Below are 57,671 nucleotides of genomic sequence, written 5' to 3' on the forward strand. Positions count from 1 at the left end.
CCAGTTTCTTCGCATGGATCTCAAACGTCATGTTGAAGTCTTCGATCACCAGTCCGGGCGCAAGGACCTGTATCTTTGCGAGCGCGCTGGTTCTGTACATGCTGGCAAATCCAGGCACGATGGAGACGACGTTGGCGCCCTGCGCCGCCTGGCCGTACTTGAGCAGCAGTTGGACCGCAATGTACAAGCGCTCCCGGTAGGCCACCAAGAAGCGGCCGATCGCCGTCGGAGGCGCCGGGCTCATGATCGACTTGGCGCGTCCCGCGACGGCGACCACGGTGGGATCGTCAAACAACGGCAGCCCGGTTTCGAGGTAGTCCGGTGTCGGGCGGGTGTCTGCGTCCAGGAGCATGACTACCTTGAACCGCCTGCACAGATCGAAATGGGCGATGCCCGCGGCGAGTGCGCCTGCCTTGCCACGGTTCGGTTCGAGGTCAAGGACCTTCACACCTGCGGCCCGCGCAATTGCGGCCGTGTCATCAGTGGACATGTCCGAAACGACGTGGATGTTGCGTCGAGGGACCAATGCGGACGCAGCGAGGATTGTCTCCCTGATGACCAAAGCCTCGTTGTGGGCGGCCACGAGGACCGCGACATTCGCCGGGGAGATCCGCACCCCCTTCGAACGATGGCGGGCCCGTTGACGTCGAGGGATCGGCACCGTGCCGCCGAGCAGCAGGGCGATCCATCCGCGGGTCCGGGAGGACAACCCCTGGACCCGCCACCACTCCTCACTGGTCAGGCGGACCAGCCCGGCAAGGGACCAAAAGATCGTGCTTACCCCCAGAACCAAAAAGATCGAAAGAACTATCACGGCGACGGAGCTCCCACTGTGTCGTACATTTCGTAATCATCGGTAGCAAGCTGGCCATCGCTGAAGAGGTTCATTCCAAAGCTGATGGCCTCGGCTCCTGCCGGAACGGGCGGCGTATCCCAGATCGCCTGCTCATAACTGGTGTTGGCCGCGAACCACGGACTGGCCGTCCAGTAGGTCCACGTGCCCAGATTGTTGCGGTAATACACTTCGAACTGGGTCTTTGCGGTGGACTGGTACCACGCCCTGAGCGAATAGCTGTGGCCGGCACTCACGCTCGGAGCGCACGCTCCCAGATCGAGGACGGGAAGCAGTTTCGCGTCACCGGACGAATATTCGGTCACGTCCAGGCGACGGGCCACCGCACCACTGTGTCCCGGGGTCAATGTGCTCAGGACCACGGCATTCTTGCCATAGGACGATACCTGCCAGCATTCCGGTAAGCCATATTTTCCAGCGGTTTCCAGCCCCGGATTCCGAAGGGCGTTCTTCCCAGGTGCTGCCGGCGCCGCCCCAGGACCGTTCACCACGGGTTTCGCCACGCCGCCGATCACGTCATGTACCGTCCGCACGGCCATGGTCCCTTGTTGGGTCCTGGCCGCCAGCCAGGTGGCGAATTGTTCGAACAACGCGGGGCTGATGGAGCGGAGACTGCCGCTGTTATCGATGTCGTAGAAGGTCAACTGCAACCAGCCCCCGGCCTTTTCGGCCTGCGTTACTGTCGCCTCAAGGTCGGCCAATGACCACTTGCTGCCGACCTCCGATGTTGCCTTTGTCCGGAACAGGTCGGCGGGGCGGACAGTTTCCGCGGCCGCGCAGCCCGCGCAGTCGATCGGGGTGGTTATCTCGCCGAGGCCACGCGCGCTGTTGTAGCCGCAACCGGCGACCTGTTCTTCCGATTTTGGCGTTGAAGCCGCAAACGGATAGGCAAAAGAGGTGACCTTGAAGCCCCAATCCGTGAGGTTCACCCGATCGTTGCAGATCTGCCTCGAGGCTTCGTCCGGCTCTACCGAGGTCACATCAGCAAGAGTGACCGTATGGCCACCGATTTCATTCTGGTCCGCGGCCAAGCTGTGGAGATTGTCCGTGGTCATGTAGTCAGGCGCGCCAACAAAGCCGGAGTCGATGAAAAAGGTGCCCCGGAGGCCGTGGTCCTTCAAGATCCGGGCCGCCTCCATCTGGCTTGACCGGCCCGCATCAAACGTCAAGCTGACGGATGAGAGCGGGGCGGCAGAAGGTGTGGGGGTGTCGTCCCCGGGCCCAACGAGGGGAGCTTGGTTTCCATTGATCAGCGATGTGGCGCCCGTCAACAAGAGCAGCACCGACACCCACGAGGCAGCCCACAGGCCTGCCCGCTTCCTCGAAGTTCGGAGCGGGCCGGATGCGACACCCTTCCTCCGGGAGCTCATCGCCAACCCGCGCTGCCGCGGTTCCTGAAGGGGCCGGTGGCGACTGGGGGAAGCCTCGGTCTCAAAGGCTTATTCACCACCGGCCCCCGCTCAGGGGCCCTCTCTATGAGGGCGCGCTGCCGTTCGGCAGCACCGTCAATCGGCGCAGGGTCGATGGGAGGGACTGTGCTGAATCCCCCAAGAGCAGGCTCGAACTCCAGGTAAACGCCTTCTCGGATAAATCCGCCGCGTCCTGTTGCCGCTCGGACCAGAGAGTCCGTTTCCATTGCGAGACCTGTCTTTCCCCCGTTGCCCTCCACCAACTGACACCATCAGCGTAAGAATTGAGGCGGCGACGGACACGAGTAGGCTCTACCCGTCTTTACACTCAACCTTGACGTCCGGACAGCGCCACTACTCGTGCGCTCCGCGCCTAAAGCACCGGAATCAAACCTCAGGGCGCAGCCAGGGGCGAATCCGATCTGTTCGTGGTCAAATGGTGCAATCAGGGCAGTCGGAGTTTAAGGATGGCGGAAGAGAGTGTCCAGGAAGCAGGGAGGCGGCACGTCCGTTTCGGCTGAGGCGGGCGGGGCGCGTGAAGTCCGTGGCTGGTCTGCCCAAACCCTTGGACCTCTCCGCCGGCTGTCAGGTTTCGCCCGAGCCTGCATTGCCGCCATCCTTGTGGTGCTGGGGATGGGAGGCATCCTCGTGTGGCGGTTTACTACGGACGCAAACGGTTCCCTCGAGCCCCCGTGGTTTTCCGGCTACGTCGACGTCACTGTGGTCCCTCAGTACGCTTTCGAGACACCCGTGGGCGAGGGCACCAAGAACGTCACGCTGGCGTTTGTGGTGGCAATGGCTGGACAGGCCTGCACACCGAGTTGGGGTAGCACATACAGTCTCGATGCCGCGAAGACTTCGCTCAAGCTCGAAGAGCGTATCGCCAGGCTACGGTCAAACGGCGGCGCCTTCGCTGTGTCCTTCGGCGGCTCAGTGAACAGTGAGCTCGCCAACTCCTGCCAGAATGCAACAGATCTGGAAAGGGCCTACCGGGCCGTGCTGGAGCACTACAACCCCGCAACTATCGACTTTGACATCGAGGGCGACAACCTGGCAGACAGCGCAGCCTGGCAGCGCCGAGCCGCAGCCATCGCTGCCCTCCAGAAGGAGCGGATCAAGGAAGGGCACGCCCTTTCAATTTGGCTGACCCTTCCGGTCACCCCGCAAGGGCTGACCGACGCCGGGACATCAGCCGTTGACCAGATGCTCGCCGCCGGCGTCCAGCTCTCCGGGGTCAACATCATGACCATGAACTACGGTTCAAGCCGGAGTCAATCGCAGAGCATGCTCGATGCCGGAACCTCGGCGGCCCAGTCCACCCACGATCAGCTCAGCATCATCTACCAGCGCGCAGGAACCACCCTCAACAGCGAACAGATCTGGGGAAAGATGGGATTGACCCCCATGATCGGCCGGAACGATCTCCCAGGCGAGATATTCGACCTCGATGCGGCTCGCGGATTGAACTCCTTCGCAATCAGCAAGGGAGTTCAACGAGTCTCCATGTGGTCCTTGAACCGGGACATGTCGTGCCCGCAGGACACCCCTGAGGATCCGGCCAGCCACGTGTGTAGCGGCATCGATCAAGGAACCCAACGCTTCTCCGACTTGTTGGGTGCAGGATTCCACGCCAAACTGCCTTGACCCCGCCGATTAACAAGCGATCATGCCTGGCTTGGACGTTCCGCCCTGTTCTGGTCCTTGGCTTCGGCCGGGCGGGCAAGGTGCCTCCCGTTGCCGTGTCGAAACAGCTTCTTAAGCCACTGCATGGATACCTCCAATTTTCGAGGGACTGCCCGTACCGGGCTGATTTACCGGGTTACTTGGAAGGCCCCGGCGGCCGGTGCTACTTCACTTGGCTGACCGTGACGATTTTCAGCCACGGTCCCGCGGGAACCTGGTCCCGCGGCACGAACTGCCAGTCGACTTTGTCCGACTCGCCGTCAAGCTCGGAGAAGCCAAGGCACCCGTTGAGCGCAGGCGAGACATCCATTCCGGCTCCGTTGAAGTTCTTGTTGACTGGACGTGCATCATTGGATCCGAAAACGTAATTTTTGTCGTGATATTGCCCCGGACCGGCATCTTCAATCTGTCCGTAGCATTCGCGGTTGCCCATCCGGATCCTCACCCACTGGTTCTTCATGTAGCTGAAGGAACGGTTCTGGGCATTGCCCGCGAAACCTGGATCGTTGGCCCACGGAATGACGCTGGCCCTTTCGGCGAACGCGGTGGGATCGTTGACGTCATCGTAGGGAAGATCGAGGTAGAACGGGTTCTCCTTCGGAGTCATGCTGGTGGGCGCGTATCCTTTGGCCTGCGTTCTCGCCTCGGTCTTGCAGCCGTTTGTCACGACCCCGTCACAGCCTCCGTAGCTCTGCATCCATTGGGAGTCGTATGTCGACATCACTTGGCTCCCGTCTGCAGCCTTGGGATCAAAGATCTCGCCAACCCAGAAAGTCGTGGACACGATCCCGGTGTGCCATGGATACCGGCCGGCCGTTGTGGCTGATTGTGTCGGACTCGGGGAAGGTCCTGGACCGGTGCAGGCCGCCGTCAGCAGGGTAAGGACCGCAAGTACAGACACTCCGCCCCGGCTGTGGCGCCTCGGCCCGGATGCTGGGCGATTCACATCGTGCTCCTGGAAAAGGGTTCGTCGGATCTTTCCTTGGACAGGGGCAGGCGACCGGTCAGCGCATACTCCACTCACCCAGCCGCCTGTCCTTACGCTGTAGGCTTTCCCGTCCCTTGGTTCAAGATGCGAGCGTGATCTTCCAACCTGCGGGATCCAGGACTTTTGCCGGTTTGTAGTCGGCCGCGACGTTGAGGATGATTTCATCCAAGGTGGTCTTCGGCTCGAAGCCAACAAGCCCGAAGGACTTGCTGTTGTCCGGAACCCGCCTGCGCATGTCCTCGTAGCCTTCCGAGTACGCCTGCTCATAAGGCACCAAGGTGATGGTGCTGCCGCTCCCAAGGAGTTCAACAATCCTCTCGGCCAACGTCAGGATGGAAATCTCGTAGCTACCACCGAGGTTGTACGCATTTCCGTAGGCAAGGGGTTCCTCGGATATACGGACGATGGCGGGAACGATGTCGCCGACGTAGGAAAAGCACCTGGTCTGGTGGCCGTCTCCGTATACAGTCAGGGGCTCACCGACGAGCGCCTGCCGCACAAGTCGCGGAACAACCATTCCGTACCGGCCCGTCTGCCGCGGGCCCACCGTGTTGAAGAGCCGCACGATGGCAACCGGCAACCCGAATTGGCGCCAGTATGCGTGGGCAAATGCTTCGTCAATACCCTTGGCCGCAGCGTACGTCCACCGGGATTTGAGCGCGGATCCCAGGATGCGGTCCGCTTCCTCCGAGAGGCTGTCCGACGTGTTCTTGCCGTAGATCTCGCTCGTGGATGCCAGCAACAGCGAGGCACCTGATTCCAAGACCGAGTCCAGGACCACTTCGGTGCCGTGGATATTCGTGCGGAGGCTCTCCAACGGGTGGTCGACAATCAGATTCACGCCAACCGCGGCGGCAAGGTGGAAGACCCTGTCTGCACCCGCAACCACCTTGTTCACTGCGTCACGATCGAGGATCGTACCTTCGATGAAATGGAAGTTCCTGTGGCCGATGACGCCTTTGAGGTTCTCCAAGCGCCCGGTCGACAAGTTGTCCAGCACGGCGACTTCGTCCCCGGCCGCCAACAAGTACTCAACAAGGTGGCTTCCTATGAACCCGGCACCGCCGGTTATTGCTGTTTTCATTACTCCTGCTTCCGTCGAAAACCTGGTGGATCTAGAGCCGGGTTACGTTGTCGGCCTTGGGCAAGCGGTACGTCGTGTCCAGTACTGCTGGTGCTCCGGCCAGCCAGTCAAGTTCCATCTGGCTGTGCCTCGTGTGCAGGATCACCAGGTCCGCACTCCAGTCGGCAGGCGATTGCTCGGATTGGAGTGTCCCGCCGTGACCGTCGGGCGCCGTCTGGCACCAAGGATCGGAGAATGCCACTTCCGCTCCGTCGGCGATCAAGGCGGCAATGATTTCCAACGCCGGGGATTCCCGGAGATCTTCGACGTCGGGCTTGTACGCGACCCCGAGCACCATGACGCGGGCACCGGCAATACCGTGGTTGCGGTCCGACAGGATACGGCGGGCCTTCTCCACCACCTGGTGCGGCCTGCCTGCAATCCCGGCCATCGCTTGCTCGATCACCGGGGCCGTCAAGCGGGCCTTGCGCAATTGCCACAGCAGGTAGTGCGGGTCGCACGGTATGCAGTGTCCCCCGACTCCGGGACCGGGGGTGAACGCCATGAAGCCATACGGCTTCGTGGAGGCCGCATCGATGACGTCCATGACTTCCATGTTGAGTTCGTGGCAGATATCAGCGAATTCGTTGGCCAAAGCGATATTGACGGCCCTGAAAGTGTTCTCCACCAGCTTGGTCATTTCGGCGACATCCGCAGACGGCACAACGTGAACCAGTTTGGTGCTGGCGCTCAGGAGCCGTTCGGCAACTTCGCCGCAGGCCGGGGTCACGCCGCCGACTACCCGGGGAACGTCTTCGTGGGAGAACGAATCCACGCCAGGATTGATGCGCTCGGGCGAGAAGGCCACGAACACGTCACGTCCTGGAATGAGTCCCCTCGCAGCCAAGGGCAGGGCCAGAAGGTCGCGCGTGGATCCGACGTAGGTTGTAGAGGTCAGCATCAGCAACTGGCCGGTGGTGGCGAAATCGACCACCGAGGCACAGGCCGCCCGGAGAATACCGAGGTCCGGGACCAAGTACTCGTCCACGGGGGTGGGAACGCAGACAACCACCGCCGCCGCGCGGGCAAGCAACGACAAGTCGCTGCTTAGCATGAAGGTCGGATCCAACAGCGCGTTGCTGAGCCGCTCCTTGTCGGAGTCCAGAAGATCTGCACGTTGCTCGCGGATCACCGCCAGACGGGCGTCGGACACGTCGAGGCCGAGAACACGCCGACCTGAGGCGTTGATCGCCAGGGCCGTGGGCAGCCCGACATAGCCCATTCCCACGATCGCCACGTCGAAAGTAAAAGCCGGGTCCTGTGTGGTTGTCCGCGTTCCCGCACCCTCAGACCAAGCTGGTGCCTGCGTGTGCAGAGATTGCGGGCTCCCGCCCGGCTGTGTATTGAGGGTCTTTACTTTCGTGTTCGGTGCCATGGTCAGTCGACCTCCCGGTGCGTGTTGTCTCCAATGTGAAAGAAAGCCGGCGGCGAAACGGGATGTGCCCTGGTCTCAGAGGGCACATAACCGCCTGCCGCCGGCTCGATTGTTGGGGTACCCGCCGGATGTGGGAGACCGGTCGCATTGGAGTTGACTTCTCGCCGGATCACCGGGAGGTTTTCCTGTTGCATAGAATTCTTCCTGCGCTTCATCTCGAGACTCACTTATCCCCAAATGAGTGGCGGTTGCCATCAAGAAAAGCGTATTAACGAACCCCTAGGGCGGGCGCGAGTGGGCTCTACCCGTCTTTGGACACGCGGTCCCTTCCGAGGCTTTTGACTACCCGTCCGAGCGCTTTTAACCACTCGATTCAGTACTCGCTTTTAGGCCTCGGGCCCTTTGCGTGCCTTTTGCCCTAGCGCACGACGGCGGAAGGCGGCTTCCGGGAAGCGGTCACCCCATCGCAGTGGGCATAGGGGTCGCGTGCGATCAGCCCACACCCTGCATGCCGTGGCCACCGTTCATCAAGTCTTCCCGGTGGCTGATCCCAAGCTTCGCAAACATTCGGTACAAGTGACCTTCAACGGTGCGCAACGACAGGCCCAAGCTAAGCGCAATGTCCTTGTTGCTCGATCCGGACTGCACGAGCGTTGCGATTTCCTGTTCGCGCCGGGTCAGCTTCTGGAGATCCGGGGAGACTCCTTCAACCGCCGGGCCGGCCTTGTCGAGAGCAGCGGTTCGGCGCTTGAGGAGCCGCTGTCCCTCAAGCTGGCGCGCCTTATCTCCCCTGCTTTCCAGGATCCGCAGGGCGTGGCTCGCGCAGTCAGCGGCGGCAAGCTCCAGCCCGTCCCTGGCTGCCGAATCACTCAGCTCAATGAGGCGATCCGCGTCCTTGTGCGTGAGGGCAAGCCCGACGCTCAAGGCAAACTCCGCAGTGCGGCCTTCGCTGCCCTCGGCTACTGCTATCAGCCGACGCGCCACACCGGGGTCTCCCAGTCTCAGGACCAACATCAGGATGTCTATCTCCGCGCCGATGGCTCCGTCCGCGGCTGCGGAATCCGCAAGGGACATGAGTCTCGCGATCGCTGTTTGCGTTCCGGTATGCTCGGCTCGCGCTACTGCCGCATGACCCTGTGCCAACAGCGACGGATGCAAGCCTTCCCGGATTAATGCGTCGTATTCGTTTGAGTACGTCATTGCAGTGTCCCGGCGTTTCAGGATCGACGCCGCGTACGCGGCGGCAGCAACGGCGTCGGGCAGGTCGCTTCCCATGTCGGAGACACGCAGCATGCTGACCGCCTGGCGAAGCCGCGGCAGCGCCACCCCCAGGTCTCCCCGGCGCAGGTCCACCATTCCCGCAGCCAGGTGGAACATCCCGCCTGAATAGATCAGGGAGTTCGGTGCCTGGGAAACATGGTTCTTGAGGAACGTTTCCAGGACGCCGAACTCGCCTGACTGTTGCAAGGCCAGGATGTAGCGGCGCATCACCATCCCCGCGTACTGGAGGCTCCAGTCGCCGCTCCTGGCGACCATCTCCTGTATCTCCATCAAAATCTGGATCGCGGAAACCGGCCGTCCAGTGACAGCCATGGCCTCTGCGAGGAGCGTGCCCGCGACGAGGCGGGACTCGTCGTCGTCCGCTTCTTTCCAGATCTGGCGGAGCTCCCGCTCCGTCTCGATGTAGTGGCCTTCGGTTTGGCGGCCTTCCAGCGAAAGGAGCCTGCTTCCCAGCTTCCCGAGTTCCAGCTCATCAGCGCCGATCCCCTGACGGGATTCGACGAGCCTGGCCAGGGCTGCTTCCCATTCGTACGCGGCCTGTTTGATGGCGTTCGGTCCGACGCCTTGTCGCCCGGCAAGCTGGGCCGCCAACATCGATGCCTGCCGGACCGTCCGCGGGTCATTTGTCCGATCCACGACCCCCGCAAGCGACGACACCGCTCCCCGGATGTCGCCCCGGTACCATTTGGCCCGCGCCACCTCCACTTGGGCGGCCAGCCTCAGGGAAGGATCCTTGATCGCGCCGGCTACCCGCTCCACGTAGCTGGGGATGAACAACCGGTTGGCCAGCTGGGCCGCTTCCAGGATGTCGGAGTCCGGAATCTCGGTGCCCGATTCCAATCCCCAGGAGACGTAGCGCAGCAGTCCGTCCATGGTCTGGGGCTTGGACTCCATGAGGTTCACGATGCGCCGCCGGATGGTCATGCTGTGGGCGGTCGGGACGAGCTGGCGAATCACTTCGCCAACCAACGGCTGGGCCAGCCGGACATGCCGCTCGGGGTCGGACGCGATCTCGATGAAATGCAGTTCCTGCAGTTCGTCCACGGCGCTGGAGTCGCTGGCCTGTTGCACTACATTCAGCGGGACGGGCTCCGCCAGTGCCACGGTCTCCAGGGTCTCACGCTGCGCGGCTCCCAGCATCAGGATCTGGTTCCGGACAAGGTCCATCAAACGCACGCTGGTCCCCCGGAGCTCGCCCGAAAGCATCCAGGCGTCGTTGCGGCAGACCAATTGGCCCAACGATTTGGCGTGCTCGATCAGTTCCAGCAGGAACATCGGGTTTCCGCCGGAGTACTTGCAAAGGACGGCACTGGTGCCTTGGACGACGGGCGCGTCCAAGGCCTGGGCGCAAAGTTGGTTGACTTCCTGCTCGTTGAGCGGCTGCAGGTCGAATCGGTCCACGAGCCCTTCGGACCACATCGAGAAAACCTCTGCCGGCGGCGCGGGATACGGACGGCACAAGAACACGACTTTTGCGGCTTCCGCTGCCGCCAACTGTGCCAGGACAGCCACGCTGCTGTCATCGATGTGATGTGCGTCCTCCACGATCAGCACGGCTGGGGCCGGATGCGGCTGTCCTGCCGGGTTCAGCGCCGCGACTACGGCCCTCAGGACCGACAACGGTTCGTTGATCTGGCTTGGGGTCAAGGCCGTCAGCAAGGGTGCCAAGGCGGCAAACGGTACCGAGGCCAGGGTGGGGCCGGCAAAGACCCTGAACGGGCGGACGCGTTGCCCCAATTCATGGACCACTTCGTTAATCAGTGCCGTCTTGCCGATGCCCGCATCACCGAAAAGCAGGACCCCGGGACCATTGACGTCAAGAAGGCAGTCAACGACGGCTGCCATCACGTTGTATCGTCCGACGAGCGCATCGGCCGCAACCACTTCAGTCATTTCGCACCACCTTCGACGTTTCCAAGCGCGAAGCTCAACTCGGAGCGTTCAACGATTTTCAGCTTGCCGAAGATCTGGTACAGGTGCCCCTCCACCGTGCGAACTGAAACATGGAGCTTCGCAGCGATACCTTTATTGCTCTCCCGGTTCGCCGCCAGCTTGGCGATCTCCATCTCGCGGGCAGTCAGCTTCAACCCCTCTTGGTTGCTGCTTTGCGGGGTGCGCAAGCGCTGCCGGCACGTCTCCGCGAGTTGCCGCGCCTTCCTGAGGGCCGTCTTGTCCAGCTGAACCAGGTCCAGGTGCAACACGGTCTCAGCGATATCGAAGGCGAACCTGTCGTTCTGCATGTCTTCTGCCAACCGTGCCGCCTCAAGAAGAAGCTCTGCGCTTCCGGACATCGTCGCCCGCGCATACGCAACGCACAGTTCGGCGAATCGTCCCTGGCACCGGAGGGCCGAGTCCAACAACCGTGGAGCGGCTGCAACTGCGCCAAGGCGGACCGCTGAACTGAGGCAAAAGATCTCGTGACCGGGGGCACCTTCGTCCCGATCGGCGTCGGCCAGGCGGAGGAGCTCCTCAACGCCGGCCTCCGGTCCGTCGACCCGGTCCCGGGCCAACGCCGCGAGGTACCTCTTCGTTCGCTCCTTGCGCCACGTCGGCCGGCGCGGCTGGGTGGAAGCTTCCTTCAGATAGCGCAGGGCCTGCTCCTGCCCACCTTGCAGGGCCGAGGCGTAAGCCGCCGCCGTGCACGCGACATCCAGCATGCCTTCGTTGTCCTGGACCCGCAACTGGCTTATCACCGGAATGAGCGCGTCCAAACCGTCCTGGCCCCGCCCTTGCAGGCACCGGAAGATCGCTTTGGGAAGATCGATCGCCGTGGGCAGTGCCTCGGCCGCGGAAACCAAGAGGTCATCGCCGGGTTGGACCATTTCCGCCTCTTTATCCCACCGTCCTGCAAGGACGAAGGCGAACCGGAGCCGCGATGTGGCGCGCCGGGCTGCGGCGACCGAAACAGCGGGATCATGGCAGTCAGCCATCAGCTGTTCCGCCATGCCCGCCGCCTCGGATTGCCGTCCCGTCAGGGCCCACGCCTCGCACAGCCAGCTTCCGGCAAGGAGGCGGAATTCGGTGCCGTGCGATTCAAAGTCTTGAAGGACCTCTTCCAGTCTTGCTGCCATCTCGACGTAGGAACCCGAATAGCTGGCTGCCTGCGATTCGGACAGGACAAGTTCCTCCCGCAAGGCGGCGATGTCCTGTCCTTCGCCGACTTCTTCTTCGAGCCGCTGGCGGACGTGGGCCAGCGTTTCGCATGCTTGCGCCGTAGTTTCGGGAAGGGCCAGAAGAACCGCGGCTTCGGCCAGCTTGAGCCGGACCCATTTGGCAAGGGTGGATTCATCCCCCGGTTCATCCAAATGAAGACTCAGCAGGTCCCTGGCCCCGGCGACGTCACCCAGGGTCATCATCGCCCGGGCTTCCTCGGCTATTGCCCCCGGCATGGTCGCGTGGCCTGGAATGGACCGGACCAGGCGCAGGGCCAGCCGCGCATCAAGTTGCCGGTTCGCGATCGCGGCAGCTTCAAGCGCTTCTTCCCTTCCCAGCTGGGCTCCGCAGTCCAAGGCCCACGCGGCCATGGATAGCAGCATCGAGCGTTGCCCAAGGTCCGGATTCATCGACCTAAGGAGCAGGCCCCGGAGTTCGTTGCTGCGGCCAGGGGGAACGTTCGCCCGGACCACGTCACCCACCAGCTGGCTTTGGAGCCGTGCCATCCTGGGCAGCGAATCGTCGACGACGAGGACGCTCCTTTTTTCCAGGGAGTCCACATCGTCCGCAGGGGCGAGGGCCAGCAGGGATTCCAGGGGCACGGCCCTTGCCAGCGAAAGGATCTCCAGGACTTTGCGCTCACCGTCGCCCATTCGCCCAAGCCGCGTGGTGATGAGGTCGGTGATCGCCCTGCCGTGCTGTTCGCTGCGGGAGGTCAGGACCCAGACGCCGTCGCTTTTCAGTAGCGAGCCGGATTCGGCGAGCTCCGCAGCGAGCATCTTGAGGTAGTGGGGGTTGCCTCCGCTTGCTGTCCACAGCGCATGGACGCCGGACGCAGAGACCTGTGCTCCCAGTCCGGCCTCGAGCCAAGCGTGCGATTCCTGGAATGTCAGTGGTTTGAGGTCTATCCGGTGCAGGAACCCATCACCGCAAAGCCGCGTGATCTCGCCGCAGAGGCGCTGCGGGTCGGTGCAGGTGAGGATAAGCTGCGCAGTGCCGTTCCTCGCGAGTTGGGCCACTGTCATCGCCGCCAACTCATCAAGCTCGGCCGCGTTTTCTATGACCAGGTATACCGGCTTTCCCTCGGAGCGCTCACGGAGCAAATTGGTGAGCGCCGACAGCACCAGGACGGGATGCGCAAGGTATCCCGGGTCAAGGTCGCTCAAAAGGATATTGAGGGCGCCGTACGGTGATCTCGCCAACGCGGCGCTGCCCCGGATGACGACGACGAAAGAGCGCCCGCGTAGTTCGTTCACCGCGCGAGTAGTCAAGTAGCTCTTGCCGCTCCCCGACGGCCCCGTAACAAGGACACCACCCTTGGAAGCTGCCAGCGCACTGGCGATGTCTTCAACAGCGGCCCTAGGTCCAATCGGCGGCCAGGCCGTCGAAATTGCCGATTTGCCTCCGGTTCCGTCAGGCGATGACGGAGCCGAAGATGCGTCGAATGCCTGGTACCGGGACCCGTTCCCGGACCGAACGGCATGGACCGTAGATGCACTGCCTGCTGTCAACATGAGCGAGACCCCCAGTGATCGAGTGGTGACACCCCCCAATTAACCAGCTAGCCGTCAGGCCCACACCAGTAGTGAGTACTCGACTTTCATACTGCCGGATACTCGTATGCGGGTGTGAGTACCTTTCCCCCGGGTGGCAGGTACTCGTCACTGGCAGTGGCGCCCGCTCGAAATCGAGAGTGCACTACTAGTGCCCTGCGGTCTTTCCCGGGTTCAGCTTGTACTCGACGCTCCCTGCGCGACGGCGGCGGCCCCTGCAAGTTCGTCCCTGCCCGTGATCCCCAATTTCGAATAACAGCGGTACAGATGCCCTTCGACGGTCCGGACCGAGATAAGCAACGTGTCCGCAATCTGCCGGTCGCTGAGGCCCTGAACCGCCAGATTGACGATGTCCCATTCCCTCTTGGTCAGCTTCGGAACGACCGACTCGTTCTGTGTCTCCTCGCTGCCCTGGCCCAGTTCTTCGTTGCAGCGCGCCAGCCCCGCGCGCGCAACGGCACTGAGCTCTTTGGTGCTGTTGCGATCCGGTGCTGCCAACGCCAAACCATAAGCCTTCGCGGCCAGATGGTAGGCGGTGGTCGCCTGCAGCTTCTCCCCTGCGGAGAGATAGCGGGCAGCCCCCCCGAACTTAAGTGCCCGGCCATATTCGGCGAGCGCTTGTGCCCACTCGCCCTCCGTTGCAGCCGCGGTTTCACAAAACCGGTCCAGCCTGCTGAGATCGCCCAGGCCAAGCGCAAGCTCCAGGGCATGAAGTTCAAGGTACGTGGCGTTTTCCTTCGCCGCGTGGTCAGCGTTGCGGTGCAACCCTTCCACGCCGGAACCGTCGGCGTTGAGGAGTTCAAGCGCGGCGTCGAAAAAACTGTTTGCCTGTGCCGCGAGAAGGTGGGTGCTGTGTTGTCCCCAGTCCTTGTAGTCCGCCCGGAACCGTTCGGCTTCAGTCAACCCGGCGCCGGCTGCGGCGTAGAAAGCCATGGCGGCACACAGTCCGAAGAGATTCTGCGGATCGCTGTCCCTCAACGCTTCGAGTCCCGCAGTCAGCAACGGCAAGGCGTCGCCGGACTTTCCCTGCCTGATGGCAATGTACCCGGCCACCACGTAGGCCGCGCCGCCGAAGGTCGCCATCGAGACACCCGACGATTCGTAGTACCTGTCGAGGAGCGTTTGTGCGTCGGCCCAGTCACCTACAGCCAGTGCGCAAATGACGAGGCGGGCAGAAATGAATTCCGGGATGAAGAAGACATCGTTCTCCTGGGGCTGCGCCAAGCCGGCAGCCTCGAGAACCAGCAGCCGTGCCTGCCGCCCGCGGCCGAGGGCGCATAGCATCTCTGCCTTCAGGGCCACCGCCAGGGCCTTGAATAGGGGGCCCAAAGAGCCTTCCACGGTTCCCGACTGAAGGAGCACGTGCTCCAGTTCGGGGCCCATCCTCTTGTAGTCGCCGTCCACGGAGCCGGCAAGCAGCCCGATCACGGTGACGGCGAGCGTCACCGAGGCTTTCGCGTCCGGCGTCCGCTGGCCGTCGATGCCTGGCTGCTGTTCGCCCCATTCGCGGAGGACGTCGGCCTCTGCCCGAATCACGGAAGCTGACTGCCCGACGGCGGCAAGCGTGACCGCGCGGAGAACGCTGCTGGACACGACGTGGGAGGGTCCGGCAGCGCCATCCACTGTTTCTTGGGTCAAGGCTGCCGCAGCCTCGTCCCGGCGGCCGAGATTGAAGTACGAGCGGGCGACGACCGCCTGAGCAACCGATTGCCATTGCGTGTCCCGTACCGCGCCCGCCATGCGCAGTGCCGTCTCGCTCTGCAGTAATCTCGCCGAAAGCACCGCGGCCCGGATCAAGAGACGATCGGGTACGTCCGCTCCGCAGTCAAGCGACCACGCCACCATCCGCAACAAGGAATCCGGGTTGTCCTCCAAAACATCCATTCGGGAGATCAACTGCCGATGCAGTTGGAGGCTCTGCGCGGCCGGGACGATGCTTCTAAGCACCTCTCCGTAGACCGGATTGACGAGTCGAAGGTTTGGCAACCCATTGCCCCCGGGCTTGATTAAATGCTGGTCCACGAGCTCTTGGACGGCCGCTTCTCCGGCCACGACGTTAATCAACGTCTCGTCCACCGGTTCTGCCAATGCGATCAAGCTCAACGCTTCCCTGCCCGCGGCCGAAATGCGCATCAGCTGAAGTTTGACAACAGCTTCCAGCTTTACCGTGTGGACCGGTGTCGCGGCTGCTTTGAGCCAAACGCCGTGCCTCTGGACGAGGGTACCCGAGCTCTCGGCTTCGCGGACAAGGGTCTTCAAAAGAAGGGTGTTGCCGCCCGCCTCGGTCCAGAACCCATGGCTCGTGCTGTTCAGGACGATTCCCCCCAGCAATGCCTCGCACAGTTCGTGGCCTTGCTCAGCGGTCAAAGGCTCCAGGTCAAACCACTCGGCAGTCCCCTCGTGCCACAAGCGCAGGAGCGGCCCGGGGACTCCCGGCCGTGGAATGCATGCGGCCACGATTTTGGCCCACCCTGCCTGGACAAGCTCGGTCAGCATCGCGCACGTGGCATCGTCAAGGTAGTGCGCGTCATCGACGAGCAGCAAAGCTGGTCCGGTACCTACGCGGACGCCCTCAAGATGATCCCAGAGTGAGCGAAGCACGGCGACCCGGGAGGATATGTCGGCAAGCGAAAGATGGGCAAGAAAAGGAGCCAGTACCCCGTACGGGACCGCGGTCAGTGACGGACTTCCGTGAATCGGGACTACCGCACGTTCCCCGCCAAAGGCGCTTCCTAGTTGGGCCAGGAGAGATGACGCGCCGAGACCGGAATCGCCCACGATGAAGACGGCCGAACAGTCATCCGCACGGATGGCAGCTGTAATTCCAGGAAGCAAATGCCCATAGTCGAGCCACGGTTCGGGCGGCCTTGTACCGCGTTCTCCGACGTGACCATGCACCGCCGCAGCGTTGTCATGACTGCGCGGTTCCTTCAAGCTCGCTCCTCGATGAGATTCCCATTTTCGTGAAGATTTGGTAAAGGTGGCCTTCGACTGTGCGCACGGAAACTTGCAACTGGTTGGCTACCTCTTTGTTACTCAACCCTTGACTGGCCATCTTTGCAACCTGACGCTCCCTTTCCGTCAGTTCGGGTCCGAAAGTGTGTGGTGTCAGGGGTAGCACCGGCACGGTCCCGACCAAGCGGTCCAGCCGCTGTTGGGCCAGCCTGGCGGACGCTGAATCGCCGGCTTCCCGGGCGATGTCCAAGGCCAGGACGGCACAGCGGGACTCTACCGCATCCAATTTCAGTTCCTGGGCAACCGAAGCAGCAAGAAGCAGCGTCTTCGGGTCCTTCTTGCGGGTTCCCTCCGCCACCATCCGGTTCACTGCGGCCATCTTGCCCTGGCGGCGCGATGAGACCTGCTCCAGGAGCAGCAGCTCCTCCTCGGTGCCGTGCACGGTGGCGCCGAAGAGGCTGATTGATGCCGTGGTGATCCGTCCCTTCGCCAAATCCCGGTTGGCCGACTCGATGAGACTTTGCTTCGCCCCGGGATCCTTCAGCCAGCGTCTTGCCATCTTGACGCAGAATTCGGCCATCCAGGCGGGGAACCAGGCTGTTTCCCCTTGTCCCTTTTCCGCCAATTCGAGAAAAGTCCGGGATTCCTTCACGTCCCCGGCCTGGGCGTACGCAAAAGCGAGCGCCGAGTAGGCCAATGCTGGTCCGTAGTAGTTGCGCCTGATCTCCAACTGCGCCTGGGCCCCCAGCAGGGTGTCGATCGCGACTGAAGCCCGTCCGGCATAGGTGTAGGAAACGCCAAGGGCAAGTTCTGCGGCACCGCCAAGGTAGTGGATGTTCTTTGGTTGCTGATCGAGGGTAGCCGTCAGCATCCGGGCAAGTTCTTCCCACTGTCCGCTGCAAAGGAGTGCGGCAAACAAGCCTTCGGACAACCAGTTATGCAACCGCGGCCGCGCCTTTGCGCGCTGAATCTTGTGCCTCAGCTCGCGCGCCAGCTCGATCGCCTCCATTTCCCTGCCTAGTACTGCCCAGGCCATGGTCAGCAGGCTCCCGCAGCTCAGCCTTTGCTGAAGATCAACGCCATCCCGGTACTCCTGCTCCAAGGCTTCGGCAACTTCGGCATACTCGCCCTGATGGACGTGGAGCTCGAAACTCGCGAGCCTCAGCATCCCGCATGCCCGTTCTATTTCAGTGGCATCCGCTCCGGCTTCCTGCGATCGGCGGGAAAGATCCTCCCCCGCCTCAGCGATGAGGCCCGGGATCTGGAGGTGCCCGCCTGGAATCCACAGCAGCGCACTGCAGAGCTCCTGCACATAGTCCGCATAGTCATACGCCGCGAGGCGCCGAAGCTGCTCGGGCGCCACATCCTTCAATGCGGCCACCGCAGCCTCGTGCTCGGCCAGAATGACGTGGGAAACGCAGCGTTGCTGGGCGGCAGCCACCCATTCCTTGTCCTCGCGTCCGATCTGCCGGGCGCATTCCAAGGCGAACCAAGGATCGAATTGCCTGTTCGCTGCCGTCGCAGCCGCGAGGGCCACCCCGGGTTCAAGGGTTTCGCGGACGTTCAGCGTCGAAGAGGCAAAGCCCAGGAGCGCCTCGGCATCCAGGTCCCGGGTAATGCTGCCGATCACCCCGGCGGCGAGCCGCCGCAGTTCATTCCTCCGCGGCAGGTCCATCCAGCCCCGAATGACCTCCCCCATGTACTCGTCGCGCAGCGCCACCCGGCGGGCCCCTGACGCTTCGATGCGGAGATAGCCGGACCACTCCATCTCGGCAACCACTTCAGGTTCCAGGACGTCCAACAACACGGCGAGCGGGGCCGTTCGAATGAGGGCAAGTAGCTCCAGCGCTTCCCGGACCGCAGGGCTCTCCCTGGCCAGGCGCGAGCGGACCAGATCGGTCAGGACTTCGGCGGATGAAAGGTGGATTTCGCCCTTCATCGCCCAAACCTGCCCGGCCAGGTGCAGGTTGCCCGAGCGGAGCTGCTCAGTGACAATGGCTTGGAGCACCAGGGGATTTCCACCGCTGGACGCGTGCAAAGCGCTTGCGGCCGTAGCGGTCACTCGTTTCCCAAGGACGCCGCTGAGCAATTTGGCAACTTCCGCGCGGGAAAAGACCTGAAGTTCAACCTCGTCCAGGAGGCCGTCTTTCAACAGCCTGACCAGATCTTCCGGCATGTCCGTGGCTTGGCGGACGGTGACGAGGACTTTTGCTGTCCCACTGATTAATAAGTGCACGAGAAGTGCTGTGCTCATGGTATCCAAAGCGGGAAGTTCCGACAGGACCAACAGCACTTCGCGCCCCGCGGCGTCCGAACTTATCAAATGCGAGATCTCGTGGATAATCGCGCCAGGGGAATCTGCGGCATCGATTGGCAGCCTCGCGAGCAGATGGGCCAGGGCCCCAAACGGAGTGGTGACGTCCGTGGAGCCGTGCAAATGCAGTACGTGGGTCCTTGGAGTGAGGCGGGCCTCTACTGAACGGGCAAAAGTCGCTTTGCCCACGCCCGGCGCGCCAACCACCACCACTCCATACAAAGACGGGTCGCCGAGCGCTTCAATAACCGTGTTCTGAAGATCCTGCCGGACCAGTGACGACCATTTTCGACGCTCCGCAGCGCCCAGTGCTTGCCGCTCCGTTGCGGGTCGCTCTGTTTCAGATTCCGGTGTTGCTCGCAATTTAGATCACGCTACCTTCGCAGCTCTGGCGGACGTGACGTTCAGCGGGTCGTTTGCTTTTGTATTTCCTCTTCACCCCCAGCAGTGATTTGCAAAGTATCATAGCGATCGGCGCGAATCAATTAGTCAGCCGACGAACCCTCAGAGTACTTGTTAACCATTGAAATGAGTGCGCATGGGGCCCCGCCGCTAGGCCTTGACGGGGTGGAACTTTTGCTGGGCGGCAAGCAAACCTTCGGTCATCAATACCTCAACAGCATCCGCTGCTTCATCCAGGAGGAACGGCAGCTCTTTCCTCTCGGAGGGTGCAAAATCCCTGAGGACATAGTCCGCAGTGTCCATCCTCCCGGGTGGCCTGCCGACCCCCACGCGAACCCGCAAGTAGTCCTTTGTAGCCAAAGCCTTGGAAATATCGCGCAGGCCGTTGTGCCCGCCTTCCCCACCGCCGATCTTCAATCTAACCGTATTGAAGGGAATATCAATTTCGTCGTGGACGGCAATAACGTGATGCGGAGCGATGTCGAAGAACCTGGCGAGGCCGGAAACGGGTCCTCCGGAAACATTCATATAGCTCATCGGTTTCGCCAGTACTACGCGGGGCCCCCCGATTCCTAGCCTGCCCTCGACCACGTGGGCCCGGGCCTTGTGGGCTTTGAAGCTTCCGCCCATCCGCGAGGCAAGTTCGTCCAGGACCATTTGGCCGACATTGTGGCGGTTGTGGCTGTATTCGGCACCGGGATTGCCAAGGCCTACGATCAGCCAAGTGTCTGTCATGGAGTCATCCTAGGGAATCAAGAGGGTGGAATGAAAAAGAAGTGGCCGGGACCCCTCGGGGACCCGGCCACTCACAAAGGCTAATGCCTCGATTAGTCCGAAAGACTACTCAGCAGCAGGAGCTGCCTCTTCCTCGGCTTCCGAGGTGGCCTCCGAGATGTGGATGACGAGCGTCTCCGGATCGGTGAGCAGCTCCGAGCCAGTCGGCAGGACGATGTCCGAAGCGTGGACGTGCTCGCCGGCCTTGCGGCCTTCGATGCTGATTTCGACGAAGGTCGGCAGGTGGGTGGCCTCGGCTTCGAGGGAAACCGTGGTGGCTTCCTGGTTGGCGACAGCGCCAATGGCAGCTTCACCAATAACGTGGACGGCCACGTCGACGGTAACCTTCTCGCCCTTGCGGACTGTCAGCAGGTCGATGTGCTCGATGATCTGCTTGATCGGGTCGCGCTGGATGTCCTTCACGAGAGCCAGGTGCTCTTCGCCGTTGACGTCCAAGGCCAACAGTGCGTTGGAGACGCGGACGGCCAAGGTGGTGGCACGGCCCGGCAGGTTGATGTGGAGGGGCTCAGCGCCGTGACCGTAGATGACAGCCGGGATCTGGCCGGCCGCACGGGCGCGGCGGGCGAAACCCTTGCCGAATTCGGTGCGCAGTTCTGCTGCGAGCTTCTGCTCAGACATGTGTACTCCTTGATTACTGTGGCGCCGGCAAATTGCCGGCAAGTCGATCAGCAAGGGCGGAGGTCTGTGGTGACCTTCCACGCCCGGCAGAGGACCAGCCGCTGAGCAGCAGGTTCGGTCCGCCTTCGTTGAAGGAGATTCAGACCCAGTCGATAACGGAGACCCGCAATCCGGTTTTAACCCGGATGTGCTCTCCCTCGCCAAGGTATCCCCAAGAGTTTAGCAGCCGCGTCCCGCCAAAGGGAAAACGGCGCGGGCCCAGCCCAACTAACTCGCATTTGTTGTCGTTTTGAGGCTCGAAAACGACAACTACTGCCAGTCAGTTGGGTGGGGGCTACGCGTTGCCGTCGAAGAGGCTGGTGACGGAACCGTCGTCGAACACTTCGCGGATGGCGCGCGCAATCAACGGTGCGATCGACAGCACCGTGAGCTGCGGGAAGCGCTTGTCGGCCGGAATCGGCAGGGTGTTGGTGACGACAACCTCGCGGGCACCGGAATCGGCCAGGCGCTGCGCCGCCGGCTCGGAGAACACGGCGTGGGTGCACGCGATGATGACGTCCTTGGCACCGGCGTTCTTGAGGACCTGGACAGCGCCGGAGATCGTTCCACCGGTGTCGATCATGTCGTCGATCAGAACGCAGGTGCGGCCTTCGATCTGCCCGACGACGGTCTTCGAGACAGCCTGGTTCGGGACCGTGAGGTCGCGGCTCTTGTGGACGAACGCCAACGGCGCGCCGCCCAGGCGCTCGGCCCACTGTTCCGCGACGCGGACACGGCCGGTGTCCGGCGAGACGACAGTGATGTTGTCCGCTTCGACCCTGGTGCGGATGTAGTCGGCAAGCAGCGGAATGGCCATGAGGTGATCCACGGGGCCGTCAAAGAACCCCTGGATCTGGGACGTGTGCAGGTCCACGGACATGATGCGGTCCGCGCCGGCGGTCTTGTAGAGGTCTGCCACCAAGCGGGCGGAGATCGGCTCGCGGCCGCGGCCCTTCTTGTCCTGCCGGGCGTAGGGGTAGAACGGCGAAACAACCGTGATCCGCTTCGCCGAGGCGCGTTTCAGGGAATCGATCATGATCAACTGCTCCATGAGCCAGTTGTTCAACGGGGCCGGGTGCGCCTGGATGACGAAGGCGTCCGTGCCACGGACGCTCTCCGCAGAGCGCACATAGATCTCCCCGTTCGCGAAGTCGTAGGCGTCGATAGGCAGGAGTTCGGTGTCCAACTCCTTGGCGATTTCCTGCGCCAGCTCGGGGTGCGCCCGTCCGGCGGCGAGAACTAGTTTCTTCTCGCCGTGTGCGGTAATTTCGCTCATGCCTGTGTGCCCTCTTCTGTGGTTGCCGGAGTACTTGAGGAATCGGGGGTGGCAGTGGAGCCATGCGCGGCTTGCGCAGCCTGCGCCAGCTGGGCCGAGTTGCTGCCCTGCCGGTTGGCGATGACCCAGCCTTCTGCATTGCGCTGGGGAGCGACACTCAAGGTGAGTGCTCCGGCGGGAACGTCTTTGCGGATGATTGCGCCGGCACCGCTGTACGCGCCGTCACCAATCGTTACCGGGGCAACGAAGACGGTGTTGGAACCGGTCCGTACGCCGGAGCCGATCACCGTACGGTGCTTCTTCTCGCCGTCGTAGTTGGCCGTGATGTTGCCGCAGCCGATGTTGGTGTCCTCGCCGATCTCGGCGTCGCCCGCATAGCCGAGGTGGGACAGCTTCGAACCGCGGCCGATCGTCACGTTCTTCGTTTCGTAGAACGCGCCGATTTTGCCGGTCTCCCCGAGGACAGTGCCGGGGCGCAGGTAGGTGAACGGGCCCACGCTTGCCCTGGCGCCAATGGTGGATCCCGAACCGTGGGTGCGGGTCACCTTCGCGCCTTCGCCCACCGAAACGTCGGTGAGGGTCGTGTCGGGCCCGACGACGGCGTCGCGCGCCACGGTTGTGGTGCCGTGGAGCTGTGTGTTGGGCAGGAGGCGGACGTCCTCGTCCAAGGTGACGGTGGAATCGATCCACGTGGTGGCCGGGTCAACCACCGTGACGCCGGCACGCATCCAGGCCTCGATGATGCGGCGGTTGTGCTCGGCACCGAGCGCGGCGAGCTGGATACGGTCGTTGGCGCCCTCGACCTGCCAGCGGTCTGCGGTGACGACGGCGGAAACCCGGCCTCCGGCGTCGCGGGCCAATTCGAGAACGTCCGTGAGGTACTTTTCTTGCTGGATGTTCTCAGTGGTCACTTTGCGCAACTGCTCGCGAAGCACTTTTGCGTCAAAAGCGTAGATGCCGGAGTTGACCTCGCGGATTGAGCGCTCGGAGTCGCTGGCGTCTTTGTGTTCGCGGATGCCCAGCACGGTGCCGTCCTCGGCACGAAGGATGCGGCCATAGCCATTGGCGTCGTCGAGAACCGCAGTCAGGACCGTCACCGCGTTGCCCTCGGATTCATGCGTGGCGACAAGCTCGGAGAGAAGAGAACCGGTCAGCAAAGGCACATCGCCATACGTGACCACTACCGTGCCAGTGAGTTCGGCCTTCGCGTCCAAGGCGTCAAGGGCTACTTCCACCGCGCGTCCGGTTCCCGGAACATCGTCCTGGTCCACGATGACGGCGTCGGGATCCATCAGTCCGATGTGCGCCGCGACGAGGTCGCGTTCGTGGCGGACCACCAAGGCCAGCTGCTGGGGATCGATGGAGCGGGCCGCGAGGATGGCGTGCGCCACCATCGAGCGTCCGCCGATTTCGTGAAGGATTTTGGGAGTCCGCGACTTCATCCGCGTACCGGCTCCGGCAGCTAGGACAATTACAGCGGCGGGGCCAGTAGTATCGGGGCTCACGAAGTCGCTCTCCTTGCTCGGTTACGTCCGGGCGAACCCGGCTGCGGCATCTGCTCTATCCTACTCTTGCCGATTCACAGCCTTCCGTGCAGCCAGTGGACAGCTTCGGGAGAGACGGTGCCTTCAGAGGCGGTGCCGGCAGACCACCGACAAGTTCCGCCCATAGGATTCGAACCTATACTCCACGGCTCCAAAGGCCGGGGTGCTGCCATTACACCAGAGCGGACCGTGCGCACGCGGCCCTTGCGGACGCGGGGTCCTCGGGCTTCCCGATTGACCGGGTCGCACACACAAGAATCTAGTTTGCCATGACCATTGCGGTGTTCGCGACTTGGTGCATTCCTGAGTCCTTTTCATCGGCACTTACAGGCACTCCCGAGGTCGCTGCACGCTTGACATGAGGCATGATGGATGCGTGAGCAACAGCACAGGACTTCCCCGGCAATCGACGGGTTCCAGGGTAATCAACCACGCACCCGCCGCCCAGGTTGTCCGTGCCCGGATGACAGGCTCCCAGCGCCGGTCCCAGCTCATCGAAATTGGCCGGGGCCTCTTCGCCGCCCGCGGCCTGGACGCTACGACCATCGACGAAATCGCAGCGGCCGCAGGCGTGTCCAAGCCCGTGATTTACGAGCACTTCGGCTCGAAGGAAGGCCTCTACACGCAGGTTGTGGAGTTCGAATTCCGGATCCTCCTCGACGCCATCAACGAGTCCCTCGCCGCCGAAGCCAAACCGCGCGTCCTCGTTGAACAGGCGGCGCTTGCCTTGCTTGGCTACATCGAAGAGCGGAGCGACGGCTTCCGGATCCTCATGCGCGACGCCCCGCCATCCCAGCCCGAAGGCGCCTTCTCCACCCTGCTCTCCCACGTGGCGGATCGCGTGGAAAACCTGCTGGCCGACGAATTCTCCCGGCGCGGATTCAGCGCAGCCGATGGAGCCGTGTACGCCCAGATGCTCGTGGGCATGGTGGCCATGACCGGCCAATGGTGGTTGGACCACCGCGAGCCCGACAAGCGCGCAGTAGCGGCCCACCTGGTCAACCTGGCATGGAACGGCCTGACGGGCCTGCAAAAAGAGCCGGAGCTGCGGAGCGAGGGCTAGGGGCACCTTTCGCGTCGCGTCCGTGGTCACCTTCGCGGTCACGTCTTTGGTCTCCTTCGCGGCGCCACGGCCCATTCGCCAGTGTCCGTGGTTGCCTTTGCGGTCGCGTCCGAGGTCGCCTCCGCGGCGCAACGGCCCTTCGCCGTCGCTTAGACACAGCGCATGTGGGGGTCTTCCGGTCGCTGAGCGACCTCCAAACCCCGATGCGCCGCGATGCGCTCCTACCCGAAGGCCCGCAGCACCGCTCTTGCCAAAGTTCCGTTTGGGACTCACCCCTATGCGCGCATTGGTGTCGACGCGGATGTGTCCCGGCGACGCGCAAAATTCCTGTCGACACCGGAATCCGCGCATCGGATTCCTCTTTCCGAGTCGTCAGCACATTTGGATGTCGATTCGGACCCAGCGCCCTTCTCTCTTTCGCGGACGACGCCGGCAGTCCGCCGCCCTTAACCGCCGGACTGCGGGAATCCGCGACGTGCCCGACTACTCCCCCAGGATCTCGGCCGCCTCGAGCCATTCGAGCTCCAGGCCTTCTTTTTCTTCGAGGAGTTCCTGGAGCTTCGTGTTCAGTTCGCCGAGGGCGTCGAAGTCGCCGGAGTGGGACTTGGCCGCCATTTGGACGTGGAGCTTCTCTTCTTGTTGCGCGATCTTGCCGAGCTGCCGGTCGATCCGGTTCAGGTCCTTCCGGGCTTCACGTTTCTCTGCTTCGCTCGGACCGGAGGCGGCCGCACTCGAGCCGCTTGCCGCCGTCGGCCTGGCGCTCCCGCTCGACGCGCCGCCGGTCACCGCACCGCTCGCGAGCGCGGCTTCGCGCAATTCGAGGTACTGGTCCACGCCGCCCGGAAGTCCGCGCAGCTTGCCATCGCCCAAGAGTGCCATTTGGGAATCCGTGACGCGTTCCAGCAGGTAGCGGTCGTGGCTGACAACGACGAGCGTGCCGGGCCAGCCGTCAAGGACGTCTTCGACGGCGGCAAGAGTGTCGGTATCGAGGTCGTTGGTGGGTTCGTCGAGCATCAGGACGTTGGGTTCGCCCACGAGCAGGCGCAAAAGTTGCAGGCGGCGCCGTTCGCCACCGGAAAGGTCGGTGACGGGCGTCCACTGCTTTTCCTTCGTGAACCCGAGTTGCTCCACCAGCTGGCCGGCCGTGAATTCCTTGCCGCCAACGCTGAAGGAGCGTTTCTCGCGTTCGATGACCTCGATGACACGAAGGTCGGACACATCGTCGAGCTCCTTCACGTCCTGGCTGAGCACCGCCGTGACAACGGTCTTGCCGCGCTTGACCTTTCCGGAACTCGGCGTGATCTCGCCGTTGAGCAGCCGCAGCAGTGTGGACTTTCCGGCACCGTTGACGCCCACCAGCCCGAGCCGCTGCCCGGGCGCCAAGCGCAAGGTAACGTCGTCGAAGAGCTTCCGGCCGGCGTCGTCGCCCTTGAAGTCGAGGGAGACACCTTCAAGGTCCAGCACGTCCTTGCCGAGCCGGGCGGTTGCCATCTTGCTGAGGGCCACCGAGTCGCGCGGATCAGGAACATCGGCGATCAGCTCGTTGGCGGCTTCGATGCGGAACTTCGGCTTCGAGGTTCGCGCCGGGGCGCCCCGGCGCAGCCACGCCAGCTCCTTCTTGACCAGCTGTTGCCGTTTGCTCTCGACGACGGAAGCGCTCCGGTCGCGCTCGGCGCGGGCCAACACGTAGGCCGCGTAGCCGCCGTCGAACGGGTCCACCATGGCGTCGTGAACTTCCCACGTCCGGTTGCAGACTTCGTCCAGGAACCAACGGTCGTGCGTCACCACAAGGAACGCGCCCTGGTTGGCCCTCCATCGGGTCTTCAAGTGCCGGGAGAGCCAGGCGACCCCTTCCACGTCGAGGTGGTTGGTGGGCTCGTCGAGCATGATCACGTCGTGGTCCTCGATGAGCAGCTTGGCCAAGGCGACCCTGCGCTTTTGTCCACCGGAGAGGGCATGCACGTTGGCGTGCCAATCGACGTCGGCCACGAGGCCGCCCATGATCTCGCGGATTTTGGGGTTCGCGGCCCATTCATGGTCGGCTTGGTCGCCGACGATCGCGGCCCCCACGGTGAGGTCGCCGTCGAGCACGTCGGACTGGTCGAGGTAGCCGACATTGACGTCGCCGCGTTTGGTGACGCGGCCGGAATCCGGCGTCGATCGCAATGCCAGCAAGCGCATCAGCGTGGATTTGCCGTCGCCGTTGCGCCCGACCATGCCGATCCTGTCGCCGTCCTCCAAACCAAGGGTTACGCCGTCGAGGATGGTGCGGGTTGCGAACGAAACGGTGAGGTTTTCACCGCCGAGCAGGTGGGCCACTGGGTACTACTTTCTGATGTGAACAGTCAGGGCGACTTGTCAAAGGAGGGTATCGGAGATGATCCGGGCACCGGGAACCGGGCCGTGCACAGCAAGGGCGTTGTGTCCCAGGTGCCGAAGGTCTTCGGCGAGCCCTTCGGCCGCCCGGGGGTTGTGGGCGAGCAAGGCCACGGTGGGGCCGGAACCCGAAACGATCCCGGCGAGGGCACCGCTCGACTCTCCCATCCCGATGGTGTCCCGCAATTGCGGAGACAGCTCGATCGAGGCGCGCTGAAGGTCGTTGACAAGGACTTTGCTCAGGGCGTCGGGATTCCCGTCGCGCAGTGCCTGCAGGATCTTGGCGTCGACCTCTAGCGGTTCGGGGATGTCGAGTCCCTCGGTGTTCCGAAGCCTGTCCAAGGTGTGGAAGACCTCGGGTGTGGAGAGTCCGTAGTCGGCGCAGACCAAAACCCAGTCCATCTGTGCTTTCGCCAAGGCGGGTGAGAGTTCGTCGCCGACGCCAAGCCCGACGGCGGTACCTCCGAGGAGCGAGAACGGCACGTCCGCACCCAACTCCGCGGCAAGGTGGGCCAGTTCTTCCCGGGACAAACCACTGTTCCAGAGCGCATCGCAGGCCAGGAGCGTCGCCGCGGCATCGGCCGAGCCGCCGCCCATGCCTCCGGCAACAGGCACGCGCTTGGTGATTTCCAAGTGCACTCCCGTGGCGTTCTCCGAGACATCCCTCATGATGGCGGCAGCCTTGTAGGCCAGGTTCCGCTCGTCCAGCGGGATGTCCACACCGTCGAGGTCCAACGTGCTTGAGGGAGCGATGCTGACCGTGATCCCGGGACCCTCGGTGCTCGTGGCGGCTACTTCCTCATACAGGGATACCGCGAGATACACGCTGGCCACCGAGTGGTAGCCGTCGGGCCGCAAGGGGCCGACGTTGAGGGAAACATTCACCTTGCCGGGCGCCCGGACGCGGACGGTCCGTGCGACGAAGCGGCCGCGGATCGCACCGCTGATTGCCGGATTCATGCGTCCAGGGGGTGGCGTGCCTCGGCGATCCGGACAAACGCGTTGATATCGAGCACCTCTCCGCGGGCCGTCGGATCAACGCCTGCAGCCACGATGAAACGTTCGGCCTCGGCCGCGCTCCCGGCCCAGGACGCGAGGGCCGCGCGGAGTGTCTTGCGGCGCTGGGCGAATGCTGCGTCGATGACCGCGAAGACTTGCTCGCGCGTCGCGTGCGTTGCCGGCGGTATACCGCGGGTGAAGGACACGAGTCCGGAGTGGATCTTCGGCGCCGGCCAGAAGACATTCATGCCGATCACGCCGGCTTTGCGCATGTGGCCGTACCAAGCGGCCTTGACCGAGGGAACTCCGTAGATTTTGGAGCCGGGCCCGGCGGCCAGCCGGTCCGCCACTTCGTCCTGGACCATGACCAGCCCGTGTTGCAGGCTCGGGAAATGCTGGAGCAGGTGCAGGACCACAGGGACCGCCACGTTGTACGGCAGGTTGGCCACGAGGGCCGTGGGCTGTACCGGAAGTTCGGTGATCTTCATGGCGTCGGAGAGGACGAGATGGAAATCGTCCACGGACTCCGGGCGCCACGCGCGCACCGTGTCCGGCAACTTGCCTGCCAGTACGGGATCGATTTCGACGGCGACAACTGTTTTGGCGGCGTCGAGCAGGCCGAGCGTCAACGAACCAAGCCCCGGCCCAACCTCGAGCACGGTTTCCTCGGGATCGATACCGGCGACAGAGACGATCCTCCGGATCGTGTTGCCGTCGATGACGAAGTTCTGGCCCAGGGTCTTTGTCGGGCGGACACCGATTTCCTCGGCGAGCCGTCGGATGTCCGCAGCTCCCAGAAGGGGTGCGACGGCGGCGGGTTCGGAATTCGGTTCAGTCACCTAGGTATCGTATCGTCTGAGCGACTAGCGGGAGCGCGCGCTCCCCATCTTCGGCACGCGAAAAGGCCGGGCCCGAAGATTCCGGACCCGGCCAATTTCATTTCGTTTAGCTGGAAGCTGCCCAGCCACAGCCCCAAGGTCCGAGGCCGCGCTGCGCGTAGACGCGGTTGGCGATGTCAATCTGCTGGGCCTTGCTGGCGGCGGCTGCGTTGGGAGCGTAAGCGCCACCGCCGGAACCGATCCAGGTCTGGATGTCGAACTGCAGGCCACCGTAGTAACCGTTGCCGGTGTTGATGGCCCAGTTCCCGCCGGACTCACACTGAGCAATCTTGTCCCACATTGCCTCGTTCGGCGCGCCGGTAGGTCCTGAGGCAACAGCCGCGGCGGGGGCGGGCTTGGGGCGCTCCTTGGTTCCGACCGTCACCTTCGCGGAGACCGGCTTGACGGTGACGTCAGAGGAGACCAAAGACCGGGAAGCTTCGCGACCATCTACCAGGACGAGCTTGAACGTCTTGCTGAGCAGTCCGAGGACCCCTTCCTGGGTCACAGTCTTCTGGTCGCTGAACTGGGTGGGGTCTTCCATGGTGACCGTGTCAAAGGGGACGTTCTCCGTCTCGGTGGCGGTCTTGCTGGTGTCCACCCGGGAAACCTTGATCACCATGTTCTGGACAACGGGAGCCGAGTTGGGCTGCGAAACCCGGTCGTTCGCGCCGAGCGAGACGCCGGCATCGCTGAGGACGGTTCCCACGTCGGCCGCCGTCGTGGTCTTTGAAGAGCTCTGCCCGTCGACAATCAGGCTGATCGTCTTGGGGGTAAGGATCGAAACGTAGGATCCGGAGACGGCCAGCTGCGTGTCCTTGGGCTGGGAGACGGCCGATGCGCTCGCGACGCCGAGCTCGGAGACGAGGCCTTCGACGTTCGGGGCCGTGGTGTTGACCGTCCGCTGGGCGCCGTCAAGGCTGACCGTTACGGCCTTGGCCAGATTGACGTTGATGATGGAGCCGTTCTGCACCGAGGTGTCCAAGGCCGGGGAAACCCGGTCCTCAGCCTTCAGATCAACCTTGGCTGCCTTGACCACCTGGTCAACGGTATTGCCGAAGGTCTGGACGGAACTCACTTTGCCGTCGACGTTGAGGGTGACTGATTTGTTGTTGCCCGTGAAAGCAACGACTCCCAGCACCAGTGCCAAAAGCACCAGCAGCTGCGCACCGACCTTGACGAAACTGAACTTGCCGCCCGTGGTGAAGAACTTGACCATGTTTGCCCGTAACTTTTGGACCATCCGGGCACGGGGAAAAGCGCACAGGGGCCTCCTGCCGCGGTCCCGGATGCAGGCCGAAGCATGCGTGAGGACTGCAGCGGAGTTGTGCGCCGCCACACTCAATTCAACTGAAAACACCAATTGCGAACGGAGTTAGTTGTCCGAAGGCCTTCCCCGACCCCGGCTACTGGTTACCCACTGTAACCGAAGCGTTATAAAGTGACCAAGATTTTTACATACTGGGTATGCAGCGTGAATGCTGCCTAGTCCCAGGATCCGTAGGTGGCGATGGTGTTTTGAGCCAGTTGCGAGCACAGCGTGGATAGCTCTGTTCCGGTCACTTCGGCCATGGAACGGACGGTGTACGGCACCATGTAGCTCGCGTTCGGACGGCCCCGGTAAGGGTGCGGCGTGAGGAACGGGGAGTCCGTCTCGACGAGCACCAGCTCCGGATCCGCGATGGCCAGCGCGTCCCTCAGATTTGCGGCGTTCTTGAACGTCATGGTGCCCGCAAAGGACATGTACCAGCCGTTCAAATTGCAGATCCGTGCGAGTTCTTCATCGCCCGAGAAGCAATGGAACACCACCCGCCCGGGGGCCCCCTCCTCCCGGAGAACCTGGACCACGTCGTCGTGGGCGTCACGGTCGTGGATCTGGAGCGTGAGGTCCAGTCTCTTCGCGATATCGATGTGGCGGCGGAACGAATGGCGCTGGTGCACCAGTCCGTCTCCATGGGTGCGGAAGAAATCAAGCCCGGTTTCACCGATCGCACGGACCCTCGGATGGGCAGCCAGCTCCTCGATTTCCGCGAGCGCCGATTCCAGCTCTCCGCGGCCCGCGTAAACGGGGGCGTCGTTGGGGTGGATGGCGACAGCTCCAAGGAGCCGCCGGTCCGCGTCAAGCGCCTGGACCGTGAACCGCGATGACTCGAGGTCGCAACCTACCTGCACCGCGCCCTGGACACCTACGGCTTCGGCTGCGTCCAGGGCATCCGCCACCGCGACTTCGAGCAGGCCGTGCCGGAAGTCGAGGTGCGTGTGGTTGTCCATCACGGGGACCGGCAGCGGTTCGGGAGCAGGCGGGTATTCTTTGCGGGAATCGCCGGTTTCAGGCGCGCGGTAGGAAGCCGGCGGGAGGGAATTGCACATGGATCCACCCTATCTTTCCCTGCTGATGCCTTCCTGATCGCCGACGTATCCCTCCCTGATCACCCCTGTATCCTTTCCAGCGGAACATGCCTCTGTCTGCGGCGGCCCTAGGCTGGGTAGTCTGGTACAAAAGGCGGTAAATCCCGGCCAGGGCACCGCGGCCCGGCCGGGGTTCTGTCATGGCTGAGGGGATTGTCCATGGACTCAAAGCGACACGGCACCGTTGATGACGAGTTGCTACGGGACGAGGCCGTGGCTGCCCTGCCGCCTGAGCGCGAGTCCTTCAACGGGCACAAGCCGACGGTCATGGATCCTGAGCAATTCCACGCTGCCAGCGAGAAAATCCTGGCGGCCATCAACAAAGTCATCGACGGCAAAGCCGAGGCCGCCAAGCTTGCCCTCACCGTCCTCCTCGCCCAAGGCCACCTGTTGGTGGAGGACGTGCCGGGTGTCGGCAAGACGCTGCTCGCCAAGACCCTCGCCCGGACCATCGATTGCAAGGTCAGCCGGATCCAGTTCACCCCGGACCTTCTTCCTTCGGACGTCACCGGCGTCTCCATCTACAACCAGTCCTCGAGGCAGTTCGAGTTCCGGATGGGTGCGGTGTTCGCCAACATCGTGATCGGAGACGAAATCAATCGCGCCTCCGCCAAGACGCAGTCCGCCCTCCTCGAATGCATGGAGGAACACCAAGTGACGGTGGACGGCCATTCTTACCAGCTGGGCGAACCGTTCATGGTTGTCGCGACGCAGAACCCCATCGAAATGGAAGGAACGTACCCGCTACCGGAGGCGCAGCGGGACCGTTTCATGGCCCGCATCTCGATGGGCTACCCGGACAAGCTCTCCGAGATCGAGATGCTCGAGACGCATCAGGCGGTCTCACCCCTCGCCAAAGTCACACCGGTGGTCACTTCCGCGGACGTCGCCGCAATGATCGCCACGGTGCAGCAGGTTTACGTTTCGCAGTCCGTCAAGGAATATACGGTTGCCCTGGGCCGGGCCACCCGGGACAGCGCCCGCCTGCGCCTCGGAGCCAGCCCGCGCTCCCTCCTGCAGCTGCTGCGGGCGGCCAAAGCGACCGCTGCCCTCGACGGAAGGGATTTCGTCCTTCCCGACGACGTCATTTCCGTCGCCGAGTCCGTTCTGGCACACCGCATCATCCTTGACCGCAAGGCCGCGAGTTCCGGTGATACACCACAAAGCATCATCCGGGCCATCTTGGCCTCCCTCCCGGTAAGCCAAGACGCTGGCGCGGAACGCCGCGGCAGCTAGGGAGAGGGAAGGAGGGGGCAGGCATGGCGCTGATCGATCTACTTCCGAAGCATCTGTTCACTACCCGTGGCTGGGGTTTGCTGGCCAGTGGTGTGGGTTTCTTGCTGCTTGCCCAGATCACTGGCAGGCGGGATCTGTTGGCCCTCGGGATCCTGCTGCTGGTGCTGCCGCTGGTATCGCTTGCCGGCGTCCGCATACTCAAGCCGCGTTTCCAGGTGTTCCGCGAATTCCATCCCTCCTCCGTGGAGACTTCCTCCACGGCCACCGTGCGCTTGGCAGTTGCGCGGACCGGCGCAGCGGCCGGGCCGGTGATCATGGAAGAGCAGTTGCCACCGCGCTTCGGCGAACCTCCGGCTTTTCGCTTTCCCGCCCGTGCCGCTTCCGGCGGCACCAGCCGCTATGAGTACCACTTGCGCTCCGGCAAGCGCGGCCAGTTCAGGATCGGTCCGGTCACGGCCGAGTTCTGCGATCCCTTCGGATTGTCGCTGCACCGGCACGAGATCGACGACGGCGACATCCTCACCGTGACGCCCGCCGCCGTCGAACTCCCCGCCACAGGCCTGGCCGGCGCACGCGGAAACGACGGCGTGACGGCCACGCGGATCCGCGCCAATCCCAGCGACGACGATGTGATGACCCGTGAATACCGGCATGGCGACCCCATGCGGCGCGTCCATTGGGCCGCGACGGCGCGGCACGGCGAACTCATGGTGCGGCAGGAGGAATCCGTCACCACGCCCGAGGCGACCATCATCCTGGACCAACGCTATTCCGCTTTCGTGTCGGGCTCTGCCGCGGTCTTCGGCCCCGCGCACGAAGACGCTTTTGAACTGGTGAGCAGTGATAACTTCGAATGGGTCGTGACGGCAGCGATGTCGATCAGCGCCCACCTTGCCGATCGCAACTATTCGCTGCGTTTCCTCGATGCCGCCGGACACCCCGCATTTCGCACATCCCGCTCCGCGCCGTATCCCGAAACCGAGGAATTCAGCAGCGTGGGAGGCCTGCAATCCATTGCCGAAAGCCTCGCCGCCATCCAGCTCAGCGGCCCACGGCATGTCCACGGCGAGCGCAGCCGCAAGGAAGCCGCCGTCGTCGATGGTGCCGAGGCGCCCTTCGACGACCATCTCATGGACAAGCTGGCCGCACACCGCCTGCGTGGCCCCGTCCTCGCGTTGCTCGGCAACATGCCGCTCTCCGAGGCCCGCGCGTTGGCGCCGGCCGCCGGCTACGGGGCCAACGCCTTTGCCCTGGTGGTCACCGACCACCCGCACCACGTCCAGCCCGTCATCGAAGCCCTGAAGCTGGGTGGCTGGCGTGCCGTGGCCGTGAGTTCGAGAACGGACCTTACTGCCGCATGGGCCGGTTTCGATCAAGGAGAGATCCTCGCGGCCGCTGCCGCAGCGATGGACGTCCGGCGTGGCGCGGCGGTGCCACGATGACCACTACCTCCAGGAACGGCTCTCCGGGACGGTCCGCGGGCCCGGAGCCGGCAGGGACAAGCGACCCTGCCTCCCGCGGTCAGGGAAGTGCCCCTGGTCCGGGAAGGGCGCCCCGCGCCCGGCGGAAGCCAGGGCCCGGAGCGTACCCTTGGGCAATGTCGGCGGCCATCGCCGTCGCAGTGCTCGGAGCCTCGCTCTCGCTCAACGGGGTTTTCAGGGGTTGGGCCTGGCTGGTTCCCGCCATCACCACGGTGTTTGTCGTCGGATTGACCTTGGCGGTCCTGCGCGCCTTGAGGGTCCACCCTTTGCTCACCACTTTGGGCGGCCTGCTCGCCTTGGTGTTTATCCTCGACTTCACGTTCTTCCGGCCGGAAAGCATCGCGGGCTTCATTCCCTCCGGCGCGACCCTTGACACGCTGGGTCAGTTCCTCAAACGGGCCGGCGAAACCGTAGTCTCGGAGACGGCACCCGTCTCACCGAACGCAGGAATCGTGTTCGTCGCCTGCGCGGCCCTGGGCGTGGTTGCTGTCCTCGTCGACGCCCTGGCGGTCCCGCTCGGCATGCCTGCGACGAGCGGCTTGGGCCTGCTGGTTGTCCTCGTGTTCCCGGCGACCATCAAGCCGCAAGGCGGCGGGCTGCCCGGATTCCTCGCTGCCGCAGTCGGCTTCATCCTGATCCTCGGTTGCAGCCAGTGGTTCGCGCCGGACTCCCGGTTGCAGACCGACAACGCCCATGGCACGGGGCAGCTCAAACGATCCATCGTGATCGGTGGCGTGGCCCTGGCGCTGGGGCTCCTGTTGCCGTTGGCCATTCCGGGCTTCGATCGCGGGACGTTTCCGGTGGGTTCGCGGTTGAATCCCTGGGGTGTCTCCAACGGCCTGAACCCCATGATCACGCTCGGCAACAGCCTGCGGAATCCCACCGGCGACGGCAGCATCACCTATGCCACGAGTTCCACGGCCCCGGTCTACTTGCGCTCCGTCACCATCGACAAGTTCGACGGCGATACCTGGGCACCGGACGACCGCGAAGCCTCACGGCGCATAGGGCCGGGCCGGATGGCGCCGGACTACCCGCTCCCCTCCGAGCTCGTGCGCCAAGTGACGGTGGTCGACACCGGGCAGTTCACCAGTCCGTACCTTCCGGTCCCCTATGCACCGACAGCCGTCAACGGTCTGAGCGGACGCTGGTCGTGGGATCCGGCGACGCTCAGCATCCGCGGCGAGGACGGAACCACGAGGAACCAGCAGTACACGGTGTATTCGGCGCTGCCGGCCCTGACCTCCGCAACGTTGAGCTTGGACAACGCCAAGCCCACGTCCATCTCGCAGGATTTCATCCAGTTGCCGAGCAATGTTCCGGACATTGTGAAGAACACCGCCAAGACAGTGACGGCCGGCGCCAACGGCAACTATGCCAAGGCGATGGCGATCCAAGACTATCTGCGCTCGTCTCAGTTCAGCTACTCCCTGCAGGCTCCGGTGCAGGGCGGTTATGACGGCAACGGCATGTCAGTGCTGGCCGATTTCCTGCAGCAGAAGAGCGGCTATTGCGTGCACTTTGCCTCTGCAATGGCCGTCATGGCGCGGCTCGAGGGAATCCCGAGCCGCATCGCCGTCGGCTACGCGCCGGGCCACGCCACAGGGGCCACAGTTGCCGTGGCGGGCCAGGAACCCCTGCCGGAATACCAGGTGGATGCCCGCGACGCCCACGCCTGGCCCGAGCTCTATTTCGAGGGAGTCGGTTGGGTCGCCTTCGAACCAACCCCTTCCCGCGGCGTCGTTCCGCCCTACGCGAGCGAGGCTGCCGCAGCGGGCGGCCCGAGCACCAACCTGCATGACGAAAACCTGACCCCGGGTTCCTCGACTCCCGCGCCGAGTACCGCTGCTGTACCGCCCGTTGCTGGTCCGGGAGTCGGATCAGGCACGGCCGGCGGCTCCGCAACCATTCTGTACGTCACCGCGGCCGCGCTTCTTCTTGCGGTATTGGCAGCCTCCCCGCGGCTGGTCCGCTCCGGCATCCGGGCTCGGCGCCTGAGGCCGGCACGGGCCAAGCATCCCGGTTCGGGAGGCACAGCCGGCCCCGCCGAGCCCCGGGATGGCCCCGTCCTGGCATGGGCTGAGCTCCAGGACCTCGCCACGGATTACGGTGTACCGCCCGTGCCCAGCGAAACGCCGCGGCATTTCGCGGCTCGATTGAGCAACTCGGCCGCACTCGGAGCGCCGGCTGCGGCAGCGTCGCCGTCGGGAGCCGCCGACGACGCCGGCCAGCACGCGCTTGCATCGCTCACCGGAGACTTCGAACGGCAGCGTTATGGTCCCCCCGCGGGCATCCCGGCGGATACTACGGCGGAGGAACCGAACCCGGCCGGGGACCGGATCGCGGCTGTCCGGGCCGCGTTCCGGCGCAACGCCTCCTGGTTCGCGGTCTTCCGCGCGGACTGGTTCCCGCCGTCCTTGATGTCCCGTTGGTTCCAGCTCTTGTGGTCACCTTTCCGCTGGCTGGGTGGCATTTCCGCCGCGGCAGCACGCCGCGCGGCAGCATCCGTGCAGAGACTGTCCGGCTCCATCCGCTGGCGGCGCTGACCCAACTAACTCGCAATAGATGTCGTTATGGGCGCCGAAAACGACAACAACTGCGACTCAGTTGGATGGAACGGCAAAAGGCAGGGCACCGGAACCCAAAGGTTCAGTGCCCTGCCTTCATTCAACGGCAGGTCCCCGTTGCGAGAGGTCTGCCGAAGGCTTTGCTAGTCGGCGTAAGGATCCGCGATGCCGACGTACTGCGTGGTGAGGTATTCCTCGATGCCTTCGAAACCGCCTTCACGGCCCAGGCCGGACTGCTTCACGCCACCGAAAGGTGCTGCGGCGTTGGAGATGACGCCGGCGTTGAGGCCGAGCATGCCGGTCTCGATCCTTTCGCTGACGCGCAGACCACGGTTCAAGTCCTTGGTGTAGACGTAGGCAACCAGGCCGTATTCGGTGTTGTTGGCCAGCTTGATGGCTTCGTCTTCGCTCTTGAACGTGATGATCGGGGCCACCGGTCCGAAGATTTCTTCCTTCAGGATGCGGGCGTCCGCGGACACGTTCTTGAGCACGGTGGGCTGGTAGAAGTAGCCTGGTCCGTCCACCGGGGCACCGCCGGTGACGGCGATCGCGCCGTTGGCAACGGCGTCGGACACGAGGGCATGCACGCCGTTGCGGGCCTTCCCGTCGATCAGCGGGCCGACCGTGGAGTCCGGCTCGGTACCGCGCGCGGTGTTCAGCGCGGAGATCTTGGCAGCGAACTTGTCGGCGAAGGCGTCGGCGATGGAGTCGTGCACAATGAAGCGGTTGGCTGCGGTGCAAGCCTCGCCCATGTTGCGCATCTTGGCCGCGACAGCGCCTTCCACGGCCTTGTCCAGGTCGGCGTCCTCGAAGACCACGAACGGGGCGTTGCCGCCGAGTTCCATGGAGCTGCGGAGGACTTTGTCGGCGGCTTCGCGCATGAGGGACTGCCCGACGGCGGTGGAACCTGTGAAGGAGATCTTGCGCAGGCGGTCGTCCTTGATGAGGGGCCCTGTGACTGCGCCTGCCGTGGAGGTCTGGACGACGTTGAGCACGCCTGCGGGGAGGCCGGCTTCCTGCATGACCTGCGCGAAGAGCAGACTGGTCAGCGGGGTCAGGTTGGCGGGCTTGAGCACCATGGTGCAGCCGGCGGCAACCGCGGGGGCAATCTTGCGGGTAGCCATGGCCAGCGGGAAGTTCCACGGGGTGATCAGCAGGCAGGGACCAACAGGCTTCTTCTGGACCAGGATGCGGTTCTTGCCGTCCGGGGCCGCGGAGTAGCGGCCGCTGACGCGGACGGCTTCCTCGGAGAACCAGCGCAGGAACTCGGCGCCATAGGCTACTTCGCCGCGGGCTTCGGCCAAGGGCTTGCCCATTTCCAGGGTCATGAGCAGTGCGAAGTCTTCGGCGCGTGCCGTGACAAGTTCGAACGCTCGCCGCAGGATTTCGCCACGCTCGCGGGGAGCGGTACGGGCCCAGGAGGCCTGGGCGGCGGCAGCAGCGTCCAGCGCCGCGGCGCCGTCCTCCACTCCAGCGTCGGAGATGCTCAAGAGCACCTTGCCCGTGGAGGGATCCTCGACATCGAACGTCTTGCCGGACGCCGCAGGCAGCCACTGGCCGTTGATGAGCAGCCCCGTGGGAACGGAGGCGAGAAGTTCGCTTTCGCGATCGGCGGTAACAGTCACAGTGACTCCTTCGTCAGTCGGCGCACGTTGGAGAGATGCACCAACACTTGATTTTTGTGGAATTACTGTCACGGTACTGCCCGCCGCGAAGCAGTGTCTACGCCTTCGCGCACTGCCGCGGGAGCAAGTGTTTGTGCAGTTGCACAGCCTCAGCTTGGCCGGAACCTACCGCGCCGCGAGCACTGCCTTACCGCGCCGCGAGCACAGCAGAGTACAGCTCGCGCTTGCTGATGCGGGCCTCCTCGGCCACCGCGGCTACCGCTTCCTTGAGCCTGATGCCCTTGGCAATGAGGTCATTGACCGCGGCAACATGGTCTTCGGGCTTGCCCGGCGCCTGTTCTGGGGCGCCGGCCACGACGACGGCAATTTCGCCGCGGACTTCGTTGTTTTCAGCCCACTCGAGCAGTTCGCGGACGGTTCCCCGGATGACTTCCTCGTAGGTCTTCGTCAATTCGCGGCACACGGCGATGCGGCGGTCCGAACCGAACCGCTCGTGAAGGGCACGGAGCATTGGCTCGAGCCGGTGTGGTGCCTCGAAGAACACCATGGTCCGGCGTTCGTTGCCGAGGTCCGCAAGCCGGGCGCTGCGTTCGCCGGCTTTACGGGGAAGGAATCCCTCGAAACAGAACCGGTCCGTGGGCAGCCCCGATAGTGCGAGGGCCGTCAAGACGGCGGACGGGCCGGGGAAAGCTGTGACGAACAGCCCTGCTGCCACGGCTCCCTCCACGAGGCGGAAGCCGGGGTCGGACACTGCGGGCATTCCGGCGTCGCTCACCATGATGATGGTCTTGCCCGCCCGTACGTGATCCAGCAGTTCCTCGGTCTTGGCGGCCTCGTTGTGCTCGTGGTAGCTGATGACCCGGCCGGACACGGTGATGCCGAGTGACTGGACCAAACGATGCAGGCGCCGGGTGTCCTCTGCAGCGACGATGTCTGCCGTCTGCAACAACTCGATAAGCCGGCTGGAGGCATCGCCCACGTTGCCGATGGGAGTGGCGGCCAGCACGATCCGGCCCACGCCGTCGGGCAGGGCGGGCAGGGCCTCCGTCTCGAGGGACTCCGCCGAGTCGGGAACGGTGGTTTCATCCGGGGAGCTCAGCTGTTCAGTCACCCAACAAGCCTAATGCCCCGGCTACCGCTTTCAGGGAGCTACCGGCGGCAAAAGGTAGCATGGGCTGAGTGACCGATACCTCCGTGCGCCCCGCCCCGCAAACCTGGTTGATACGGCCCCGGGAGGCTTTCGCAGCCGAGGCCCTGCGGACGCGGCTCATTGGCAGCATCCAAAGCTGGCGGGATTATCCGCCGTCCTTGAGGCTCTGGTTCTGGCTGATCCCAACCATTACTGCCGTGATCGGCGGGATCCTGCGTTTTGTCCGCCTCGACGCACCGCACAGCCTCGTCTTCGACGAGACCTACTACGTCAAGGATGCCTACTCGTTCCTGGTCAGCGGATACGAGCGGAGCTGGCCGGACAAGGCCAACGATGCCTTCAATGCCGGCAACCCGAACGTCCTGCTCAACTCCCCCGAGTACGTGGTCCATCCCCCGGTAGGGAAATGGATGATCGCTTTCGGGATGTGGCTCTTTGGCTCGGACAATTCCTTCGGCTGGAGGTTTTCCGCGGCCCTGACGGGCACCCTCTCCATCGCCCTGATCGCCCTGATCGCCCTGAAGCTGTTCCGTTCCCACATCCTGGGCGCGGCTGCTGGGCTGTTGCTCGCCGTCGACGGCCACCACTTGGTCATGTCGCGGACGTCGCTGCTGGACATCTTCCTGATGTTTTGGCTGCTCGCAGCCTTTGGCGCCCTGCTGATGGATCGCGACGACGGACGGCGACGGCTGGCGGCACGGCTTGCCGCGCTGGCAGGCGCCTCCAAGGACGGCCGGCCGACGGCGTTGCACCTCGCCTCGGGGCCGTGGCTCGGATTCCGCTGGTGGCGGCTGGCGGCCGGTGTGTGCCTCGGCTTGGCGGTCGGAACCAAGTGGTCGGCGCTGTTCTTCGTCGTCGCTTTCGGCCTGTTGACCGTGTTCTGGGACATGAGCGCGCGGCGTATTGCGGGCATCCGGAGTTGGCCCAGCGCCGGGATCATCAAGGACGGCATTCCGGCGTTCTTCACCATGATCCCGGTGGCCGGAGCCGTGTACCTGTCGACGTGGACCGGCTGGTTCCTTTCCAAGGACGCCTACTATCGCCACTGGGCGGATACGAATCCCTCCGATACATGGGGATGGATTCCCGGGCCGCTGCGCTCCTTGGCGTACTACCACATGGAGGCGTACAACTTCCATCAAGGCCTCAGCTCGCCCCATCCGTATTCGGCGAGCCCGTGGACCTGGCTCGTCATGGGGCGGCCCACATCGTTCTACTATGAGTCCCCCAAGCAGGGAACCCCCGGCTGCGATCTGCCCAACTGCACTTCGGCGATCCTGTCCGTCGGCAACCCGGTGATCTGGTGGGGTGCCACGATTGCGCTTTTCGTGGTGTTGTTCTGGTGGGCGGGCCGGCGCGACTGGCGGGCCGGGGCCATCCTGGCCGGGGTCGCCGCCGGTTACCTGCCGTGGTTCATGTATCCGGAGCGCACCATGTTCTACTTCTACGCGCTTTCCTTCGAGCCTTTCCTCGTGCTGGCTCTCGTCTATGGATTAGGACTGGTGCTCGGCAAGAGCGGGGCTCCTCCGTGGCGCCGCCGCTCGGGCCTCTACGTGGTTGGCCTTGTGGTGGTCCTTGCCGTGCTGTTGTCGGCGTTTTTCTATCCGGTGTGGACGGCAGAAGTGATCAGCTACCAGGGGTGGCGCATGCGTATGTGGATGCCGTCCTGGATCTAAGGGTCTGCCCGATGGTCAGCACGGCACGCGCACAAAGAAGCGGCCCGCCCGGAATATTCCGGGGAGGCCGCTTCTTCGTTCTTGCGGCGGTGCTACTTCTCCGGCGTGCCGGCCTCCGCGCGGATCTCCGGGTCGGGATCCACACTGTCGTCCGCAGCGGCTTCGTTCTTGGCAGAGAGTCCGCGACGACGGCGGGTAGGCCACGTGAAGATGAGTGTCAGCAGTGCCGTGATGAAGACCAAGGCGCCGATCGCAATTCCGGAGTCCATCCAGTACTGTCCCGGGAACAAGCGGATCAACGTGTCGTCGAGTGCAAAGGTCCAGGTGCCGTTGGCGAAGAAGATGTGGTGGAAGTCCGTGAAGAACTGCTGCCAGCCCAGTCCCGCAAGCGTGCCCAGTCCCAGGATGAGGACCAAGGTGACGATCGAACCGGCAAAGAGTCCGCGGCGGATCCCGCCCGTGCTTCGTTTGCGCAGATAGATCATCGCGATGATGCCAATGATGATCATGAGGGCGCCGGCGCCGAATGCGGAGAGCATCACGGTCTTGACATCGGCCATGTGGGAAACTTCGCCCTCCTTGAACAGCTTCTCGCCGTTATGGTTGACGAGCTCGCCCAAGTAGCGCGGCCCGGACCAGTTGCTGAGATAGTCCAGGGCATAGGAACCATACGTCATCCGGTCATCGGCATTGAAGCCATAGCCGTCTCCGGGGAAGCCCGGACGGTAATACTCCACCCACAGGAACAACGGGCTCGCGACGGCGCGGATTGCCAGCACCAGGAGGACCACCGGGTAGAAGGCGGCGAGCAGGACCTGGAAAATGCGGGGCGCCAGAGGCTTGGTTTTGGCGGCCAGCTCCCGCTCGTGGTTGCGGCGTTCCACCTCGGCTTCCGGCGGGCGGACCTGAAGGGCCGACGTCGGCAGAGGCTCAGCGAAGAGGGCCGGTTCCGGCCCGGCCTCCGCAGCCTCGGCGGCTTTGCGGTCTGCCCGGCTCTCCGGCTGTTGTGCTGCGACGGGCCGTTCAGCGAGAGGCCGTGCAGCTTCGCCTGCAACTGCGCCTGACGCGGACCCGGCTCCCTGTTTGCCTTCTTCTGGCACGCGCTTCGCCGAAGAGTCCCGGGCTGCGTCAGCGGCCCCTGCCGGGCGTACGTCAGCGGCCGCGGACTTGGGGGCGGGCTTCATCCATTCGAAGGCCGGCTCGTCGCCGTCGTCGTGGATATCCGCGTCCGGGTCTTTGGGGATCGGGCTCTTCTCGGTCACTTGGATTCACTTCCGTAGGATTCACATGCCGGAGCAGGAACGGTCCGCTGGCAATCTTCTCTGCCTTCGAGCCTACCGTCAGCCCTCGCGGAGAGACGATGAGCCACCCCGTCGAACGTCTGATTGCGGCCGGACCCGGGTGCCGTCAGGCGGCTATCTCCCGGTAACCGGCGTCGTTTGCGTCAAGGTCGCCAGTGGCGCCGGCACGGAATGCCCGCCCGCCCAGCACCAAGGCATAGACCCAGTATGCCGCGAGAACGAGCGAACCGATCAAGATCTTGGCCCACACGGGAAGCGGGCTCGGCGTCACAAACGCCTCGACGAGTCCGGAAACGAACAGGACAAGCACCAGGCCGAGGGCCACCGTGATCAGGGAACGCCCTTCTTCCGCGACTGCCTGCATTCTGCGCCGCGGACCCGGGGAAACCATGGCCCAGAAAATGCGGAGGCCGCCCGCGGAGGCAATGAAGACGGCCGTCAACTCCATGAGGCCGTGCGGGAGGATGTAGCTGAAAAATACGTCCATCTTGCCGGTGGCGGCAAACACGCCCGCTGCGACTCCCAGGCCCTGTGCATTCGCGAACAGCGTGTAGGGCACCCAGAAACCGGTGATGCCCAAGGCCACGGCCTGCGCCCCTATCCAGGCATTGTTGGTCCAGACGGCGCCGGCAAAGGACGCAGCGGGGTTCTCGGAGTAGTAGCCGACGAAGTCATGGTCGACGTATTGCTTCACGGCAGTGCTGCTTCCGAGGGCCCTCAAGGCGTCCGCAGACGTTCCGATCCAGAGGGCGTAGGCGCCGGCCACAAGGCAGAAGAAAACCCCGCACCAGACCGTGAGCCAGCGCAAGCGGTAGAACGCGGCGGGCAGTGACACCACGAAAAAGCGGGCGAGGTCTTCCATGAAATTCGACCGCGCCCCGGTGAAGCGGGTACGGGCCTGGGCGAGGGCCGCCGACAAAGAGGCGGAGAGTGCACTCTCCGGGGCCACGGACCTGATGAGGGACAGGTGTGATGACACTACTTGGTACAAACGCAGAAGCTCGTCGGCTTCACCACCGTCAAGGCGCCGTTTGTGCGCGAGTTCGTGCAAGCGGGACCATTTTGTCCCGTTCACGACAGAGAAGGCATCCATGTCCACGGCTCCACCCTAATCCCAACCCTCCCCGAACAGTCCCACATCCAAGCAGACCCCTCCTCCGCAGCCGTGGCCGCGATTAGACTCGATCCAGCGGGAGCCGTCCGGTCCTGCAGACGTCGTGGCGATGCTTGGGGGCGGGCTTGAGTTCGATCATTACCGGCGAGGCCGTGGTCCTTGAACTGCGGCCGGCATCGTTCGGGGCGAGGGCACTTGGGCTCATGCTCGACGTCGTGGCTCACGTTGTGTTGCTGTTGGGTCTGTTGATCCTGCTCAGTATGGCGGCACCCCATGTGGACGTGGCCGCGGGCCGCGCGATGGCCTTGTCCAGCGTGGTGCTGTGCCTCGTGGCGGTCCCCGTGGCGGTGGAAACGCTGAGCCGCGGCCGCTCGCTGGGCAAGCTGGCTACCGGGCTCCGGATTGTGCGCGACGACGGCGGATCCATCCGCTTCCGGCACGCAGTGATCCGTGGGTTGATCGGCTTCCTGGAGATCTACGCGACGTTCGGCGGACTGGCCATTGCCGTGGCATTGTTCAACAACAAGTCGAAGAGGCTCGGAGACGTTGTGGCCGGAACCTATTCGCTCAGGCAGCGCGTTCCCGCTGAACCCAAAATCCTCCCCTATGCCCCTCCGTACCTGCAGGCGTGGGTGCGACTCGCGGATATCGGCACGGTTCCGGACGGCATGGCGCGGCGGGCATCACAGTTCGTCCAGCAGGCCTGGCGGATGGCGCCGGACTCGCGCGCCCGCATGGCCGCGGCCCTCGCGAGCGAATTGGCGGCTTACGTCGCCCCATCGCCGCCGCCCGGAACGACGCCGGAAGACTACCTGCACGCGGTTTTGGGCGAGCGGCGAAACCGTGACCTGGAACGGCTGCGCCGCGCAGAACAACGCAGCGCCGTTGTCGGCGATCGACTCAACAGGCTTCCATTCACGCGCTAGCCGAGCGCGCGGCGCGCAGGGTGAGCCACGCCGTCGGGCATAACTGCGGCAAGTCCCGGCAGCGCTCAGCGCTTCGCGTAGCCGGCCCAGGCGATGTTCCAGTCGCCGAAGCCTTCTAGCGGTTCCACGGCGGGGGCGCCGGTGTTCAGTACCTGCACCACGTCCCCCGTACGCATGTTGTTGAAGAACCACACGGCATCGGCCGGGAGCAAGCCAACACAGCCATGCGAGACGTTGTACGCGCCGACGGCTCCGTAAGCCGATGGAAGCGCCTGGTGAACGTAGACCCCTGAGTTCGTGAGCCGGTTGGCGTGCTCGACGACGAGCGGTGCGTAGTAGCCTTTGTCACCGGGTTTGAGGCCGATGCTGCCAGCGTTGAACTTGGAGTGGCGCTCCTGCTCCATGATCACGGCGTAGCCGGTGGGCGAGAGCCAATCCGGGCTGCCGAGGGTCACGGGAGCGGTCTTGACGAGCGCGCCGTCGAAATACACCTTCATGGTCTTGGTAGCGTCGTCCACCACCGCTATCCGCTGCGGGCCTGTCGTGAACGTTGCCTTGACGTCTGAGTTGCCGATCATTCCGTTGCCGAAATCCCGGCCGAACAGAGGCATGTCCACTGTGACGCTCGTGTGGGCTGCCCAGAAGGTCTCCGGGCGGATACGAACTTTCCGGTCCGAGTACCAGCGCCAGGCCACCTTCTGGCCCGAGGAAACACTGATCTTCACGGCCTGTTCCATGGCGGCTTTGTCCGCCACGGGCTCGCTGAAGTTGATTTCGATGGGCTGGCCCGAACCCACGACGGCACCGTGGTTGGGAAACACCATGGCGTTGGCCTCGTTGGGCGTGGAAACCGTGGTGAAGGATTGGGTCTTCCGGGTTTCCCGGCCCGCGGCGTCAACAACGGTGAAGCCAAAACGGTACTCAATGTTGAACCCCAAAGGATCCACCGTGGCCCAGGTGCTGCCGTCGGCGCTGATGGCTCCCTTGACGGCCCTGCCGCCCGTGGCCGGGACAAGTTCAATGTCCTTCAGCGTGCCGTGCACGGCCTTCACAGATGGCCCGACGGCGGGATTGACTTCGCGGGCACCGTCAAGGGGCGTAATTCCCAGTTCCACTGCCTTGACGACGGCGGACCCCAGTCCGACATCCGTGCGTTGCGGCGATCCCGCTTCTGATTCGACTGCCGTTTGCAGCAAATCCGGGGCGGTCGCAACACCGATCCCTCCGGCCGCAACAGCGGCACACATCCCCATGATTCCGAGAATCTTCCCGGCTTTGCGCTTCCTTTGCGACGCCACAGCAACTCCACATCCCCCGGCAGAAAGCCAGCCCCCAAGACTGACCCGCCAAGTCTACCGGTGGTACTGATGCGTCCCGGACAGTGCCGAAAGGCGCGCCCTGTCAGCTGGCGTATTGCTCAATTGGCGTATTGGGCCCAAGGGATGTTCCAGTCGCCAAAGCCGTCGTCGAAGTTGGCGTAGTCACCCTGGGTATTGACCACCTGGACGACGTCCCCGGTTGTCATGTTGTCGAACACCCATTTCGCACCGTCGGGTCCTAGTCCGATGCAGCCGTGGGAGAGGTTCGTGACACCGATGTACGGCAGGGCAGAGTCGGTAGCCTGGTGGATGAACTCGCCGCTGGGTGTCAGGCGCGTGGCGTAGTTGACGTCAAGCTGTCCGTAGTAGGCCGGATCCCCCGGCTTGAGGCCGATGGTCGAGGCGTCCATGTGCTCTACCCGGTACTTTTCCATGAGCACCAAGTAGCCGCGCGCGGAAGGGAACCTCGTGTCGCCCATGGTGTCCGGCCACTCGCCCACTTGCTGATCGTTGACACTGACCGTGAACGTGTGCGCAACCGCGTCGGCCACCGCCACCTTCTTATCGCCGATCTTGAAGGTGTTCGTCTTGTTGAAGTTGCCGATCTGTCCATTGCCGAAGTCCACCCCGAACAGCTTGAGGTCCACGGTGATGGTGCTGTTCGCCGCCCAGAAGTTCTCCGGACGGTAACGCACCATGGTGTCGCTGAACCAGTGGAAGGCCCCGACCTGGCCCGACGTGGAGGTCACCTTGATGGCCTTCTCGACGGCGGCTTTGTTGACCACGGGTTCACTGAACGTGAGCTGCAGCGACTGCGCCACGCCTACCTTCGCCCCGTCCAGGGGGTACATGGCGGCGTCGGCCTCGTTCTGCGTGGAAACCGTCGTGAAAGATCCAGTCTTCGACATTAGGCGTCCGGCCGCATCCGCAACGGTGTAATTGAAGGTGTAGGAGGAGTTGAACTCGAGGGGCGTGGATGCGGTCCAGCTCAGTCCATCCGGGGTCAACGCACCATCAACGGTCTTCCCTTGGGCGCTCGTCAGGGAGACCCTGTCCAGGGTTCCGTCCTTGACGCTGATCGTGACGGGCGCAGCCGGGTTCACCTGTTTGGCCCCGCTCGCAGGCGAGGCAACAACCGTGGCAGGCTTCACGACGGGCAGCACTGCTGCCGCCTCGCTGCGTTCACCTGATGATCCCTCGGACTCGATTGCTGCGCTGGCCGCATGCGGGGCCACTGCGGCGAACGTGCCGCTGAGCGCGGCAATGAGGCAGACAACCACGATCCAGGCGACCTTGCGGAACCGGCTTCGCTTCGTCGGCGTCGTGTCCAAGTGCGAGGTGTCCAAGTGCCGGGCACCGCCACTGTCCTGCTCAACGTCGAAGAGCCGCGCAGCGCCCACATGCTCGAAAGTGTCCGCTTGCTCGCCGTCGGGATTAAGACCCATTCCTGTTTTCTCCAAAACTCACGCCCCCAAAAACTCACGCCCCACAGCGGCATCCTAAAGGGTGCGGCTTGATATTGGCTGGGAGCCCGCCTCGGCGCGCCCCAGCCGGTGTACTCAGTACCGGTAGTGTTCCGGCTTGTACGGCCCGGCAACGTCAAGGTCCAGGTATTCCGCCTGTTCCTTGCTGAGCTCGGTTAGTTCCACGCCCAAAGCATCCAGGTGCAGTCGGGCGACCTTCTCATCGAGGATCTTGGGCAGCACGTAGACCTGCTTTGAGTATTCTCGCTCGGCCTCCGGCTGGTCCTTCTTGGTCCACAGCTCGATCTGGGCGATCGTCTGGTTCGCGAAGGAGTTGCTCATCACGAACGAGGGGTGGCCGGTCGCGTTGCCCAGGTTCAGGAGGCGGCCCTCGGACAGCACGATGATCGATCGCTCTTCGCGGCCGTCGGCCGCGGGGAACACCCACTCGTGCACCTGCGGCTTGATTTCCACCTTCTGGACGCCGGCGACCTTTGCCAGTCCGGCCATGTCGATCTCGTTGTCGAAGTGGCCGATGTTGCCCACGATCGCCTTGTTCTTCATGCGGAGCATGTCGGAGGCCATGATGACGTCCTTGTTGCCGGTGGTCGTGATGAAGATGTCGCCCTGCTCCAAGACCGAATCGAGCTTGGCCACCTGATAGCCGTCCATGGCTGCCTGGAGTGCGCAGATGGGGTCGATCTCCGTCACGATCACGCGCGAACCCTGGCCGCGGAGCGCCTCAGCGGCGCCCTTGCCGACGTCGCCATAACCGCAGACAACGGCGACCTTGCCGCCCATGAGGACATCGGTGGCGCGGTTGAGGCCGTCCGGCAGGGAGTGGCGGATGCCGTACTTGTTGTCGAATTTGCTCTTGGTCACCGAGTCGTTGACGTTGATGGCCGGGAACAGGAGCTTGCCCTGTTCGGCGAGCTGGTAGAGACGGTGCACGCCCGTGGTGGTTTCCTCGCTCACGCCACGGATGCCGGCCGCGATGCGGGTCCACTTCTTCGGGTCGGCGGCAAGGCTCTTCCGCAACACGTCCAGGACGAGTGCATACTCTTCGGGATCGCTTTCCGTGGCCGTCGGCACGGCGCCTGCGGCTTCGAATTCGACGCCCTGGTGGACCAGCAGCGTGGCGTCGCCGCCGTCGTCGAGGATCATGTTGGGGCCCAACTCAGGGTCGGCGTCCGCGCCCGGCCAGCTGAGGATCTGCTCGGCGGTCCACCAGTATTCGTCGAGGGTCTCGCCCTTCCAGGCGAACACGGGAACACCCTGGGGATCCTCGACGGTTCCCTTGCCGACCACGACGGCGGCAGCGGCCTCGTCCTGCGTGGAGAAGATGTTGCACGAGGCCCAGCGGACCTCGGCACCGAGGGCTGTCAGCGTCTCGATGAGCACCGCGGTCTGCACCGTCATGTGCAGGGATCCCGCAATGCGTGCGCCCTTGAGCGGCTGGCTCGGACCGAACTCTGCGCGCAACGACATGAGGCCAGGCATTTCGTGCTCGGCCAGGCGAATCTGGTGGCGCCCCGCTTCAGCCAGGGAGATGTCTGCAACCTTGTAGTCGAAAGTCATGGAAGTCCTTTGGAAGTACCGGATGGTCGAGTCAGGGGGGCTCAGGCGTGGCGGGGGCCGACGTGCTGGTCTGCGTCGTGCTGGTCTGAGGCCGCGGCGTTGGCGGCTGCCAGCAGTTCCGGGGGCAGCAGCAAAGGGATTCCGTCCTGGATGGCATAGCGGAGCTTCTCACCCGAGGCGGAAGCGGCCGTCGTGACAAGTTCCTCGCCGTCCTGCTCCAGCGGGGACCCGGTGACAGGGCACCGCAGGATGGACAACAATTCAGGACTGACCTTTGGCATGGTTGAAGCTCCCTGGATGGCATCTCGCGGACGCCGCTGTGGACAGATATGGCAGTTTCCAGAGTACAACCCTGCGGCGCAGCGCACGGTGTCACAAAGCTTGTCATCCGGGGAGCGGCGACACATAAGGCGAGACACAGGGTAGTACACAGGGCAGGGGACGCGCAGTGACTGTCGTCGGGGGGTCAGGAAGGATCGCGCAGGATGCGCAGGTGGCGCCTGGTCCCCTCTGCAGGGGCCGGTCCGTCAAAGGGTGTGCGGACGGCGCGTTGTTCCGGCGCGGCCGGGGCCGACGCGGCTTCACGCACGGCGTTCGCCAGGGCAAGGAGATCGTCCGGCCCGGGCTGAGGCGGCGAGGACGGCATGGCGAGCCTCATGACCTCCCAGCCCCGCGGCACAGTCAGCGATTCCGCATGCTGCCCACACAGATCGTAGGAATGCGGCTCGGCATAGGTGGCCAGCGGACCCAGCACCGCCGTGGACTCGGCGTAAACGTACGTCAAAGTAGCCACCGCGGATTGGCGGCAGGCTGATCTGGAACACTGACGGATTGCACCCACAACATCCCAGATTAGCCGCACTTCCCCGCGGCGCGGTGCATTGCCCCTTTGCGCGCATTATGTCGCGTTGGCGGAATCACGGGTCTAAAGTCGATATATGCAGTCACAGCACCACGTTCCGGGCTTCACAGTCCATTTGTCCGACACCGGGGACAGCCAGGAAACGACGGCGGCGGCCACGTCCGCACGCGGCTTCAGGGAGCGCCGCAGGAACCGCCACGGGCGGGGGTTGCGCGGGGAAATCATCCTTCCCAACCTTCCCGGCTACCGGACGCGTGCCGAGAGGTTCGACGACCTCGTGCTCGATTCCGCGGAGCGGCTGCAGGATATGTGGGGCAAACGGCTCGACGGCGTGGCGTTCGCCGTCGACGAGATCCCGCCGAACCTTGAGCAACTGGTGGCAGAGGGAACCGCGGCGCCGCTGGGCTCATACACCCCGGCAGCCCACGGCGCAGGACCCGTCATCACGATCTATCGGCGCGTCGTCGAGCACACCACCGGCGGCCGCGAGGACCTTCAGGACCTGGTGCACGACGTCGTCGTCGAGTACACCGCCGAGATGCTCGGAGTGCCGCCGGAGACCCTGGACCCCGTTTACCGCCGTCGTTATCAGTAACCGAGCGTGACCTGTACTTTTTCGTGGCCCGCAGCGCCATCCTGGATGGTCAGGACCGAAACGCCGGGTTGATCGCCCTGGCCGAGGACGAGCGCACCGTAGGCAGCGTCCCCTGACGCCGACACGATGTAGCCCGAGACTGCGGCGCCGTCGGACTTGTCCGGAACGCCGATGACCGATGTGGTCCCTCCGGCGATGTCGACCGTTTGGGTCTTGTGTACCTTGCCGTCAGAGGTAACCGGCGAGTAGCTGACCGTGGCCCGGCCCGCCGGCACGCCGAAGCTGAGGAACCGGGTTCCGCCTTGGGGCACCGCCATCACATGCTGGCTACCCAAGCGGACTGCTGCCGGAGACCAGGCGAAATCAACGGGATCCTCGGCCTTGAGCCCCCGCGTTACGCGGGAGGACGCTGCGAAGGAAACATCCGAAGTCGCGCTGACGGTATACATGCCGGCCGGGACGCCCGTGAGCGGAACTTCGGTAACCGAACCGGCTTTGGCGGTCACCGCTCCCCCGCCGGGCAAGGCACGCTGGCCGTTCGGCCCGAACAAACGCACGTCCACGACGGCGTCCACCGGACCGGGGACGGTGATCTGCAAGGCCGGAACGACGTCGGCAAAACCGGGCTTGTCAGCGAGTGACTTCACGGCTGCCGGGTCCTGGACATCCACCCCGGTCATGACCTGGGCATCGGCTGCGCCGGCACCGGGAGTAATGAGCTCGACACCACCGGCGGTGAGGCCCCGGAGGACGCTCTGCTGGATGGTTGCCGCGACGGGGCCGCCGCTGCTGCGCAGATGCACCGAGAGCTGGCCCTCGTTCGGGGCCAGTCCGGCCAAGTTGATGGATCGGGTGGCTCCAGGCGAAACCAGCAAGCCACGGCTGTCCGGGGCTTGGAGCTGTCCATGGGCACCGAACAACTCGAGATTCACCGTAGCCGGTGTGCCCGAGGCATTGCTGATATTCAAAACCGCCGTTCGCCCCAGCGCGGTGTTTGCTCCAAGGAGCCATGCATCGTTGATCGGCTGCTGGCAGGGTGCCGCCGCCAGCCCGCGGAGGTCGCCGTCGCTCGCGGTGTAGCTCATCAAGCCCGCCACCGCGGCCTTCTGGCCACTGATGGGATCGGCGCCTACCACGGTGACCTCGCCCGCGGGCCTCTGGGCCACGACGCCGGCGTTCAGCACGGGAGGCCCCGACGCCGGGGCTTGGGCGGCAGCCGGGGGCTTGGCAATGTCGGCTATCGCGGAGCCCCCGAGCGAGGCGAGGTTGCTCCCCGGGACGGATCCGGCGGCGTCGCTGAGCACCACCGCATCCAGGAAGCTCTTTGCCGAACGCGAAACCGGGCTGAACTGGCTGTCGGTGCCCGCGGCGGTTCCTTCTGCAAGACGGGGAGGCGCCGGACACACTGCGGTTGTCTTGCCCGCCGGGACATCCGCAAGGGACATGTCCAGCGTTTTGCTTCCCGACGGGGACGGCAGGATGGATGCTGCCGACACCATTCCGGCCCCTGCAGCGAGGAGCAACGTCGCGGAAAGAGCTCCCAACACAACGGCTTTGTTCTTGTTCTGGCCTTTGTTCTGGTTCTGGGCTTTGCGCTGGCCGCGCTTCCCTGACCCCGCTCTGAGCTCGGGTGCCGGGCCTTGGTTGTCAGACACTGCTGTACTCCTTACGGAGGGAGTTTTGTTCCTTCAGGAGGCCGGCTTTCGGCCTGCGGGCAGGCATGGGGATGGCCAGCAGGACGGTCAAGCCAATCACTACGCCCTGCAGAATGCTGAGCCAAGGCTCCCACACTGTGGTGTAGCGGATCTCGATCTGGCCGCCTGTGGACGGCAAGGTGAAAGCTTGGGCCCATCCGGACGTCGTCGGGCTCAGTTGGCGGCCATCCAACCAAGCGCCCCAACCGGCGTCTGCCCGCTCAGCGAGCACTACCAGGCGTCCGTCCCCGCCCGCCGGGATGTCGCCGGCGGCAGAGGTTCCGAGGGAGGGCAAGAGGGCAACCACGGCACCCTTGGCATCCACCACCCTGACGGGGTGTGCCGTCTCGGCGTCGGCTGCGGCGGCTTGGTTGAGCGGCGTGACCCTCCAGAGCCACCCGGAATCGGTCTTTCCCACAGCCACCAGGCCGGGAACGGAATCGATCCTGTTGGCCGTCAGCTGGGCAGCGGTGTCGGCTGACTTGAGAACCACGAATCCGGCACCGAGTTGCTCAAGGCCTGGCCGGGGATCGACGCCTGTTCCCGCGACAATCGTCGCTACGGCGTTCCGGATGGACGCGGTAGCGTCGTCGTCGGCCGCGAGGCGTTCCTGTCCGGGTGAACCCACGATGGACCGGCCCGCGGCGACAGTGGAGAGCGAGTCCAATGTCGTCCCGGCGCCGCGCATGAGGGATGACGTGTAGCCACCGTTCTCACCGGCGGTGATGACCAGGGTACGGGTCTGTTCCGGCCCTTGGCCGTGGTCGACGGCGGTGGCCGGCAAGGTGCCTTGCCCTGAGGGCTGGACCAGGCGCGGCGTGCCAAGCGCGCCGCTGGAAGGAGGGGAAGTGTCCGCGCTGGCCAGGACATTCTGGGTTGCCCACAGCCCCATGCTGGCCAGGGGTCCGGCAATGAGGAGAAGCGTTGCTACAGCGGAAACGGTTCGCACTGCCGCGCGCTGGACCGTGCGGCCGTCTTCCGCCTTGGCTTTGAGCCGGAGGAGGTTATCGGCGCCGATCAGCGCCGCTCCCAGGAACGCGAACCCGGCGGCGGAAACTGCCGGCCCCGTGAAAGGTGCCACGAGCAGGTTGCCGTCGACACCCGTTGCCACATGTCCGGCGAGCCACGCCCAGGCAAGGAGCAAAAGGGCCCCTGCCCAGAGGAAACGCGTGACGCGCGACCGCCTTCCGGGCACGAAGAGCGCGGCAATGGACAAGAGTAGCACCGGGGCACCGAGCAGCAGGGCAAACGCCAGCGCCCACGGAATACCCGACGGGCCGAATAGTGCCAAGCCCGCCAATCCGCCGTTGACGTCGAACTTCAAGGGTTGGCCGAGCAATTGCTGCCACAAAGGTGCGGCTTCGAACCCCAGCGGGAGGCCTGGATCCGCCAGCAGGGTGCGGGGCCGTTCAAGGACCGAGAGGACGTACGGCGCAAAGAGCGCGGCGCTCGGAAGGAGTGACCACCAAATGGTCCGGCCGCGCCGCCCCAAGGCGATGCCGCAAAAAACAATGAGTACTGCAAAGGGGGGCAGCAGGGACGGCGCAGAAGCCGTCACGACTGCGAGCATCAGGCCCGCCGCGGCAGCAGCCGTCCACGACGGAGTGCCGTTGACGCCCGGCTTCCCCGTCACCAGCTTGGCTGCGGCGTAGCCGGATGGCTGGATCCGATCGTGATTCAGTTGTCGGTCCAACGCAGTGTCCCGCCCCAGGGCCGATCCAGTGGCCCGGAAGAGGGCCAGCACCAGCAGCGGCATCGCCACGTGGGCCAGGAGGGCTCCGGCCCTTCCTTGGTTCAAGGCGACTTGAAGGGCCGGCGCTCCGGCCCAGATCAGCGCGGCAATGAACCGGTAGCGGCGCAGCGTGGTCATCGCGCCCGCGGCAAACCAGGCGCCCAGGCCGGACAGCGGCATGGCGAGCAACAACAGCCACACGATGGCTGTGCCGGAGGCGCCTCCTCCGAGCAATGACACGAGCCACAGGATGTAGGCGAAGGGATCCCCGTGTCCGGGCAAGCCTGCACCCAGGCCGATCCACCACGTGGACGCAGACCGCCAGATGTCACCTGCGGCGGACAACGGCAAGAGGCCTCCGCCCGTTATCCCGCTTGCCCCCAGGAGCCCTAACAGCCCCACGATGGAAGCGGCCAGCGCAACAAATCCGGCGGCCACCGCGCCCGTGCCGATCCAACCCCGCTCATTCGTCGCGAGGGCCACGAAATCGTCGCCGGCGTCGCCGCTCGGTTCCGGAGCCAGCGAATCCGTCTCCTGGAATTCGTCTGCGCCAATCGCCTCGACGAGGGACCGGCGGTGGGCCCAAACCTCGCGGCGCGGAGTCTGGAGACCTTTGACCATTGACCGCGGCACGCGTCGCGTCCGTGCCGCGTTCAGCCTGGAGCGCCGAATCGCCCCGGGACGGCCGAGCGCCGCAACGGTGGCGCCGAGCTGGGAAATCCCGTGACCGGGCTCTTTGACCAGGATGCTCAAGATGAGTCTGACCATGCTCCCGAGCAACGCGCCGAACGCGTGCAGCGGAACCTTCCACGGCGAAGCATGGGTGAGCCTCAAATGGACTTGGCTCTTGCGTGCGGCCGCAGGTGTCGCCAGGCTGTGGGGTCGGTGCTCCACATGGAACATGCGCGCCGCCGGAACCACCACGACCCTGTTGCCCGCAAGCCAGTTGCGCCAGCAGAAATCGACGTCGTCTCCCACTCCCGGAAGCGCGGGGTCGAAGCCGCCCAGCTGCTCCCAGGCATCGCGGCGGATCAGCATGCCTGCGGAATTCACGGCGAAAGTGTCCGTGCGCCCGTCGTACTGACCCTGGTCGAGCTCGTCGGCTTCAATGAGCGTCAGCCGTTCGGCCCATCGGCTTGTGGACAGGCCGGCGTCGATGAGCCTGCGTTCCGCATTCCAGGCCAGCTGCTTGCAACCGGCGACAGTGACCGAAGGGGCGCGCTCGACTGCCTGGAGCAGCTCGGCGAGTGCATCCGGAGCAGGAGCGGCGTCGTCGTGCAACAACCAGATCCACTCCACGGCTCCTGGCTCCTGCGAACGTGGCGCCGAACGGGCCAGGCCGGCCATGACGGCCGCACCGAAACCTGCTTTGTGTTCGCCTGTGGCGGTGACATTGGCCTTGCCGAGGGCCCGCTGCAGCAATGCGGCGGACTTGTCGCGGGAGCCCGTATCAATGCCAATGGCGGCATCTGCCGGACGCGTCTGGTCCAGCAGAGCCGCCAGGGTTCTGGGGAGATAGTTACCGCCGTCGTGCGAGACGACGACGGCGGTAACGTGTACTGCCTTGAGAATCAGACCGCTCGCTTCCTCAGCCTGCGGCGTTCACGCTCGGAGAGCCCGCCCCAGATACCAAAACGTTCATCGTTGGCGAGTGCGTATTCAAGGCACTGCGAACGGACATTGCACGCACCGCAAACCTTTTTGGCATCCCGGGTGGAACCGCCCTTCTCGGGGAAGAACGCCTCCGGGTCCGTCTGGGCGCACAAGGCGTCCGTCTGCCAGCCAAGTTCGCCTTCGTCGTCGAAGTCCCCCTGGCGCGGAAGCCCGATCCATACCGGCTGTGCCGGGTTGTCGAGCGGACGGCGCAGCTCCATGGGAGGATCGTCGAGATCGTCCTCCGGATCTGCCGGCGCGCCTCCCACAAGAGCCTCGTGGGCAGCAAGAAAGGCTGTTGCCTCGTCTTCCAGCGACTCCCGAGTGGTCTCTATATAGCGGTCCGCCGCCTGCGGATCTGCCGGGTCAACATACCAATCCCCCGGAACTTCGCGCGACCGGTACTTCACCGACGCATATTCCGCGACGACTGCATCTTCCTGGATACGCAACGCTTGCCCCATGGCGTCCCTCCTGATGTGTGCAGCTGCTGCCGTGCTCATTCGGTACTCGGTTATGTACCCGATACTCCCGCAGCGGCGTTCGATATCTAATTACACGTGTGTAACTACCGTGCCGTCAAGCCACGCCGGGATAATAATCAACTTTCCGTACTAACTGCGGTCACGCCACGCCCGCGATTTTTTCGCACCATCCGCGCGCCTCCGCGGAAAACGGAAGCATCGACTCACTTAAAATGTATTTTCATTGAATTTCGGGGAAATTGATTGCCCCTTGGAACGTCGCGCCGTCGCCGCCGCCCAGCCCCATGTGGTGTAACTCACATGCTCCAGCGGCGGGCCGCGCGCCTCGTGGCAAGATGTAGCCATGAGCACCCCCGCGATGAACCTGATGGCAGCCCTGCGTTCCGGACACGCCACATCCCCCCGACTGACCTGGTACGGACCGGACGCCGAACGGGTGGAGCTTTCAGGCCGGGTCCTGGACAATTGGGTGGCCAAGACCAGCAACCTGCTTCAGGACGAGTTCGACGCCGAACCGGGCATGAGCCTTCGCCTGGACCTGCCGGCCCATTGGAAGTCCCTCGTGTGGGCGCTGGCCGGGTGGCAGCTGGGGATGGAGCTGGTGCTCGACGGCGGCAGCGCCGACCTGCTTGTCACGGACACCCCCGACGTCGGTGCGGGAGCCGGCTTCGACGCCGTCGTTGCCGTGCCGCTCGCTGCACTCGCAATGCGCTGGCCGGGAGAACTGCCGGTCGGCGTCGTCGACTACGCGGCTGAGGTGCGCTCCCACGGTGACGTGTTCATGGCGCACGCCGAACCGGACGCGGCAATGCCGGCCCTGCGCCGCCTCGAAACCGGACACTCGCACGCGGAGTTGCTAGACGGATTCGCCAAGGAACACGACGCGGGCGTGCGCCTGCTGGTACGCGCGGCCGACGGTTTGGAGTCGGCCCTCGCCGACGCACTGGGTGCGTGGAACAAAGACGGTTCAGTTGTCCTCGTGCACCCGGAGGTTGACGTCACCCAGCACCTGCTGGACAACGAGCGCGTCAGCGGCGCTTGACCGCGCCTTCGCCCTCATCGGAGTCAGCCGCGGTGCTAGCGGAATGCATGGCCTTGGCCTTGGCCTTGTGGTGGGCTTCGATGATCTCGTGGTCATGCGAGAAGGCCGGCTCTTCGTCGAGTTCCTTGTTGAACACCAGGAAGCGGTAAGCGAAGAACCGCACTACGGTGGCGACGAGGATGCCGACGATCCCGGCAGCGAACAGGACGTTCTTGTCCTGGATGTTCATGCCGTATTTGGCGATGGCGGTCAGGCCTGTGGAGATTCCGATGCCAATGCCGTTGATGATGACGAACATGACGAACTCGCGCACCACGTTCGCCTGGCGGCGGTGGCGGAATGTCCAGAAACGGTTGGCGATCCAGGAGAACACGGTGGCCACGGTGGCGCCGACGAAACGGGCCTTGGCCTCACTGTCCGTCATCGGGCCGTGCATGAGATAGTAGGTCAAGCCGTTATCTATGACGAACGCAACACCGCCTACAGCGCCAAACTTCGCTACTTCGCGCCAAAAGAGCGAGGCGAGCCCGCGGATGCGATCTGCAAGTGTGTTGATCATGACCCTCCATGGCCGTTGTTCTAGGGGGCCGATGGGCCGAAGGCTCCATTTTAGCTCCGATTCCTTGGAGCTTGCCGAATTATTCCGCGCCGGCGGCCGCGAGCCGGGTTCCCAGGACCCGGCGGCGAGCAGAATCTGGGAACCAGCTGCTGGTTCGGTAGGCTGAACCTTGTGACTTTTCCTGTAATTGGCGTGGTGGGCGGCGGACAGCTCGCACGAATGATGGCCCCGGCCGCAACTGCTCTCGGCTTTGAACTCCGGGTCCTTGCCGAAGGTGAGGACGTTTCCGCGGTCCAGGCCGTGGCAACGGCTCCCATTGGCGACTACAAGGACCTCGCCGCCCTTCTTGAGTTCTCGGAGGGCTTGGACGTCATGACGTTCGACCACGAGCACGTCCCTACCGAGCACCTGAGGGCACTGATCGAGGCCGGAGTCAACGTCCAGCCGGGCCCCGATGCCTTGGTGCATGCGCAGGACAAACTCGTGATGCGCGCCGCGATCGACCGCTTGGGACTCCCCAATCCGGC

Annotated in this window: 41 protein-coding genes and 1 tRNA gene (2 of these 42 cut by a window edge); 10 read left to right on the forward strand and 32 right to left on the reverse strand. The window is 64.2% G+C overall.

The window, feature by feature from the left end:
- Together ACSVHC_RS04250 and ACSVHC_RS04255 are read right to left on the reverse strand one after the other, a co-directional pair.
- Window positions 1–814 carry the 5' portion of a glycosyltransferase family 2 protein gene (locus ACSVHC_RS04250; protein ID WP_437772939.1) on the reverse strand. Its footprint begins 566 nt before the window's first position, so only the first 814 of its 1,380 coding nucleotides appear in the window; the start codon lies at window positions 812–814; its stop codon lies off the left edge, out of view.
- Window positions 811–2,223 (reverse strand): polysaccharide deacetylase family protein, encoded by a 1,413-nt coding sequence (locus ACSVHC_RS04255; RefSeq protein ID WP_439180613.1) that lies wholly within the window; start codon window positions 2,221–2,223, stop codon window positions 811–813. Before ACSVHC_RS04255 ends, ACSVHC_RS04250 begins: the two co-directional genes overlap by 4 nt.
- Before the next feature lie 519 nt (window positions 2,224–2,742).
- On the opposite strand from ACSVHC_RS04255, the gene ACSVHC_RS04260 reads away from it, so the two are divergent.
- The gene (locus tag ACSVHC_RS04260; protein ID WP_439180614.1) at window positions 2,743–3,906 is read left to right on the forward strand and encodes a chitinase; all 1,164 of its coding nucleotides are present in this window, start codon (window positions 2,743–2,745) and stop codon (window positions 3,904–3,906) included.
- 202 nt (window positions 3,907–4,108) lie between these two features.
- On the opposite strand, the gene ACSVHC_RS04265 is transcribed toward ACSVHC_RS04260, so the two are convergent.
- The 12 genes from ACSVHC_RS04265 to ACSVHC_RS04320 all read right to left on the reverse strand — a co-directional run bounded on the left by ACSVHC_RS04265 (window position 4,109) and on the right by ACSVHC_RS04320 (window position 23,548).
- Complete coding sequence (locus tag ACSVHC_RS04265) at window positions 4,109–4,729, reverse strand: hypothetical protein (RefSeq protein ID WP_437772937.1); 621 nt, start codon at window positions 4,727–4,729, stop codon at window positions 4,109–4,111.
- 283 nt (window positions 4,730–5,012) lie between these two features.
- A complete protein-coding gene (locus tag ACSVHC_RS04270) occupies window positions 5,013–6,017 on the reverse strand; it encodes a dTDP-glucose 4,6-dehydratase (protein WP_437772936.1) in 1,005 nt (334 codons plus the stop codon).
- Window positions 6,018–6,048: 31 nt separating this feature from the next.
- On the reverse strand, window positions 6,049–7,431 hold the full coding sequence (locus ACSVHC_RS04275; protein ID WP_437772935.1) for a nucleotide sugar dehydrogenase: 1,383 nt from the start codon (window positions 7,429–7,431) through the stop codon (window positions 6,049–6,051).
- 492 nt (window positions 7,432–7,923) lie between these two features.
- A complete protein-coding gene (locus tag ACSVHC_RS04280) occupies window positions 7,924–10,605 on the reverse strand; it encodes a helix-turn-helix transcriptional regulator (protein WP_437772934.1) in 2,682 nt (893 codons plus the stop codon).
- The gene (locus tag ACSVHC_RS04285) at window positions 10,602–13,379 is read right to left on the reverse strand and encodes a helix-turn-helix transcriptional regulator (protein WP_439180615.1); all 2,778 of its coding nucleotides are present in this window, start codon (window positions 13,377–13,379) and stop codon (window positions 10,602–10,604) included. The genes ACSVHC_RS04280 and ACSVHC_RS04285 overlap by 4 nt, the downstream gene beginning before the upstream one ends.
- Window positions 13,380–13,592: 213 nt before the next feature.
- Entirely contained in the window at window positions 13,593–16,352 is a 2,760-nt protein-coding gene (locus ACSVHC_RS04290) for a LuxR C-terminal-related transcriptional regulator (protein ID WP_439180616.1), read from the reverse strand.
- Window positions 16,330–19,050, reverse strand: a complete 2,721-nt coding sequence (locus ACSVHC_RS04295) for a helix-turn-helix transcriptional regulator (RefSeq protein ID WP_437772931.1) — start codon at window positions 19,048–19,050, stop codon at window positions 16,330–16,332. Before ACSVHC_RS04295 ends, ACSVHC_RS04290 begins: the two co-directional genes overlap by 23 nt.
- 189 nt (window positions 19,051–19,239) lie before the next feature.
- Window positions 19,240–19,824: an aminoacyl-tRNA hydrolase gene (pth, locus tag ACSVHC_RS04300; protein WP_437772930.1), complete on the reverse strand. Its 585-nt coding sequence runs from the start codon at window positions 19,822–19,824 to the stop codon at window positions 19,240–19,242.
- Between the two features lie 105 nt (window positions 19,825–19,929).
- Window positions 19,930–20,502, reverse strand: a complete 573-nt coding sequence (locus ACSVHC_RS04305; RefSeq protein WP_345449601.1) for a 50S ribosomal protein L25/general stress protein Ctc — start codon at window positions 20,500–20,502, stop codon at window positions 19,930–19,932.
- Between the two features lie 334 nt (window positions 20,503–20,836).
- Window positions 20,837–21,817, reverse strand: a complete 981-nt coding sequence (locus tag ACSVHC_RS04310) for a ribose-phosphate diphosphokinase (protein ID WP_437772929.1) — start codon at window positions 21,815–21,817, stop codon at window positions 20,837–20,839.
- Entirely contained in the window at window positions 21,814–23,322 is a 1,509-nt protein-coding gene (glmU, locus tag ACSVHC_RS04315) for a bifunctional UDP-N-acetylglucosamine diphosphorylase/glucosamine-1-phosphate N-acetyltransferase GlmU (RefSeq protein WP_437772928.1), read from the reverse strand. Before glmU ends, ACSVHC_RS04310 begins: the two co-directional genes overlap by 4 nt.
- Before the next feature lie 154 nt (window positions 23,323–23,476).
- Window positions 23,477–23,548: transfer RNA gene (locus tag ACSVHC_RS04320), tRNA-Gln, on the reverse strand.
- Between the two features lie 189 nt (window positions 23,549–23,737).
- Here ACSVHC_RS04320 and ACSVHC_RS04325 point away from each other — a divergent pair.
- A complete protein-coding gene (locus ACSVHC_RS04325; RefSeq protein ID WP_437772927.1) occupies window positions 23,738–24,424 on the forward strand; it encodes a TetR/AcrR family transcriptional regulator in 687 nt (228 codons plus the stop codon).
- Window positions 24,425–24,907: 483 nt separating this feature from the next.
- On the opposite strand, the gene ACSVHC_RS04330 is transcribed toward ACSVHC_RS04325, so the two are convergent.
- The 5 genes from ACSVHC_RS04330 to ACSVHC_RS04350 form a co-directional block, all read right to left on the reverse strand.
- Window positions 24,908–26,743 (reverse strand): ABC-F family ATP-binding cassette domain-containing protein, encoded by a 1,836-nt coding sequence (locus ACSVHC_RS04330; protein ID WP_437772926.1) that lies wholly within the window; start codon window positions 26,741–26,743, stop codon window positions 24,908–24,910.
- Window positions 26,744–26,782: 39 nt separating this feature from the next.
- Window positions 26,783–27,760: a 4-(cytidine 5'-diphospho)-2-C-methyl-D-erythritol kinase gene (locus ACSVHC_RS04335; protein ID WP_437772925.1), complete on the reverse strand. Its 978-nt coding sequence runs from the start codon at window positions 27,758–27,760 to the stop codon at window positions 26,783–26,785.
- Window positions 27,757–28,638, reverse strand: a complete 882-nt coding sequence (rsmA, locus tag ACSVHC_RS04340) for a 16S rRNA (adenine(1518)-N(6)/adenine(1519)-N(6))-dimethyltransferase RsmA (RefSeq protein WP_437772924.1) — start codon at window positions 28,636–28,638, stop codon at window positions 27,757–27,759. Before rsmA ends, ACSVHC_RS04335 begins: the two co-directional genes overlap by 4 nt.
- 106 nt (window positions 28,639–28,744) lie before the next feature.
- Window positions 28,745–29,896, reverse strand: coding sequence for a transglycosylase family protein (locus tag ACSVHC_RS04345; RefSeq protein ID WP_437772923.1), 1,152 nt, complete (start codon window positions 29,894–29,896; stop codon window positions 28,745–28,747).
- 266 nt (window positions 29,897–30,162) lie between these two features.
- Complete coding sequence (locus tag ACSVHC_RS04350) at window positions 30,163–31,047, reverse strand: TatD family hydrolase (protein WP_437772922.1); 885 nt, start codon at window positions 31,045–31,047, stop codon at window positions 30,163–30,165.
- A gap of 198 nt (window positions 31,048–31,245) precedes the next feature.
- On the opposite strand from ACSVHC_RS04350, the gene ACSVHC_RS04355 reads away from it, so the two are divergent.
- The 3 genes from ACSVHC_RS04355 to ACSVHC_RS04365 all read left to right on the forward strand — a co-directional run bounded on the left by ACSVHC_RS04355 (window position 31,246) and on the right by ACSVHC_RS04365 (window position 36,349).
- Window positions 31,246–32,322, forward strand: a complete 1,077-nt coding sequence (locus ACSVHC_RS04355) for an AAA family ATPase (RefSeq protein WP_437772921.1) — start codon at window positions 31,246–31,248, stop codon at window positions 32,320–32,322.
- 23 nt (window positions 32,323–32,345) lie between these two features.
- Complete coding sequence (locus tag ACSVHC_RS04360) at window positions 32,346–33,764, forward strand: DUF58 domain-containing protein (RefSeq protein ID WP_437772920.1); 1,419 nt, start codon at window positions 32,346–32,348, stop codon at window positions 33,762–33,764.
- A gap of 155 nt (window positions 33,765–33,919) precedes the next feature.
- Window positions 33,920–36,349, forward strand: a complete 2,430-nt coding sequence (locus tag ACSVHC_RS04365; RefSeq protein ID WP_437772919.1) for a transglutaminase TgpA family protein — start codon at window positions 33,920–33,922, stop codon at window positions 36,347–36,349.
- Between the two features lie 164 nt (window positions 36,350–36,513).
- Here ACSVHC_RS04365 and ACSVHC_RS04370 read toward each other — a convergent pair whose 3' ends face one another.
- Complete coding sequence (locus tag ACSVHC_RS04370; protein WP_437772918.1) at window positions 36,514–37,995, reverse strand: NAD-dependent succinate-semialdehyde dehydrogenase; 1,482 nt, start codon at window positions 37,993–37,995, stop codon at window positions 36,514–36,516.
- Between the two features lie 187 nt (window positions 37,996–38,182).
- Entirely contained in the window at window positions 38,183–39,013 is an 831-nt protein-coding gene (rsmI, locus tag ACSVHC_RS04375) for a 16S rRNA (cytidine(1402)-2'-O)-methyltransferase (protein ID WP_437773980.1), read from the reverse strand.
- Window positions 39,014–39,174: 161 nt separating this feature from the next.
- On the opposite strand from rsmI, the gene ACSVHC_RS04380 reads away from it, so the two are divergent.
- A complete protein-coding gene (locus ACSVHC_RS04380) occupies window positions 39,175–40,821 on the forward strand; it encodes a dolichyl-phosphate-mannose--protein mannosyltransferase (RefSeq protein ID WP_437772917.1) in 1,647 nt (548 codons plus the stop codon).
- Window positions 40,822–40,913: 92 nt separating this feature from the next.
- Here ACSVHC_RS04380 and ACSVHC_RS04385 read toward each other — a convergent pair whose 3' ends face one another.
- Both ACSVHC_RS04385 and ACSVHC_RS04390 read right to left on the reverse strand, forming a co-directional pair.
- Window positions 40,914–42,083 carry a TIGR01906 family membrane protein gene (locus ACSVHC_RS04385; protein WP_437772916.1) on the reverse strand — a complete coding sequence of 390 codons (1,170 nt, stop codon included), beginning with the start codon at window positions 42,081–42,083 and terminating at the stop codon, window positions 40,914–40,916.
- Window positions 42,084–42,228: 145 nt separating this feature from the next.
- Window positions 42,229–43,221, reverse strand: coding sequence for a stage II sporulation protein M (locus tag ACSVHC_RS04390; protein WP_437772915.1), 993 nt, complete (start codon window positions 43,219–43,221; stop codon window positions 42,229–42,231).
- 140 nt (window positions 43,222–43,361) lie between these two features.
- On the opposite strand from ACSVHC_RS04390, the gene ACSVHC_RS04395 reads away from it, so the two are divergent.
- The gene (locus tag ACSVHC_RS04395; protein ID WP_437772914.1) at window positions 43,362–44,162 is read left to right on the forward strand and encodes an RDD family protein; all 801 of its coding nucleotides are present in this window, start codon (window positions 43,362–43,364) and stop codon (window positions 44,160–44,162) included.
- Window positions 44,163–44,227: 65 nt separating this feature from the next.
- Here ACSVHC_RS04395 and ACSVHC_RS04400 read toward each other — a convergent pair whose 3' ends face one another.
- From ACSVHC_RS04400 to ACSVHC_RS04420, 5 genes are all read right to left on the reverse strand, one after another.
- Complete coding sequence (locus ACSVHC_RS04400; protein WP_437772913.1) at window positions 44,228–45,460, reverse strand: L,D-transpeptidase; 1,233 nt, start codon at window positions 45,458–45,460, stop codon at window positions 44,228–44,230.
- A gap of 119 nt (window positions 45,461–45,579) precedes the next feature.
- Window positions 45,580–46,926, reverse strand: coding sequence for a L,D-transpeptidase (locus ACSVHC_RS04405; RefSeq protein ID WP_437772912.1), 1,347 nt, complete (start codon window positions 46,924–46,926; stop codon window positions 45,580–45,582).
- Window positions 46,927–47,040: 114 nt separating this feature from the next.
- The gene (gene ahcY / locus ACSVHC_RS04410; protein ID WP_437772911.1) at window positions 47,041–48,522 is read right to left on the reverse strand and encodes an adenosylhomocysteinase; all 1,482 of its coding nucleotides are present in this window, start codon (window positions 48,520–48,522) and stop codon (window positions 47,041–47,043) included.
- Window positions 48,523–48,563: 41 nt separating this feature from the next.
- A complete protein-coding gene (locus ACSVHC_RS04415; protein WP_437772910.1) occupies window positions 48,564–48,803 on the reverse strand; it encodes a Trm112 family protein in 240 nt (79 codons plus the stop codon).
- Between the two features lie 185 nt (window positions 48,804–48,988).
- A complete protein-coding gene (locus tag ACSVHC_RS04420) occupies window positions 48,989–49,363 on the reverse strand; it encodes a DUF3499 domain-containing protein (protein WP_437772909.1) in 375 nt (124 codons plus the stop codon).
- A 97-nt stretch (window positions 49,364–49,460) separates the two neighbouring features.
- On the opposite strand from ACSVHC_RS04420, the gene ACSVHC_RS04425 reads away from it, so the two are divergent.
- Window positions 49,461–49,979 carry a metallopeptidase family protein gene (locus tag ACSVHC_RS04425; RefSeq protein WP_437772908.1) on the forward strand — a complete coding sequence of 173 codons (519 nt, stop codon included), beginning with the start codon at window positions 49,461–49,463 and terminating at the stop codon, window positions 49,977–49,979.
- Here ACSVHC_RS04425 and ACSVHC_RS04430 read toward each other — a convergent pair.
- The 3 genes from ACSVHC_RS04430 to ACSVHC_RS04440 are packed head-to-tail and all read right to left on the reverse strand — an operon-like array spanning window position 49,973 to window position 55,522.
- The gene (locus tag ACSVHC_RS04430) at window positions 49,973–51,634 is read right to left on the reverse strand and encodes a DUF5719 family protein (RefSeq protein WP_439180617.1); all 1,662 of its coding nucleotides are present in this window, start codon (window positions 51,632–51,634) and stop codon (window positions 49,973–49,975) included. The two genes, ACSVHC_RS04425 and ACSVHC_RS04430, sit on opposite strands and share 7 nt — an antisense overlap.
- Window positions 51,627–54,977 carry a glycosyltransferase gene (locus ACSVHC_RS04435; RefSeq protein ID WP_439181372.1) on the reverse strand — a complete coding sequence of 1,117 codons (3,351 nt, stop codon included), beginning with the start codon at window positions 54,975–54,977 and terminating at the stop codon, window positions 51,627–51,629. Before ACSVHC_RS04435 ends, ACSVHC_RS04430 begins: the two co-directional genes overlap by 8 nt.
- Window positions 54,977–55,522 carry a WhiB family transcriptional regulator gene (locus ACSVHC_RS04440; protein ID WP_236818426.1) on the reverse strand — a complete coding sequence of 182 codons (546 nt, stop codon included), beginning with the start codon at window positions 55,520–55,522 and terminating at the stop codon, window positions 54,977–54,979. The genes ACSVHC_RS04435 and ACSVHC_RS04440 overlap by 1 nt, the downstream gene beginning before the upstream one ends.
- A gap of 364 nt (window positions 55,523–55,886) precedes the next feature.
- Here ACSVHC_RS04440 and ACSVHC_RS04445 point away from each other — a divergent pair, with 364 nt between their 5' ends.
- Window positions 55,887–56,585: a TIGR03089 family protein gene (locus ACSVHC_RS04445; RefSeq protein ID WP_437772905.1), complete on the forward strand. Its 699-nt coding sequence runs from the start codon at window positions 55,887–55,889 to the stop codon at window positions 56,583–56,585.
- Here the strand turns inward: ACSVHC_RS04445 and ACSVHC_RS04450 are convergent.
- The gene (locus ACSVHC_RS04450; RefSeq protein WP_437772904.1) at window positions 56,572–57,144 is read right to left on the reverse strand and encodes a GtrA family protein; all 573 of its coding nucleotides are present in this window, start codon (window positions 57,142–57,144) and stop codon (window positions 56,572–56,574) included. The two genes, ACSVHC_RS04445 and ACSVHC_RS04450, sit on opposite strands and share 14 nt — an antisense overlap.
- Window positions 57,145–57,363: 219 nt before the next feature.
- On the opposite strand from ACSVHC_RS04450, the gene ACSVHC_RS04455 reads away from it, so the two are divergent.
- A protein-coding gene (locus tag ACSVHC_RS04455) for a 5-(carboxyamino)imidazole ribonucleotide synthase (RefSeq protein ID WP_437773979.1) crosses the window boundary here: on the forward strand, window positions 57,364–57,671 show its start. 832 nt of this gene lie beyond the right edge of the window; 308 of the gene's 1,140 nt are visible here — the first part of the coding sequence; the start codon lies at window positions 57,364–57,366; its stop codon lies beyond the right edge, outside the window.

This window comes from Arthrobacter sp. KNU-44 (genome assembly GCF_051843155.1).
GTDB lineage: Bacteria > Actinomycetota > Actinomycetes > Actinomycetales > Micrococcaceae > Arthrobacter.

Coding starts and splice junctions, on each gene's coding strand:
- ACSVHC_RS04355 (WP_437772921.1), top strand. CDS start 31,246: ATGGACTCAAAGCGACACGGCACCGTTGATGACGAGTTGCTACGGGAC.
- ACSVHC_RS04345 (WP_437772923.1), bottom strand. CDS start 29,896: ATGGTCAAGTTCTTCACCACGGGCGGCAAGTTCAGTTTCGTCAAGGTC.
- ACSVHC_RS04405 (WP_437772912.1), bottom strand. CDS start 46,926: ATGGGTCTTAATCCCGACGGCGAGCAAGCGGACACTTTCGAGCATGTG.
- pth (WP_437772930.1), bottom strand. CDS start 19,824: ATGACAGACACTTGGCTGATCGTAGGCCTTGGCAATCCCGGTGCCGAA.
- ACSVHC_RS04415 (WP_437772910.1), bottom strand. CDS start 48,803: ATGCCAAAGGTCAGTCCTGAATTGTTGTCCATCCTGCGGTGCCCTGTC.
- ACSVHC_RS04285 (WP_439180615.1), bottom strand. CDS start 13,379: ATGTTGACAGCAGGCAGTGCATCTACGGTCCATGCCGTTCGGTCCGGG.
- ACSVHC_RS04310 (WP_437772929.1), bottom strand. CDS start 21,817: ATGAGCGAAATTACCGCACACGGCGAGAAGAAACTAGTTCTCGCCGCC.
- ACSVHC_RS04425 (WP_437772908.1), top strand. CDS start 49,461: ATGCAGTCACAGCACCACGTTCCGGGCTTCACAGTCCATTTGTCCGAC.
- ACSVHC_RS04270 (WP_437772936.1), bottom strand. CDS start 6,017: ATGAAAACAGCAATAACCGGCGGTGCCGGGTTCATAGGAAGCCACCTT.
- ACSVHC_RS04445 (WP_437772905.1), top strand. CDS start 55,887: ATGAGCACCCCCGCGATGAACCTGATGGCAGCCCTGCGTTCCGGACAC.
- ACSVHC_RS04275 (WP_437772935.1), bottom strand. CDS start 7,431: ATGGCACCGAACACGAAAGTAAAGACCCTCAATACACAGCCGGGCGGG.
- ACSVHC_RS04350 (WP_437772922.1), bottom strand. CDS start 31,047: ATGTGCAATTCCCTCCCGCCGGCTTCCTACCGCGCGCCTGAAACCGGC.
- ACSVHC_RS04365 (WP_437772919.1), top strand. CDS start 33,920: ATGTCGGCGGCCATCGCCGTCGCAGTGCTCGGAGCCTCGCTCTCGCTC.
- ACSVHC_RS04280 (WP_437772934.1), bottom strand. CDS start 10,605: ATGACTGAAGTGGTTGCGGCCGATGCGCTCGTCGGACGATACAACGTG.
- ACSVHC_RS04450 (WP_437772904.1), bottom strand. CDS start 57,144: ATGATCAACACACTTGCAGATCGCATCCGCGGGCTCGCCTCGCTCTTT.
- ACSVHC_RS04440 (WP_236818426.1), bottom strand. CDS start 55,522: ATGGGGCAAGCGTTGCGTATCCAGGAAGATGCAGTCGTCGCGGAATAT.
- ACSVHC_RS04360 (WP_437772920.1), top strand. CDS start 32,346: ATGGCGCTGATCGATCTACTTCCGAAGCATCTGTTCACTACCCGTGGC.
- ahcY (WP_437772911.1), bottom strand. CDS start 48,522: ATGACTTTCGACTACAAGGTTGCAGACATCTCCCTGGCTGAAGCGGGG.
- ACSVHC_RS04335 (WP_437772925.1), bottom strand. CDS start 27,760: ATGAATCCGGCAATCAGCGGTGCGATCCGCGGCCGCTTCGTCGCACGG.
- ACSVHC_RS04255 (WP_439180613.1), bottom strand. CDS start 2,223: ATGAGCTCCCGGAGGAAGGGTGTCGCATCCGGCCCGCTCCGAACTTCG.
- ACSVHC_RS04305 (WP_345449601.1), bottom strand. CDS start 20,502: ATGTCTGAGCAGAAGCTCGCAGCAGAACTGCGCACCGAATTCGGCAAG.